This is a genomic window from Sphingomonas sp. SORGH_AS_0789 (assembly GCF_031453055.1).
Classification (GTDB): Bacteria; Pseudomonadota; Alphaproteobacteria; order Sphingomonadales; family Sphingomonadaceae; genus Sphingomonas.
Genome location: NZ_JAVIYV010000001.1, coordinates 3,794,985 through 3,837,500, shown reverse-complemented (window position 1 = coordinate 3,837,500; position 42,516 = coordinate 3,794,985). Strand labels below are relative to the sequence as shown.

Genomic DNA, 42,516 nt, shown 5'->3' with positions numbered 1-42,516 from the left:
AAAGCATGTGGAAATCCCAAAACAACCAGGAGGTTGGCTTAGAAGCAGCCATCCTTTAAAGAAAGCGTAACAGCTCACTGGTCTAAACAAGGGTTTCTGCGGCGAAGATGTAACGGGGCTCAAGACACGCACCGAAGCTTAGGGTGTGTACTTTGTACACGCGGTAGCGGAGCGTTCCGTAAGCCTGCGAAGCGATCTGGTAATGGGTCGTGGAGGTATCGGAAGTGCGAATGCAGACATGAGTAGCGATAAAGAGGGTGAGATGCCCTCTCGCCGAAAGACCAAGGGTTCCTGCGCAAGGCTAATCCGCGCAGGGTGAGCCGGCCCCTAAGACGAGCCCGAAGGGGGTAGTCGATGGGAACCACGTTAATATTCGTGGGCCTGGTGGTGTGTGACGGATCTCGTGTGTTGTACGTCCTTATCGGATTGGACGTGCCTCGAAGAGGTCCCGGGAAATAGCCCCACCGTATAGACCGTACCCGAAACCGACACAGGTGGTCAGGTAGAGTATACCAAGGCGCTTGAGAGAAGTGTCCTGAAGGAACTCGGCAAATTGCCTCCGTACCTTCGGAAGAAGGAGGCCCCATGTAAGCGCAAGCTCTCATGGGGGGCACAGGCCAGGGGGTAGCGACTGTTTAGCAAAAACACAGGGCTCTGCTAAGTCGGCTTCAAGACGACGTATAGGGCCTGACGCCTGCCCGGTGCCTGAAGGTTAAGTGGAGGAGTGCAAGCTCTGAAATGAAGCCCAGGTAAACGGCGGCCGTAACTATAACGGTCCTAAGGTAGCGAAATTCCTTGTCGGGTAAGTTCCGACCTGCACGAATGGCGTAACGACTTCCCCACTGTCTCCAGGACATGCTCAGCGAAATTGAATTCTCCGTGAAGATGCGGAGTACCCGCGGTTAGACGGAAAGACCCCGTGCACCTTTACTGCAGCTTCAGAGTGGCATTGGACAAGAACTGTGTAGCATAGGTGGGAGGCTTTGAAGCATTGGCGCCAGCCGATGTGGAGCCATAGGTGAAATACCACCCTGTTGTTGTTTAATGTCTAACCTCGTACCGTGAAACCGGTACAGGGACCCTCTGTGGCGGGTAGTTTGACTGGGGCGGTCGCCTCCTAAAGAGTAACGGAGGCGCGCGAAGGTTGGCTCAGGCCGGTTGGAAACCGGCTGTTAGAGTGCAATGGCATAAGCCAGCCTGACTGCGAGACTGACAAGTCGAGCAGAGACGAAAGTCGGTCATAGTGATCCGGTGGTCCCTCGTGGAAGGGCCATCGCTCAACGGATAAAAGGTACGCCGGGGATAACAGGCTGATAACCCCCAAGAGCTCATATCGACGGGGTTGTTTGGCACCTCGATGTCGGCTCATCACATCCTGGGGCTGGAGCAGGTCCCAAGGGTTTGGCTGTTCGCCAATTAAAGTGGTACGTGAGCTGGGTTCAGAACGTCGCGAGACAGTTTGGTCCCTATCTGCCGTGGGCGTCGAAATTTGAGAGGAGTTGACCCTAGTACGAGAGGACCGGGTTGAACGTACCTCTGGTGTACCTGTCGTCGTGCCAACGGCGCAGCAGGGTAGCTATGTACGGACGGGATAACCGCTGAAAGCATCTAAGCGGGAAGCCTCCCTCAAGATAAGATTTCTCAGGACGGTCGAAGACCACGACCTCGATAGATCGGATGTGGAAGTGCGGTAACGCATGGAGCTAACCGATACTAATTGTCCTATTCGCGCTTGAGAGCTCCACACCCCCACCATCAGCCCTGGGCTGACGGCAAAAGGGTGCGGTCATTATCAAGCCAGGTGCATCGATTTTATACCCATCACCCCGCCCACAAAGCGGGGTCAGTATTCGCGGACTCTATTGCCTGGTGGCCATAGCGTCGGTGTCCCACCCGATCCCATCCCGAACTCGGCCGTGAAACCCGACTGCGCCAATGGTACTACTGCTCAAGCAGTGGAAGAGTAGGGCGTCGCCAGGCATTATAGTCCGCGTATACACAAAAACCCATTCACTTGTTTCCTCGGGCACTCAGCCCGGGGCGCTCAGCCCCACGACACCACGCATGAAGCGTGCCGCCGTGCGGCTCAGCTCAATCGCGGGGTGGAGCAGCCCGGTAGCTCGTCAGGCTCATAACCTGAAGGCCGCAGGTTCAAATCCTGCCCCCGCAACCACCGCTATAGAACTCGATACGCCGCCCTCACGGGCGGCGTTGTCGTTTAGGGCATACGCCATCAGCGACGCTACGCTGGCCGCTACCTCCGCTGCGGGACCCCCCGGTTCATCCGGATAGATCGTCACGCTCTCGATAAGCCGCGACATGATTGATGCGGCCTGCCCGCGGACCGCAGGATCTTCCAGCGTGGTGCGCAGGGCGGCGATCCGCGCCCGAAACTGAGCCTGCAGAACGAATGGCGTTGGAAGCGGGGGTTGCGAAGCCACCCCTCTGTCGACGGTAGCGTTTCGCAAAATCAGGCGGGCCTTCTCCGTCTCCCGTTCGTCGATCATCTGACGGAGGGCAGGGCTTGCAATACCCGCCAGCAGATTTTCATGTAGATTGCCGAGTTCGCGCTCGAGTTGCTGCAGACGGATCCTGGCCGTGTCAGCCTCATGGCTGTCGATCCGCGCAAGTCGCGTGGCTTCGCGCTCATATTCCGCAATGAACAGGCGTACATGGTCTTCGGTGAGCAGACGGTGTTGGATAGCCGTCAGGCTTGCCTCTTCCAGGGGCCCCTTGCGGACCGATAGCCTGTTGTCACAGGTGCCACGTTCCTTCTGACCGGCGCAGCGATAATAGTCCTTGCCGCTGATCGTGTAGTTGGACCCGCAGCAACCGCATCGGATCAGGCCGGATAGCAGATGCTTCTTGCGATTACCCTGGGCCAGCGGCAGCGACGTGGTGGTGCGCTTGCGGGCGTTCATTTCCGCCTGCACCGCCTCGAAGTCACTGTCATCGACGATGCGGAGGTCCGGGACTGCCACCTCGATCCACTCGCTGGGGTCTCGAAGCTGATAGCGCCGTTCGCGCTTTTCCGAGTCCGGATCGCGTCGCCAGTGTCGACGTGAACCGCCCCGGGTTTGTCGGAGGCTCCAACTCCTGAGAAGGTGGAGCCTGTATGAGTAAGACGACGAACAAGTTTGCGCCTGAAGTCCGCGAGCGAGCGGTAAGGATGGTGCTGGATCACGAGCGCGATCACCCATCGCGATGGGCAGCGGTAGTTTCCATTGCCGAGAAGATTGGCTGCGTTCCGCAGACGCTGCATGAGTGGGTAAAGAAGGCGGAGGTGAACAGCGGCAAGCGCGCTGGCGTTCCGACCGAGGTCGCTGACAAGATGAAGGCGCTAGAACGCGAAGTCCGCGAGCTTCGACAGGCCAACGAGATCCTGCGCAAGGCATCCGCATATTTTGCCCAGGCGGAGCTCGACCGCCCATTCCGGCGATGATCGCCTTCATCGACGATCACCGTAAATCCTATGGGGTCGAGCCGATCTGCCGCGTCTTGCCGATCGCCCCATCGACGTATTTCGAGCGTGTCGCGCAGCGGCAGGATCCAATGCGCCTGTCGGCGCGGGCACAGCGGGATCAGGTTCTCAAGCCCGAGGTGGCGCGTGTGTTCGCCGAGAACTTCGCGGTCTACGGCGTCCGCAAGGTCTGGCGGCAGATGATGCGCGAGGGCTTCCCGGTCGCCCGCTGCACTATCGAGCGGCTGATGCGCGATATGGGTCTACAGGGCGTGATCCGGGGCAAGCCGGTTCGCACGACGATGAGCGACAAAGCAGCGCCGTGCCCGCTGGATCACGTCAACCGCAGGTTCTACGCGCCAGCGCCGAACATGCTGTGGGTGTCGGATTTCACCTACGTCGCTACCTGGGCGGGGTTCGTCTATGTCGCCTTCGTCATCGACACTTACGCGAGACGCATCGTCGGCTGGCGGGCGAGCAGGACAGCGCATGCCAGCTTCGTCCTCGATGCTTTGGAACAAGCGCTTCATGACCGCCGGCCGGCCCATCGAAGCGGTCTCGTCCATCATAGCGACCGTGGGTCGCAAGGCGGATTCAACCGGTCGTCGCAACGCCGTAATGTTTGATCTTTGCGAGGCATTGGTCAAGCGCCTCGGCCGGTGTTCTCCAGCCAAGCGTCTTGCGTGGTCGATCATTGAGGGTCGCTGCAACCGCCGCGAGCGTATCGGCGCTATGTGCACTGAGGTCGGTGCCCTTGGGGAAGTACTGGCGCAGTAACCCGTTGGTGTTCTCATTGGTGCCGCGTTGCCAGGGGCTTTGGGGGTCACAGAAATAGACCTGCACGCCTGCATCGATCTTGAGACGGGCGTGCTGCGCCATCTCCGCGCCCTGATCCCAGGTGAGCGAGCGGCGCAACTCCCTGGGCAAGGTGGTGATGGTACGGGTAATGGCATCCCGCACGGCCTCGGCGCCATGCCCAGCCAGCGCCGGTCCGTTTTTGATACGCGGCTTGGCGTCGTGACCATCCATACGGGGCAGATGGAGCAGCATCGTGAAACGCGTCGACCGTTCGACCAGCGTCCCGATCGCCGAGCTGCCGACCCCGAGGATGAGGTCGCCTTCCCAATGGCCCGGCACCGCACGGTCATCGGCTTCGGCGGGCCGTTCGCTGATCATGATCTCCGGCGTCACGAAGCCCTTGCCGCGCTGACCAACCCGCGCCCGTGGCACGCGGAGAGCCCGGCCGCTGCGCAGGCATGCGGTGAGGTCACGGCGCAGGGCGCCGCGGGCTTGCACGAACAGCGCCTGGTAGATGGCTTCGTGGCTGATGCGCATGCTGTCGTCGTCCGGAAAGTCGATGGGCAGACGACCGGCAATCTGCTCCGGGCTCCATGCCGTTGACCAGCGCCGGTTCTGGCGCCGTCCATGTCGCCGCCCTTTCCATGATGCCACCGTCGGGCCGATGACAGACGGGCCACCGGGTCTGGCAACGACGCCGCTCAACCGATCTTCCACCCAGCGCCTCAGCCCTTCATTGGCTGCAAGCTTGGCGACCTTGGGACGGCGTGCCGCCCGCTCGGCATGCCACTGGGCCGTCGTCGCACGATAGTCGAAATTGCCGCTGCGCGTCGCGGCATTGCGCCGGATCTCGCGCGAGATGGTCGAGGCAGCACGGCCGAGCCGGCGGGCTATCTCACAGACGCCATGCCCTTGAACCAGCAACAGCGCGATCTCCTCGCGTTCCGCCAGCGACAGGTATCTGCCCGATAAGGGCTTCGCCGATGGCCTGAACGCTGCCGGTGGCATCCCGCCTGCCTCCCGAAACCAGCGGCTGCCAACCGGTTGTGACGCTCCTGCCTTCACCGCTGCCGCCTCGCTGCTCATCCCGGCAGCTACATACCGCCAGAACAGTTCACGCTCTTCCCGATTGGCGACTGGCGGCCGTCCCGGAGACCGCAACTGTGACCGTGTGCACCGGTCCGAACGCCGCTTCTTTATATCCATCGTCCGCCTCCATTTTCGAAGCGTTGCGACGACCGGTTGAATCCGCCCAATACGTCTCCATCAAATACACCGAGCGCCTCGCCGAAGCCGGGATCGAGCCATCGGTTGGCAGCGTCGGCGACAGCTACGACAACGCTTTGGCCGAGACGATCAATGGCCTCTACAAAGCCGAGGTGATCCACAGGCGTGGGCCGTGGCGCAGCTTTGAAGCCGTCGAATACGCCACGCTCGAATGGGTCGACTGGTTCAACCATCGCCGGCTGCTGGAGCCCATCGGCAACATCCCGCCTGCCGAAGCCGAAAAGCAATATTATGCTGCCGCGGAGAACCTGGATATGGCAGCGTAACTCACAACCCACGGCCTCCGGCAAACCCGGGGCGGTTCAACGTTTCCAGACAAGCCGTCCCGTGTAGAGGGGGTTGTTAAGGATGCCGACCAGCTTTTTGTGGTCGCCCCGGATGGTCGAGGCATTCCACTCCCCGCCACGAGGTGCTGGAATACCCTCAGCATTCAGGCGGGTGGCGATATCGACGGACGACAGGCCGCCAGCGAACCATTTATAAATTTGGCGAACCATGTCTGCCTTTGCCTCGTCGATCGCGAGCAGCCCACGGACGAGTTCGCCTTTCGCATCGAGCTGGATGACGCGCTTGTAGCCATAAGCGCGTCCACCAGGGAAACGCCCTGCCAGGACCGCCGCCTCCATGCCGCGCAGGGTCTTGTCGACAAGGTGTTTGAGGAAGATCGCGCCCATCAGGCCCGCGACGGCGAACTTGATCTCATCGACCCGGCCTTCGCTGATCGTATGCAGCTGGACGCGGTGATAGGGCAGTTTCTTGCCCAGCCAGGCCACGTCCTCCGCGTCACGCGCCAGCCGGTCCAGTGACTCGCATACAATGAGGTCGACCTCGCCCGCCTCGACGGCCGCAAGCAACCCTCTCAGTCCGGGGCGGTCGCGCCGATAGCCTGAAATCTCAGGATCAAGCCAGGTCGCTACGACCCTGCCACCAAGGAGATTGACGAGGGGCGCACACGCCGCAACCTGATCGTCGGACGACGTGGCCGTTTGCAGGGCGGTCGAATGATGGCCATGGGGCGGTGATAGGAAGACAAAATCCAGGCGTGCATCAACGATACATAATCGTCAGGGTCAGGACTCGTTGATCACAGCCAGCAGATGACGGTGGCAGCGAGGGCAATGGCGGAGAAGAAGACGGTTGGGCAGCGGTCATAGTGTGTGGCGACGCGGCACCAGTCCTTGAGGCGACCGACCGTGATCTTGATGCGCCTGCGCGCCGGTAGCGGCGCTTGTCGTACCGGACTGGCTCGTTGCGGGACTTGCGGCCTGGAATGCAGGCCTGGATGCCCTTGGCATAGAGTGCGCCCCTGAACCAGTCGGCGTCGTAGCCGCGGTCGCCGAGCAGCCACTGCGCGCTTGGCATGTCATCGAGCAGGGCTGCCGCGCCGGTATAGTCGCTGACCTGGCCAGCGGTCATGAAGAAGCTCAAGCGGCGCCCGTTCACATCGGCGATGGCGTGGAGCTTGGTGTTCATGCCGCCTTTGGTGCGGCCGATCAGTCGGCCGAGATCCCCTTTTCAACCCACAGGCTCAATGCCGTGCGGTGCGCCTTCAGGTAGGTTGCGTCGATCATGACCGTTTTCGGCCCAGCGCCAGCTGCCGCTAAACCTTCCATCATTCGCGTAAACACACCGGCCTTGCCCCAGCGTTTCCATCGATTGTACAGCGTCTTGTAAGGGCCATACTGGCTGGGAGCAGAACGCTTGGCTGAACAGGGACTGCATCCGCGCCTTCACCTTACGCAGCGGTGATGCCCAAAACTCCAGCGTTGTCTCGATCGATGCTCCCGTCACCACGACCTCCTCGCCATGGTGACACATTGAGTCAGAACACGATCAAGAACGCATCTGTAATGCTAAACTCGCGGACGATCGTGGGCTGCGCTCATTTTTGCAACGATCTGTGATAATCATTGCGTTTTGTTTTTCCCGTGGTCTTCCTTAATTGAACGGCCGGGATAGCGACGCAGATCGGCTCCCATAGCCGCGCACCGCTGAAAATCCGACGCAGGGTAATGAACGCTCTTTCCGCGTCTGATCAATGCAATCCATTGCCGTCAAAGGGGGCTTCGTCATGCGTGTTCTTCATCGTTCCGGCCTGTTTGCGATGGCGTTGTGTTCCGCTACGGCGATCCATGCGCAGGAGACGACATCCGCGATCCGGGGAATAGTGACGGATGGCGGCATGGCCATCGCCGATGCTGACATCACCATCGTCCACGTGCCGTCGGGCACCACTGCGACTAGCCGGACGGACGCTTCGGGTACTTTCGCCGCGACTGGCCTGCGCCCGGGTGGCCCGTTCACCGTCCGTGTGGAGGTAGCGGGACATGCTCCGCTCGAAATTACCGGGATCAGCCTGACCGCCGGTCAGCCGCTGCGTCTGCCTATCGAACTGAGCCAGCCTGGCGACGGGGCCGACATCGTCGTTACAGGCAGCAAACGTGGCGAGGCGACACAATTGTCAACTGGCCCGATTTCAGTCTTTGATCGCACCGCGATCGCTGGCGTTGCGTCGGTCAAACGCGACATTCGCGACATTGCCAAGCGCGATCCCTTTGCGACGATCGACCCAACCAACAACGGCATTAGCATCGCCGGAGCGAATGCACGCACCAACAAATTTTCGGTCGACGGCCAGCGCTTCAGTGACACGCTGGGCCTCAACACCGGCGGCCTGCCGACCGCACGCGGTCCCGTACCGCTCGATGCGATCGAGCAATTGTCGGTCAAGGTAGCGCCATACGACGTTGCCGAGGGCGATTTTCAGGGTGGCGCCATCAACGTCGTTCTGCGCTCGGGCGGCAACAAGTTCCACGGTGACGGCTTCTTCACCTACACTAGCGACGGCCTTACCGGGAACAGCACGCGAGCAATCCCGCTCGTCCTCGATTTTAGTAGCCGGAGCTACGGCGGGTTTCTGTCTGGACCAGTTTTCGAGGACAAATTGTTCTTCGCATTAGCCTATGAACGGTTAAGCGAGACTACCCCGGCGACTTTCGGGCTGGCGGGCGCGCCGAACGTTGTGCCCAGCCTTGCGCAATCGCAGATCGACACGGTCAGTTCGATCCTGTCATCCAACTATAAATACGATGCAATGGGGGTGCTTGGATCGGTCCGCGAGACTGACGAGAAATATACGGCTAAAATCGATTGGAATATCGTCGATGGGCAGCGTCTGGCGCTTACGTATATCCATAATTCGAACACAAATGTGAGCGCGGGGGGCGGATCGGTATCCGTCAGCCAGCCCTCGCTGGCACTGGCAAGCAACGCAACGAAAGTCCCGCAAGAGTCAGATGCGGCAATTGCACAGCTTAATTCAGATTGGTCCGACAATTTCCATTCCGAAATCCGCGTCAATTACCGAAGCTATGATGCGCCGAGGTTGCCAGCCGGCGAAGCAGGATTCGCGCAACTAACGACCTGTCTTGATCCGTCGTCGGTTGGAAATCCGATAAACTGCGTATCCGGGACGACTGGCGTTGCCGATAACGCCAGCCTGGTAGTAGGCACTGCTCGTTTCAACCAGACCAACGTAGTCCGTACCAAGAATTATGGGGCGGATGTTACACTGCGGGGCGAATTTGGCGCGCATTCGGTAAAGTTAAACTTTGGATATAACCGAAACGACATCGTAAATCAGTTTATTGCCAACTCGCTGGGGACGTATTACTTCGACTCTATCGCGGATTTGCGCAGCGGCCGGGCAAGCTCGCTGGTGTTGGCGGGGGCCGTGTCGGGCAACAACGCCGATGCGTACGGCAACTTTTCCTACAATCAAATCACCTATGGTCTGCAGGACAGCTGGGACGTTAGCAACCGGCTGAACGTCACTTATGGCGTCCGAGCCGACCTGTACGATATGTCGGACCGACCGGCGGACAGTAACTTCTTCCAAGCGCGGTACGGCTTCACCAATACCAGCACCTTCAAGGGCAAGTTTGTGCCGCAACCTCGCATCGGGGCGACATGGCGAGCGAGTGACCGGCTAACGCTACGCGCGGGCGGGGGGCTCTTTCAGGGCGGCACACCCGACGTGCTGATCGGGCGCAGTTTTACCGATACCGGGGTCGTCAGCAATTCTATAACCATCCAACGGCTTGCGAACGGCAGTTGTAACGTCGCTGCGGCACTGTGTTCAGCGGCATTGGACGGCGTCAACGGACGTACGTTCACTCCCGCCGTGCTCGACTATCTACGGACGAACACCGCCAGCCTGGCCAATGCGGGCACCGCATCGATGGCCGCGAACTATCGGCCTGCCTCGACGTGGAAAACCAGCCTCTCGGGTGATTATATTGCCAACCTTGGCTTCCTCGGCGATGGCTGGCGCATCGGCGGCGACATATACTATGGCGTCGTAAAGGACGCGCCGATCTACACCGACTTACGTTCGGTAGTAATCGGCACGACCCCAGACGGTCGCCCACGCTATTCGACCGCGACGGTTAACAGCGATTTCCGGCTGACAAACACTGACCGGGGCCATTCGCTGGTGGCCGTCGCCCGCATCGACAAACGCTTCGGGAAGAGCTTGGGACTAGGTGCCAGCTACACCTTCCAGGATATCACCGAACTGGCGCCGCTCAACGGCTCGCTGGCGTCGGAACTCTACAGTGCAAGTGCTGCGGTCGATCCGAACGGATCCGCCTACGGCACAAGCCAATATGAAATCCGCGGCAGCCTAAAGTTCAATCTCGACTTCAATCATGCGTTCTTCGGCGACAATAAGACCCGGTTCAGTTTGTATGGTGAACGACGCTCAGGCAATCCCTATAGTCTGACGATGCGCGATCCGGCATCCGTCAACAGCCGTTCGGTGGTGTTTGGAACGACGAACACCGCAACGCGAGCGCTGCTGTACGTGCCGGATCTGTCCAGCGCGACTGCGGATCCGCTGGTCGTGTACGACAGTTCGGCGACCTATGACTCGCTGCATGCATATGCCGTTGCCAACGGGCTGACCAAGGGGGTCATCGCCAAGAACAGCATGCGTGCACCGACGTGGTTCAAGGTCGATCTGCACGTGGATCAGGAAATGCCTATCCCATTTGTGCCAGCGAAGTTCAAACTGTTCGCGGACCTTGAAAACGTGCTCAACCTGATCGATCACAACTGGGGATCGTACCGCACGGTGGCGACAAATTCGCCAATCGTCAGTGTTGCCTGTGTCGCCAGCGGCGCCAACGCCTGTGCACAGTATCGCTACTCCGCGTTCACGGCACCGGTGGAAACCAACCAGGCGCGCTTTTCAGTCTGGGGCCTGCGGGTCGGCGCGCGGATAGACTTTTAAATCGGGAGATGACGATGCAATCGATCCTTGCCGCCGTACTGCTCGCGCTCACCGCCTCCCCCGTCGCCGCCGCTCAAGAACCTACAGTGCCACCGCTTCCCGTCACGAAGCGCATCCCGGTCAAGGTGATCGTGATCGCCAATTTCGAACCGGGGGAGGACACCGGCGACATCCCGGGGGAATTCCAGCTGTGGGCCGAACGGGAGAAGCTCGACGACGTCATCGCGTTGCCCGGTGGCGTCCACCCGCTGCGCCGCAATGCGCGCGGGCTGTACGGGATGGTCTGGGGCGGCACCGGAACCTTGTTCGGCGATGCCGGGCAGCAGTTGATCGGACTGCTGATGGATCCGCGGTTCGATTTTTCGAAGACCTACTGGCTGTTCACCGGGATATCGGGCGTCGATCCGCAGCTTGCCTCGGTCGGCAGCGCGGCGTGGGCACGCTGGGTCGTGCAGGGCGACACGCTGCGCGAATTCGACGACCGTGAGGTTCCGAAGTCCTGGCCCTACGGACTGTTCGCGATAGGGGCGACGGCGCCCAATGCCTTGCCGGACAACGGCAATAGCTTCGGTGGCAGTGACGACACGGCCGGGCTGGGCATGGCGATCGAACTGAATCAAGGCCTCGCCCGCTGGGCCTTTGAACGAACACGCTCGATCACGATTCCGGATACCCCGGCCCTCCAGAAAGCGCGCGCCGCCTGGAAGGGCTTTCCCAATGCGCAGAGGCCTCCGTTCGTGCTGATGGGTGAGACACTCGGGGCGCGGCGCTACTGGCACGGATCCGGCCGGACGCAATGGGCACGCGACTGGGTCAAGTTGTGGACGCATGGCAAAGGCGTGTTCGCCATGACCAACATGGAAAGCCAGACATTGGCGGGCGCGATCGAACTCGGCGCAAAGCTGAAGCTGGTCGATCCCGCGCGCGTGATGGTGCTTCGCACGGGTAGCAATCCCTCGATGCCCCCACCCGGCAAGTCCGCCGTCGCCAGCGTCAGTGACGAAGGGCTGGGTCAAATCGCAGCGTATGAAGCCAGCTATCGCGTAGGCGCGCCTGTCGTGAACGAACTGCTAGAGCATTGGGACCGATACGTCGACACGATTCCAACTGCTTCGGCCTTGTCAAAACGGCAAAAATGAGGGGTTTGCATTAACCGCGATCACTCAACGTCGCCAGCGGTCTGGTCATCACTACGCTGATTAGCCTGTCGGTCGGGTACCAAACAGCAGCGAAGGAAATAGGTGGACGACCAACCTGCCACCGGGATATCTCGCTGCGGACGTGATCGATGCGGCGAGGGTCATACAGAGGTGGTCCCAGTTTTCTGAACAGAAGGCTAACTTCATGATTAGCGCCTATGTTCGCAACATCATGGACGAACGCATGCAACCCTGTCCGAGGCGGCGGAGGCAATGGTTGTGGCGTTCCGGCGGCACACGCTGCTGCCGCTGGCCTGCCCCCGCGTAGGCGGGGGACTGCCTCTACGCCCTGCAACCGTCGCTCCCGCACCTGACGCGCTCAGCGCTGCACCGATGCCTCCAGCGGCATGGGATCTCCCGCCTGCCGGACATCGAAGGCGACAAACCGAAGCGGCAGCGGTTCAAGCGCTACCCGATCGGCTTCTTCCACATAGACATCGCAGAGGTGCAGACCGCCGAGGGCAAGCTGTACCTGTTCGTCGGCATCGATCGCACCAGCAAATTCGCGGTCACGCAGCGGGTCGATAAGGCTGACAGGCGCACGGCGTGGGAGTTCCTCGAGTACCTGCTGAAAGCCGTGCCGTACCGCATCCACACCATTCTGACGGACAACAGCATCCAGTTCGCCGAGCAGCCCCGCAACCGGAACACCGCCTGGTCGCGCCAGATGCGCTTCGACATGATCTGCGAGGCAAACGACATCGAGCACCGTCTGACGAAGCCGAACCATCCCTGGGCCAACGGACAGGTCGAACGGATGAACCGCACCATCAAGGAGGCGACCGTCAAACGCTTCCACTACGAGAGCCACGACCAGTTGCGAACACACCTCGCCGACTTCATGGCCGCCTACAACTTCGCCCGCCGGCTCAAGACGCTCAGCGGGCTCACGCCCTACGAATACATCGCCAAGATCTGGACGTCAGAGCCAGACCGGTTCATCGTCAACCCGATCCACCAGATGCCGGGACTGAACACCTAGATGCATGAATGGGAAGGTATCTACCCTGGCAATGATCCGATGCGGCACTCAAAATTGAAAACCGGGTTCTGCAGCGGTCAAATCCTGCCCCCGCAACCATATTTACCCACATCACCCCATACGAAACCGCCACGGCACAGCCGGTGGCGGATTGGCGCGTTCACGCCTCAGCGACGCCGCCCGCCGCCCCTCGGCGGCAGCACCGCTGGCGGATCCTGGCTCTCCGCCAATTCCACCACCTCGAATCTGTAGCCCACCCAGCCGCGCTTGCGTGCCGCTTCCGCCAGCGACGCGTCGTGCGCCATGGCTTCTTTCCGCGATTTCGCGTGACCCCAGAACACCTCCGTCCGGCCCCCGCCCAGATCCGCGACGATCCGCCAGTAATGGCTGAACGGGGCAGAGGTCGGGCCGATGGTCTTCACATAGCTGTTATTCCGCCATGAACCGATCTATCTGCTCAGGCGACTAAAAGTGCTTTATATCAATGGCATGATAAATACGTAGATCACCCCGCCTTCCTGCCGCATCACCATCGCGCATTTTTCGCGGCAACCAACCCTCTCCACGCGCGTCCCACCCACGCAACGGGAAGGACTGGCGATGACGAGAACGGCGGTGGTGACGGGTGGGAGCGCGGGTATCGGCCTGGCGACGGCCGAGGCGTTGGCGAAGGCCGGATGGAATGTCGCGATCATCGCGCGGGATGCGGCGCGGCTGGAGGAGGCGCGAGCCATGCTCGTCAAGCATGGCGGCGGAGTTCTGGCGATCAGCGCGGATGTTGCCGATGCGGCGGCGGTCGATGCGGCGGCGGACCGGATCGAGCGGGAGTTGGGGCCCATCGAAGCCTGGGTCAACAATGCGATGTCGACGGTCGTTGCGCCCGCCGACCGGATCAGTGCGGAGGAATATCAGCGCGTCACCGCGACCACCTATCTCAGTCAGGTCCATGGCACGCTGGCCGCGCTGCGGCATATGAAACCGCGGCGGCGCGGGGCTATCATCCAGGTTTCGTCGGGGCTTGGCATCCGGGCGGTCCCGCTTCAGGCCGCCTATTGCGCGGCCAAGTTCGCCGTCTCGGGCTTCACCGACGCGCTGCGCGCCGAGCTGATCGCCGACAAGGTGCCGGTGACGCTGACCGTCGTCTATCTGCCCGCCGTCAACACGCCGCAGCCCGGCTGGGCGCGCAATCATACCGGGCGCGAGCAGGTGCTGCCCGATCCGCTGTTCGATCCGCGTGTCTGCGCGGAGGCGATCCTGTCGGCGATCGACAGGCCGGAGCGTGAAATCTGGGTCGGCCGATCGACCATCCAGATGGCGATCGCCCAGTCGCTGGCTCCCGGTTTCGCCGATCGGCAGGCGAGCGGCTTCGCCAAGGACCAGTTGGGTGCCCCGGCCAGCAACAAGCCGGGCAATCTCGACGAGCCGGTCGCCGGTCCTGCGCGGATCGACGGCGACTCGACCGATCGAGCGATCGACCATCGACTCGAGTTCTTCACGTCGCGGCAGCGCGATCTGCTCAAGCTGGGCGTCGGCGGTGGCCTTGCGGGCATCGGCGCGCTGGCCGGGTTCGGCGTGTCCCGCCTCTTCGCCCGCCCGAACCGCTGACCGACAGGAGGACAGGATGACCGATATTGCCACCGAGACCCGCCGTCGCGAGATCGCGACCGAGCATCTGCTGTTCAAGACGATGGAATATGTCGAGCGACAGCATCCCGGCCTGCTCGATTTCCTGGAGGACAGCCTCGACCATCTCGGCGATCCGGCGGACGGCGTGGACAAGGATGATGCGGCGGTGCGCGCGATCGCACGCCGCATGATCGCCGGTGCACGGCGCGAGGGCGGCTGAGCCCGGCGGATGGCGCTTCACTTCGTCGGCTTTCGCGGTGAGGAATATGTCCGCGCCATACGTGTCTTCGGCCCGCCCGACTTCATCCATATCGGGTGGGACCGTTGGGCGCGGCTGGAGGTGATGCAGGACGACGTCGCGGTGTTCGCGACCGGAACGGCGGAGGACGAACCGTCGGCTTACAGCTTTCCCGATATTCGCGAGCCGTAACGCGGCGGACATTCCTTATCGGCCATCACCCGACCCGGCATGACCGCCAGTAGGGGTTACGCACCCGGCACCCGCAGGCGGAAGGTGGCGGGTGTCAGGGCCAGAAGGTCGAGCGAACCGCCATGCGCCTGGGCGATCCTGCGCGCGAGGCTGAGGCCGATGCCGGTGCCATGGGTCTTGGTCGTGGCAAAGGGGCGGAAGATGGCGGTGGCCTGGTCGGGGGGAATGCCTCGCCCATTGTCGGTGACGTCGATGGCGACCAGCCCGTCCTGTCCACTCACCGACACGGTCACCGCCGCCCTGTCGGCGTCCACCGCTTCGACGGCATTTTGCAGAAGTGCCCAGATCGCCTGGGCAAGCTGGTCGCGATCGACCATTCCGGTCCGGGGGACAGGGATCGCGATCGTCAGGACCGCGTCGGGCCAGCGGCTGGCGAAGAGCCGCGCCAGATCCTCGATCAGGTCGTTCAGGCGGACCGGTTGCTTGACCGGCGGGGCCAGGCGGGCCAGCGACCGATAGGTCTCGGCAAAGCGCTGCAACCCTTCGGCATGGCGCGCGAGGGTCGTCAGGATTTCCGGCAGGAGATGGCGCTCGTCGCCCTTCGCCTCGATCGCGGCGAGCCCGCATTCGGCGAGCGAGACGATCGGCACCAGGCCGTTGAGCAGCTCATGGCCCAGCACCTGGATCATCTCGGCCCCGGCACGCGCCTCCGCCGTCCGCTCCTCGCTCTCGACATCGACCAGCGCGACGACGGATTTCGTGCCGAGTTCGACACGGTCGGCGCGCCAGCTTCGTCCGGCATGGCGGAGATGCGTGGCCTCGCGATCGAACAGGGGCGGCGGGGGCGGCAGGATACGGTCAGCGGTATCGAACAGGCGGCGTGCGGCGCGGTTGAGCGCGCGGGCATCCCCTCCATCGACCAGCAGCAAGGGGGTAGGGGAGGCGTCGAGCAATGCGCCGTGGACCAGGGCCTCGCGATCCGCCTCGCTGGCGGTCGGCGGTGCGGCGATAGCGGGGCGCCTGGTCGCCAGCAGGCTGCGCAGCGTCAGCCATGCGATGGCGAGCAACGCGCCGGCCACGGCTAGCCACAACCCATGCGCCCATGCCAGACTTGCGGCCGCCCCCGCCATGGCGAGGGACAGCGCCGTCGCGATCGCCGATCGCCCGGCGCTAGAGACCATGCTGTGCCATGCGTCGGTAGAGCGTCCCCCGGCTGATCCCCAGGGCCGAGGCTGCGCGCGAGATATTGTGCCGATGCTCCTTCAACGCGGCCTCGATCATCGATCGTTCGGCATCCTCCAGGCGGAAGGCGGGCGCCGCGTCGGTCGCGACCGACGGCGAAAGGGGGCCGACGGGGCGGAGCGCGGCTGCGTCGATCACCCCGTCATCGGACAGCAGGACCGCGCGCTCGACCGCCGCCGCCAGCCCGCGCACCTCGTCGGGCCAGTCGGTCGCGGCCAAGACCGCTTCGGCGGCGGGCGTCAGCCGGACCGAGGCATGACCATAGGCCTCTGCCGCGACCTGGGCGAAATGACGCGCCAGGACCACCGCATCGTCCCGCCGCGCATGGAGCGGCGGCACCGCGATCTCCAGGGTGCAAAGGCGCCGGTGCAGCGCGGGGGTCAGCGATCCCAGCCCGTCCGCCACGCTGATACACCGCGATCCGGGCGGCAGCCGATCGAGCAGTCGCGCCTGCGCCACCGCGTCCAGCCGGTCCGGGTGGCGCAGGAGGAGGGTGCTGTGCGCGCCGTCGAGCGACGGCCATTGGTCCGGATCGCGAAGGTCGATCCGCAGCGGTGGGCGGTCCGCCTCGCGCGACGCGGCATGGACCGCCAAGGCTGCCAGGGTGCGGCCCGATCCGGATCGGCCGGTGACGCAGATATTGGCGACGGTCGGCCCGACCCGCCGGATCGTCGCGCGCATGCTTTCCATGGCGACCGAATTGCCCAGCAGCATGAGGCCGCCACCCGATCGATCCACGGACGGACTTGCGGCGGGACCACGCGCGCCAATCGCGGCCGTGCACTTCGCGAGCAGATCGTCCTTGCGCCACGGTTTCATCAGGAAGTCGCGCGCGCCCGCCTGCATCGCGGCGACCGCGATCCGGATGCCGCTGTGCGCGGTGATGACGATGATCCGAGCATCGGGGTCCTCGGCCATGATCCGCGCGATGCAAGACAGACCTTCCTCGCCGTTCGTCCGACCGGCGGAAAAGTTCATGTCGAGCAGGATCGCGTCATAGCGACGCCGCGCGAGCAGCGAATAGGCCGCCTGGGGATCGGCGGCGATGTCCAGCCGGTGCCCGGCCAGCCGAAACAGGATATCGGTCGCCCGCGCCACGACCGGATCGTCCTCGACCAGCAATATCGTCCATGGGCTTGACAGGTCGGGCGACTGTCCGTCGGCGGACATAATGTTCCGTCCTGTTTGGCCATGGGTCGGCGCCGGACAGGAGAAGTCTTTGTTCATAGGGGGTTGGCGTTTCCGGCGCTGGACAGTGACACTCCATCCATGATGACCGATCATCCGGGACGTGCAAGGGGCGGCGACAGGGCACGCCCGGCCCGCGAAAGGATCGGGTTTCGGACGGAGAGGCGTCGATGAACAGCTTGGCCCTGACCGCGCTCTACCGGGCGACGACACGCCATATGGGGCACGCCCTGCTCAACATCGGCGGGCTGGCGGTCGGGATCGCGGTGTTCCTGGTATTGGGGCTCTATGTCCGTTTCGAATGCAGCTTCGAGCGATGGATTCCCGATCATCGGCATATCTATCTCGTCCGGACCGAGCTGCATCTGCCCGGCAGTCCTTTCAATGGCGCCTATCCGATGACGATGGCGGGCCTGTTCGAACAGATGCGGCAGGATTTTCCGGCGCTGGTCGGTACGCGCATCCGGGGCGGCAGACAGGGGGGCAGCATAGTGCGACAGGGCGATGCGATCGTCGCCGATGTCGCGCAAGTGGATCCGGGCTTCTTCGATGTCTTCGACCTGCCGATGCTGCGCGGCGACGGGCGGCGGGCGCTGGCGGAGCCGTCCGGCGCGCTGCTCAGCCGGACCGAGGCGCGCAGGCTGTTCGGGGATGCCGACCCTATCGGGCAGAGCCTGACCATCGCGGTCGATACCCCAGAAAGCTATCGGGTCGCGGGGATCTTTGAGGATCTGCCCCGGAACAGCGACCTGCAAATCTCGATCCTGATCCCGATGCCGCGCAAGCCGCCGCCCGCGCGGTGGGATTGGTACAAATGGGGCACGGTCGATGCGATGACCTATCTGCGCTTTCCCGATGCCGCGACCGCGCGCTGGGTTTCCGCAGCCCGGCGGAGGCGATCGGCAAGACGTGGGGCGCAGCAATCCCCGGACGATCATCGGGGTGATCGACCAGCTGCGCTTCGGCTCGCCCCGCGCGCCCGACATGGTCACCTTCTATCAATATCAGCGCGACGGGCCGCCGAATGCGATCGCGGCCATCCGCTACACCGGGGACGCGTCGGTCATGCTGGCGCGGGTGCGGGCGACCTGGCGTCGGCTGGCGCCCCAGATACCGCTGGACGCGCGGACCGCCGACCAGCGGCTGGCGGAATTCTATACGAGCGACGATCGGGCGGCCCGCCTGTTCGCGATCGGGGCGGCCATGTCGGTTCTGATCGCCTGTGTCGGCCTATGGGGCCTTGCCTCGTTCGACACCGCGCGGCGGGTGCGGGAGATCGGTATCCGCAAGACCCTGGGGGCGTCGTCGGCGGATATCGTCCGGTTGCTGCTGCTCCGCTTCCTCCGGCCGATCCTGATCGCGAACCTGCTGGCTTGGCCGCTGGCCTATGGGGCGCTGCGCCTGTGGCTGGCGGGGTTCGGCGACCGGATCGCATTGTCGCCGCTCCATTTCGCCGCGCCCAGCCTGGGGGCGATCGTCATCGCCGTGGCGACCGTACTGGGGCAGGCCTTGCGCGCCAGCCGCGCGACTCCGGCCTGGGCGCTGCGTCAGGGGTGAGCGGCGGTGGCCCCCGACCTGCGCCGGGGGCTCGAGGATTATTCCGCCGCGACCCGCATCGGTTCTGCGCCTTCCATCGGCTTCAGGCCCAGCTTGGCGAAGAGCGCCGCATCGGCATCGTCGCCCGCATTGCCCGCGGTCAGCAGCTTGTCGCCGGTGAAGATCGAGTTCGCCCCCGCCAGGAAGCACAAAGCCTGCGTCGCCGCCGACATGCTCTCGCGCCCGGCGGACAGGCGGACCATGCTCATCGGCATGGTGATGCGCGCGACCGCGACCGTGCGGACGAACTCGATGTCATCGATCCGCGCCAGCGGCGTATCGGCGAGCATGTCGCCCAGCACCGTGCCCTTGACCGGCACCAGCGCATTGACCGGCACGCTTTCCGGATGGCGCGGCAGGGTGGCGAGCGCATGGACGAAGCCGACGCGGTCAGCCCGCCTCTCGCCCATGCCGACGATCCCGCCGCAGCACACCGAAATGCCCGCCTCGCGCACGTTCGACAGCGTCTCCAGCCGGTCCTCGAAGCAGCGCGTCGTGATGACGTTGGCGTAGTTCTCGGGGGAAGTGTCGATATTGTGGTTGTAATAGTCGAGCCCCGCTGCGGCCAGCCGCTGCGCCTGGGGGGCGTCGAGCATGCCCAGCGTCATGCAGGTCTCCAGCCCCATGGCCTTCACGCCCTCGACCATGGCGACGACCTTGTCCATGTCGCGCTCCTTCGGGGACCGCCAGGCCGCGCCCATGCAGAAACGCTGCGATCCCGCCGCCTTGGCCTCGGCGGCCGCCGCCAGCACTGCCTGCACGTCCATCAGCTTTTCCGCCTTCACGTCGCTCTCGGCCGAGGCGCTCTGCGAGCAGTATCCGCAATCCTCGGGGCAGCCGCCGGTCTTGATCGAGCACAAGGTGCACAGCTGCACCTCGTCGGCGGCATGATGCGCGCGGTGGACCTCGGCCGCGCGGAACAGCAGCTCGGTGAAGGGCAGGTCGAACAGCGCGGCGATCTCGGCGCGGGTCCAGTCGGTGCGCAAGTGCGCCTCGGGGCGAAGCGCGGTGGTCGTCGTCATTACGTCTGGTCCTGTCCTTCGCCCGTCTCGGGCGGCATGTTATGGCCGAGCAGCCTCAGCCCGTCCTCGGCCGCGTCGCAGGGCGCCTGATAGTCTCGCCATGGGGCAAGGTCACCCGGTATGTCCCGGTTTTCTTCGGGCAATCCGGCCTAGCAACCCTGGCACGCCGCGTGATAGGACGCGCTTTCATCTTTGTTAAGATGTCCAATTTAATGACGGTTCGTTATCGATCGGCGGTGGGGGCCGCAAAAATTGCTGTCCATGTTCAAAGCGCTGCGGCTGGTCATGCTGGCCGTCCTGATTGGCCTTGCGCCGGGAATTGCGTCGGCCGCCGGCGTCGATCTCCATCGCTCGGTGTGCAGCGCGGCGCTGCCGGACATGGCGGGCGATGCCGCGATCGCCGCCGCGGCCTATCGTTGCGGCGCCGATGCCCCGACCGACAGCGACCAGTGGCTGTGGCTGCGGCTGGACCCGTCGCATCTTGGGGGGCTGGCCTCGCCGTGGAGCCTGCTGGTCGACCAGGTGCGGTTCGACCGCATCGCGGTGATGACCGTGACCGACCGGGGCATGACGCGCCGGAGCTGGTCGTCCTCCGACCTGGGGGGCAACTGGGCGCCGGGGGGGCTGCTGAAATTCCCGATGACGGTGCCCGGTCGTGACATTCGCGGCCTGTATCTGGGCTTTCGGCGAATCGACGACCTGTCGCTGATGCGCAAGGTCGTGGCGATGCCGGGTTCGGCGCTGACCACGGGCGAGGTGAAGTGGCTGTTGCTGATCGGGCTCTTCACCGGGACGCTGCTCTCGGCCTTTCTCTACAATCTCGTCATCCATACCGGGCGGCGTCTGGCGTTTCAGCGCTGGTATCTGCTCTGGGTTTCCGTCTCGCTCGCTTATGGGCTGGTCTGGACCAATGCGGCGGCCTTTGTGGTGCCGCAACTGGTGGGCCCGGTGGCGTTCCGGCTGGATTATGTGCTGGTCGGCCTGATGGTGGCGGCGTGCAACATGTTCTTCTTCTCGGTGATCGAGGAGGGGATATTGCCGCGCGGCTTCGTCCGGGCGGGGCGCGTGCTGGCCGTGGCGGGGGCGGTCATGGGCTTCGTGGCGGCGGCGGACATGTGGTTTCCGGTCATCCTCACCGACCGCCTGCTCAACTATGTCATCGCGGGAACCTCGGCGATCATCGCGCTGTCGTGTGGCATCGCGGTGCGGCGCGGCAGCCGGGTCATCTGGTTCTACATGATCGGCTGGGGGCCGGTCATCTGCCTGTTCCTGCTGCGCCTCACGCGCAATCTGGGCTTCGCACCGCAGAACGACCTAGTCGATCTGGCAACCTTCGCCGCGCTGGCCTTCGAGGCGCTGGTCCTGTCGCTGGCGATCGCCGACCGGTTCCGCCTGATCCGCCACCAGCTCGAACTCGCCCGCCAGCGTCGCGAGGTCGACATGGCGGAGACCAAGACGCTGCGGATCGCCGCGCATACCGACTTCCTGACCGCGCTGGGCAACCGCGCGGCGTTCCAGCAGCATGCCAACGACCTCATCAAGGGCCATGTCCCGTTCAGCCTGTTCCTGATCGACGTCGATTATCTGAAGGACGTCAACGACCGGCTGGGCCATGCCAGCGGCGATGCCCTGCTGCTCAGCGTCGGCTCGGCCTTGTCCCAGGCCACCCGGCTGTTGCCCGATGTCCGGGTGGCGCGGATCGGCGGCGACGAATTCGCCATATTGTGCCCCGGATCGGTCGAGGCCGAAACCGCGCTGTCCGAGGCGATCATGACCGTCCAGGGCGACCGCTGGCACCCGACCGACAGCAATTGCACCCTGTCGCTCAGCATCGGCGCGGCGCGCTATCCGGACGATGCCGACGCGCTCGACATGCTGTATCAGAATGCCGATCTGGCGCTCTATACCGCCAAGCGGCTCGGGCGCGCGCGCTATATCCGGTTCGACCCCTTGCAGCGCAGCCTGCGCGACCTGCAGCTGGAATTCACCAGCGATGTCGAGGCCGCGCTCCAGCGAGGCGAGTTCCAGCTGTACCTCCAGCCGATCGTCTCGCTGGAGACCACGCGGATCTGCGGCTATGAGGCACTGCTCCGCTGGAACCACCCGCGTTACGGCCTGATGGCGCCCGATCGCTTCGCCGACGTGCTGGTGGCGGAGCGGATCGGCCTGCGCATCCAGGAACATGTCCTCGAACTCGCGCTGCTCCAGCTGCGCGAGCATGGCGAGCGGATGGGCGTGCTGAGCGTGAACTTCACCTCGGCCCAGCTCTCGGGCCCGCGCTCGGCGCGCAATGTCCTCGACCGGCTCGCGCATCACGGTATCGCGGCGTCGCGGCTGTGCGTCGAGGTGACCGAAGGGGTGATGCTCGACCGGACGGCGGACACGATATTGGCCAATCTCCGTATCCTGCACGATGCGGGCGTGACGATCGCGCTCGACGATTTCGGCACCGGCTATGCCTCGCTGGTGCATCTCCGCCGGTTGCCGGTGGACCGGATCAAGATCGACTGCTCCTTCGTGTCGAGCATCGAGCAGTCCGAGGGAGGGACGATGGCGATCGTCCGGGCGATCGTCGGCATGGGCACCGGCCTGGGCAAGGTCGTCGTCGCCGAAGGGATCGAGAGCGAGGCACAGGCGCTGTGCCTTCGCGACCTGGGGTGTCAGCTGGGGCAGGGGTTCCTCTACGGACGCCCCGCACCCGGACTGATGGCCGATCCCCTGCGCGTGGCCGCCGGACCGGCTGCGGCCAATGACGTGGCGCAGGTGGCGGCGGCGCACCACTAAGCCCGAATGGCGGGCGGCCTGCCCCCGAGTGGGACAAACCGGCCCTTTCGGCCGCAAATGGCGATGCGGCATTCTGTGTTAACATAGTTTATGGAGACGGCCGTCTCGCTCGGCCTCGGGCGGACCTGACCCTTTCTCCCGCTTTTCTTGGAACCAGGATCGCCTCTTGGCTGCATGCTCTATGGACGGATCGGACGTGGACGGCGGCACGGCGCTTTCCCGCTTCTGCGCGCTGGCCCGGCAGCTTTTCGCCATGCCCCATGCCTCTGTCCTGCTGGAAGAGGGGGGCGAGTATCGCCTCGTCGCCGGATCGCGGGGCGAGGATCGGGATGACGAACGCGTTCTGCACGACGAGGTGATGCGTCGTCGCGCGGTGAAAGTGGTCGGAGTGCAGGAAGACGGCGGCGCCACGGCCTTTCGGGCTGCGGCACCGCTGATGCGCGCGGATGGCGGATGCGCGGGGGTGCTGGCGCTCGGCGATCGGGGGGCACGGCGTTGGGACGCGCGGTCGTCGGCGCTGCTCGAACGGCTGGCGGCGGATGCGGCGGCCCTGTGGCAGCGTGAGGCGGAGAGCGCCGCCACCACCGCCCGACTGCGCGATCAGTTGGCCGAGACGCGGCGGGAACTGCACGAACTGGCGGATCATGGCGCGCATGCCCGCATGTTGAGCCGCCAGATGCCCTGGACCGCCGATCCGAACGGCAGCATCCGCGAGGTGGACCCGCGCTGGCTGACCCTGACCGGGCGGACGGCCGAACAGATATTGGGCGAGGGCTGGACCAGCGCGGTTCACCCCGACGACCTGCCCGTCATCGCCGCGGCGTGGCAGCGGGCCCTGTCGACCGGAGCCTCGACGGGGGTCGATGCGCGCGTGCGGATGCAGGACGGGGCCTATCGCTGGTTCAACACCCGCTCCGCCCCGCGTCTGGGGGAGGATGGTTCGATCTATCGCTGGTACGGCACGATCGAGGATATCCATGATCGCGTCATGGCCGAGCAGGCGCTGAGCGAAAGCGCGGCCTTTACCCGCAACGTGCTGGAAAGCACGACCGATTGCGTGGTCGTCATCGATCGCGACTGGCGGATCACCTATCTGAATGCGCGGGCGTCCAAATTCTTTCGCCCGTTCCGCGCGGCGGCGGTCGGCGACGCGGTCTGGGATCGCTTCGCCGAGTATCGCAAGAGCGACCTGGCCCAGCGCCTGAAGGTGGCGATCGGGACCGGCCAACCCAAGCGGTTCGAGATGCACCTGTCCGACCCCGATATCTGGCTGCATATCCACGCCTGTCCGGTCGCCGAGGGACTGGCGATCTTCTTTCGCAATATCACCAGGCGGATACGCGACCGCGAGCGGCTCGTCCGGCTGGCGCATTGCGACCCGCTGACCGGGCTGGCAAACCGGACCTTGTTCAACCAGGTGCTGGAAAGCGCCTTTGCCGGGCGGACCGAACGGCCGGTCGATGTCCTCATGCTAGACCTCGATTTGTTCAAGGAGGTCAACGACACGCTGGGCCATCCGGTCGGCGATGCGGTATTGTGCGCGGTCGCCGAGCGGTTCCGGTCGGTGACGGGGGAGGGGGACGTGCTCGCGCGGCTGGGCGGTGACGAGTTCGCGGTCATCCACTGGCCCGATCCGGCGGGGGGCAGCGCGATCGCGCTGGCGCATCGGCTGCTGGCCTGCTTCGCCGCGCCCTTCCCGCTGGAGGATACGGCGATCCGGCTGGCGGCCAGTATCGGCGTGGCGTCCTCGGTCCAGGCGCAAGGCTCGGCGAACGAGCTGTTCAAATCGGCCGATATCGCGCTCTACCGCGCCAAGGAGGCGGGAAGGGGAACGATCCGCGTCTTCGACTGCCCGATGGCGGCGCGCGTGCGCGACCGCCAGGTCATGAAATATGATCTGGAAGCGGCGCTATCGCGTGACGAATTGCGGCTGGTCTATCAACCGCTGCTCGATTTGAAATCCGGTCGGATCACGGGGGCCGAGGCGCTGCTCCGCTGGCATCATCCGACCCGTGGCGAGGTGCTGCCCGCCGATTTCGTCCCGCTGGCCGAGGAGACCGGCCAGATCGTGGCGATCGGCGACTGGGTCGTGGCGACGGCGTGCCGCGATGCCGTGAACTGGCCCGGCGATGCGACCGTCGCGGTCAATCTGTCGGGCGTGCAGTTGCGCGACGACCTGCTGCCGTCGCGGGTGCTGTCCGCGCTGTCGCGATCGGGGCTGGCGGCGGAGCGGCTGGAGCTGGAAATCACCGAGTCGATCCTGATGAGCGACAGCGACGGCACCATGGAAAAGCTGCATCGCCTGCGCCGACATGGCGTTCGCATCGCGCTCGACGATTTCGGGACGGGCTATTCCTCGCTCTCCTATCTGCGTCGTTTCCGTTTCGACAAGTTGAAGCTCGATCGCTGCTTCGTCGATGACATCGGCCGATCGCCCCAATCGGATTCGATCGTGCGCGCGGCGTGCGAAATGGGACGCGCCTTTGCGATGACGATGACGGCGGAGGGCGTCCAGACACCCGAGCAGTTGGAATGGCTGCGCGCGCATGGCTGGTCGCAGGCGCAGGGTTACCTGATCGCCCGCCCCCTGGAGGCGGATGCGTTCCTGCGTTACATGGTGGCGTACAACCGCTAGGCCGGATCGCCGTTACAGGCGTCATGCCTGCTCGTCCCGCCGCGAACCGATCCGTTACCGCCCGGCGGCGCAATGCCGGGCGATGAAGTCGGCATGGGCGGGGATATGGCCGACCGCCGCGCGGGTCACGGTCGCGATCCGATCCAGCCGGGCACGCAGTTCCTCGATCGGGATGCCCGCCGCGATCGGGTCATAGGCGCCGGGGTGAAGTCCCTGTCCATCCATCACCGCCAGCCAGCTCGTCTTGGTGAACAGTTCGTCCGCCTCGCGGAACACGCGCCCGGTGCGGTTGTAGATCGCGATCCGCTCGGCCAGCGAGTCCGGGATCGGCATCGCCGCCAGCTGCCGCCAATAGGGAGTGTCGCGCCGCTCGGTCGCGTGGAAATGCAGGATCAGGAAGTCGCGGATGCTCTCGAATTCGGCCGCCATCAGCCGGTTGTAACGCCGGATGTCCGCCGCCTCGAACGCGCGGGTCGGCAGCATTTCCAGCAGGCGCGCGATCCCCGCCTGGATCAGATGGATACTGGTCGACTCGAGCGGCTCCATGAACCCGCTCGCCAGCCCCAGCGCCACGCAATTGCCGATCCAGAAACGGTCGCGGCGTCCGGTGCGGAACCGCAGCAGCCGCGGTTCGGCCAGCGGCTCGCCGTCCAGATGCGCGAGCAGCGTCGCGGTCGCCTCGTCGTCGGAGATATGACGGCTGGCATAGACATGGCCGTTGCCCGTCCGGTGCTGAAGCGGGATACGCCACTGCCATCCCGCACCATGCGCGGTGGAACGGGTGAAGGGGACAGGCGGTCCTGCCGGAGCGGTCGGCACCGCCACCGCGCGGTCGTTGGGCAGCCAATGGCCCCAATCCTCGAACCCCCCGCCCAGCGTCTCCCCGATCAGCAGGCCGCGAAAGCCGGTGCAGTCGATGAACAGGTCGGCGGCGATATGGGTGCCGTCGGCCAGCACGACCGCCGCGATGCGCTCCGGCCGGACGTCGCGCGCCACCTCGACCACGCGGCCCTCTTGCCGGGCCACGCCCTGCGCCTCGGCATGGCTGCGCAGGAATCGTGCATAGAGCGTCGCGTCGAAGTGAAAGGCATAGCCGATATGCGCGAGCGGGGTGTTGCCCGGCTGCGGCCGCATGAACCGCCCCGCCCGGGCCGCCGCCGCGCAGATCGAATAGGCCTCGAGCGGCGCGGCTTCGCCCGCCAGCCGCAACCGCTGCCACATCGCCTCGAACGGCACCGCGCCCCGGTCGACGCCGTGCACGCCGAAGGGGTGGAAATAGCGGTGGCCGGGACGCAGCCAGTCGACGAACTCGATGCCCAGCTTGAACGTGCCCTGCGTGGCGCGGACGAAGCTGTCCTCGTCGATGCCGAGCAGCGCGTTGAACGCCTGGATCGGGGGGATGGTCGCTTCGCCGACGCCGACGGTGCCGATCTCCTCGGACTCGACCAGCGTGATGGCGGGGCCCTGCGGCCCCAGCACGCGGGCCAGCGCGGCGGCGGCCATCCATCCGGCGGTCCCGCCGCCGATGATCGCGATCCGGGCGATCGGTCCGTCCTGGTCGTCGCGTCGGTTCATGCGTCCATCCGGCATTGCAGGAAGAGATTGCCGGTCAACCGGCCATGGCGCGGGTCCGCCGCCCTATCGGGCAACGCGGTGATCTGCCCCGAATGAAGCAGCGCCGCGCGGTAGAGGATCAGCCGGTCAGGCCGGGCGGGGATCGCCTCGGTTCGCACGAAGGCCGGATCGTCGCCGGTGCAATAGCCCGGCGGCGGGGCGGGGTCGGTCGCCCGCGCCGCCTGATAGGACGGCAGGCGCTCGGCATCGATGGTCTCGAACCCCGTCGCGCGGTGGCGGAAAAAGGCGGTGCCGTCCGCATGGTCGGCCGACAGGAAATGCACGGTCGCGAATTGCAGCCGGTCGGCGGTATCGACATGCGGCGCGCGCTGATCCTCGCTCAGATCGGCGGCGGGCATGGTGACGAGCGAGAAATTGCCGCGGGCACGGGCCGGACGAACCGGCGCGCCCGTGAAATGCGCGGCGATCAGCGGCAGCACCGCGCGCACCATCGCATCGATATAGGCGACCGGCGCAGGCCCCAGCAGGCCGGGATAGCCGCTGCCCACCGACGCGGCGGGGGCGAAGGCGGAGCGGCTGGCGGCGAAATCGCGCAGCGCCGCCATCTGCCCCGACGCCCGGTCGACGATCAGCAGGGGTTCGCGCTCCCGCCCGATCCGCAACAGGGTGAAGGCGGCCTCGGCGCCGAAGAAGGAGAATGCCGGGGGCGGCAAGGTGGCCATGGCGATCGTCCCGCAAAAAATACCGGCATGTCCTTGCAATAAGGACATGCCGGCAGTCGGGGATCAATAGGTCGCGCGCAGCGACAGGCCGAAGCGGCGGTCGTTCAGCTGATATTGCAGCGGTTGGCCGATGGTGCCGATATAGGTGACGTTCATGCGGTTGGTCAGGTTCACCGCATCCGCCGACAGCGCGATATGGCTGTTCACATTGACGCTGACCGAGGCGTCGAGCGAGGCATAGGGCTTGGCATATTGCGGCTGGTTGGTGCCCGCGCCGAAGGTCTGGTCGAGATAGCTCGACCGCCAGTTATAGGCGAGGCGCGCGGTCAGCGGCCCCTTTTCGTACAGGCCGATCAGATTGTAATTATGCTTGGACAGCTTCTCCAGCGGCAGCTGGGTCGACATGCCCGATCCGGCGACCGCGAAGGGGTTGGTCACGTTGGAGTCGACATAGGTGTAGTTGGCCTGCACGCCGAACCCGCTGAGCAGCCCCGGCAGGAAGTCGAAGAACTGCTGATAGCCGATCTCGGCGCCCTTGATCGTGCCCTTGCCCGAATTCAGCACCGTGCTGACGTCATAGGCGCGCCCCTGGAAATTCTGGACGACCACGCCGCTGGCCAGGAAGCCGTCAACCTTCTTGTAGAACAGGCCGCCGATCAGCGAGCCGGTCGGCGCGAAATACCATTCCGCCGTCAGGTCGAAATTGTCCGAGGAGATCGGGTTCAGGCGCGGATTGCCCGAGCTGGCGCTGGGGCGGCCGGTGATCGGATTGACCTGGTTGGGATTGTTCAGCGTCAGGTTGGTCGACAGCTGGTCGAAGTTCGGCCGCGCCAGCCCCTTGGAATAGGCGAGGCGCATCTGGAACTCGTCGGTCAGCCGGGCGCGGATGTTCACGCTGGGCAGCGCGCGGATATAGCTTTTCTGGACCGCCAGCGGCGAGGTGGTGCCGTTGGAATTGAACTGCGTTCCGAACGAGGTCAGGTCGGTCTTGACCAGCCGGACGCCCGCGCCGCCGTCGAAGCGCACGCCCCCCGCCGTGAACGCGAAGTCGCCCGCGCCCCAGACCGTATAGGTCTTTTCGGTCTGCGCATTCAGGTCGCCCGGCGTGAACGCATCCTTGGTCTTGGCGCCGAACAGCGCATAGAGCGCCTTGGTCTGCGCCCAGACCCCGTCGCCCGCCGGGAAGGCGGGATAGAGCAGCCCGCCGGTGACGGTGCGTCCGTCGAAGAAATTCTTGGACGGGCCTTGCATCGCCAGCTGCGGATTGCGGCTGAGCGGGATGAGCGCGGTGCCGTCGGGGGCCGAGCAGGACGGGTCGGGGCCGGTGGCGTACAGGCAGACACCGTTCCAGGTGCCGCGCAGGTTGATCGAATTGTCCGAATAGCGCGCGCCGCCGCGCAGCTTCTGCAGGAAGCCGCCCTCCAGGTCATAGTCGATGTCATAGGCCAGCGCGAGCGTGTCGGCGTCGTTCCGCTGCAACGCGTCGGCGATATAGGGGGTGGCGTAATTGGCCGGGTTGGTCAGCAGCGCCTTGTCGCGGACATCCCATTGCGGACGGCTGCCGCGCAGGTCGAAATCGATGGTCGACGGATGCGGCGATCCGGTCGTCGTATTCTGGCCGGTCGCGGTGAACAGCGTCAGGACATGGCCGTTGCGGTCGGCGTTGTAATAGCTTTTCAGATACTGGACGTCGAAATGGACCTTGGCGCGGTCGGTCGCCTGCCAGTCGGCGCCCAGCGTGAAATTCTGGCTCTGGCTCCACAGCTGCTGGTCGAAGCGACCCGACTCGAAATTCTGGCCCTGGAGCGACCCCGATGTGGCGTAGCCATCCTTGTTGAAGGTGAAATTGGACCCCGGCAGTGGGCTCGACTGGCTGCCGCCATTGACGGTGTAGAAATAGGCGCCGCGCCGGTTGAACCAGTATTTGGCGAGCTGATACTGGCCGGTGATCAGCAGATTGTCGGCGGCGCGCCACTGGATCGCGGTCGCGACGCCCAGGCGGCGGCGGTCGCCCAGATCGTCATAGACCTGCATGCCCATCGGCGCCTTGGCATTGGCGGGCGCGCCCGCGATCGATCCGGCGGGGATCGGCTGTTGCGGATTGGCGAGGATGCCGTCCTGACGGTAATAGCTGGTCGAATAGACCGCGTTCACCAGGAAGCCGATCTCGCCGATGCCGGTGTCGAACCGGTTGCTGTACAGGCCCGAGGTGGAATAGCCGAACTTGTCCGCGCGGTCATAGTAATTGCCGCGAATGGTGCCGCTGATCGTCTGGCCGGGCTTGTCGAAGGGCAGGCGGGTGCGCAGGTTCACCGCGGCGCCCACACCGCCCTCGATGATGTTGGCGGGGGCGTTCTTGTACACGTCGATGCCCGCCAGCAATTCGGGCGGAATCCCCTCCAGGTCGAAGGCGCGACCGCCCGAGGCGGAATAGATGGCGCGGCCGTCGAGGAAATTCTGCACCTGGGTCAGGCCGCGCACAGTGATGGCGGGCGAGGTGCGGTGATCGAAGTCGGTCGCGCCTTCGCCGTAGCGGCGCTGGATCTGGACGCCGGTGATGCGCTGCAACGCCTCGGTCGTGTTGGCGTCGGGCAGCTTGCCGATATCCTGCGCCTGCACCGAGTCGACGATCTGATTGGCGTTGCGCTTGAGCGCCTGCGCCGACCGAAGGGACTCGCGCACGCCGGTGACGACGATGTCCTGGTCGGAGACGCCCTGCGCGACCTGGGTGGCGTTCAGCGCGCCGGTGGGCTTGGTCGGGTCGCGGCCCGCCTCGACTCGCAGGCCGCCGCCCTGCATCGGTGTCGCGTCGCCGGTCTGCGCCTGTGCGCCACCGCTGAACCCGCTTATGGCCAGAGCCGCCATGGATGCACCGATCAGCCAGCGCGATTGCAAATCTCGCATATATCCTCCCCCAATGTCCGGCCGCTCTTCGCGGCTCGACTGGGAACATGCCATATCGGCAAATGACTGACAAATAGAAGTTGTGGCCTGTTACCTGCTCGGATCAAGAACAGGGAGGCAAATCGCTCATTTTTCAGCGGAAAAATTGTCAAAACGGCTGTGTCTTGCGCATGATGGCGAGCGTCGCGAATGTTCCTGCCGAGCATCCGCGAGTGCCGATGAAGCGGAAATGATTCGTTACAGCGTTTTCATCAGACAAAATAAGGCGGCCGGGTCACCGGGGCGCGACGACGCGATTCGGCGACGCGGTCGACCCGTCGGCCGTTCGCGTTCGGCATGGCGTCCGGCCATGAAAACATGCCGGATGGCGATCCGTGAGTGGGGCGCGGTGCTGGAGATGCCGGACCGCGCCGGGCGGCTTTATCCCTGCCAGCCCGGGCGGAGCGCCACGCGCAGGATGCGGTCGTTCGCCGCCAGGAACAGCGCGCGGCCGCCCTCGCCAAAGGCGCAGTTGGCGATCGGCGCATCCTGTTCGATCAGGCCGAGCGGCTCGGCCTCCGGTGTCATCAGCATCATGCCGCCGGGCACCGAGCAGACCAGCGTGCCGTCCCGCGCGACCTTCATGCCGTCAGGCAGCCCGGCGCCGCCCGCCGCCAGCATCGACCGCGCATCGAGCAGCATGCGCCGCCCGCGCGCCATGCCCCTGGCGTCCAGATCATAGACCATGATCCGGGGCGCGGCTTCGTCCGAAACCGAGACATAGAGGCGGCGCTCGTCTGGCGACAAGGCGATGCCGTTGGGGCGGGTCAGCTCACCGTCGATCAGGTCGATCCGGCCATCGGGGTGGCGGCGATAGACGCCGTTGACCGTCTGTTCCTTCAGCGGCGAGGTGTCGCCGTCTTTCAGGCCATAGGGCGGATCGGTGAACCAGATCGTCCCGTCGCGCGCGACATGCAGATCGTTGGGGCTGTTGAAGCGCTTGCCCGCATGGCGATCGGCCAGCACGGTGCGGCGACCGGTGGTCAGGTCGACCCGGTCGATCGAGCGCCCGCCGCTATTGGCGATCAGCAGCGCGCCGTCCCTGTCCAGCGCCAGCCCGTTGGCGCCGGGCTCGCGGACCAGCGCCGGATCGGTGCCCGGTGCGCCCGAAGGATCGAGCACGACCGACACCGCGCGGCCGCGCTGCCACCGGCGGACGATATTGGCGGGCGGATCGGAGAAGAGGAGATAGCCGCCACGCGGCACCCATAAGGGCCCCTCGGCCCAGCGTATGCCGGTCGCGATCACCTCCGGCTCGGTCCCTGGCGCGATCATCCGGTCGAGCCGCAGCGACAGGCGGCGGAGGCGCGGGGGCGTTTCCGCACCGGCGGGCGCGGCGAGCATGGCGAGGCCGGCGGCAAGCACGGAACGGCGGGAGAGTGTCATGATGTCGGCAGCTTGCGGGAAAAGCGGTCGCCCGGCAAGCGGGCGGACCGGGGCTTCATCGCCGGGCCTTGCCGCGCGTGACCGTCACCCGCATCGTCACGCTCCGCTGCGACGGCCCGACCTCCTCGTCACGGGTCATGTCGAGGACGGGGCGACCATCGGCGGCCCAATGGACCCGGCGCACGCGCGTGTCGCGACCATTGCCGCCCACCCCGTCGCCCCAGCTGTGATAGACGTAGAGCGGATTGCCGTCCTCGTCGGTGGTGAACGCACCGTGACCGACGCCTTGTTCGTACCGGCGATAGTCGATGACGCCCTTGGGCATCGGCTCGCTATGCTGGAGCGGCGCGTTCCATTTGTGCCAGTTGTCGATCCGCGTCGGGTCCTCGCCGTCGCGCAGCCAGGCGCCGCCGACGACATAGGTTGGGCTGACCCCCGAGCTGGAATAGATCAGATGGGTGCGTCCGCCATGATGGAGGGCAAAGGCCCCTTCGGACAGATTTTCCTCGAAGGACCGCGTCGGCGCGACGATCGGGCGCGGGGTGGAGGTGAGGCGGGTGGGATGCGCCGGATCGACCCGTGCGATCCAGGTCAGCGGATCGCCCAGCGGGCCCTGGCCCGGCAGGTAGCGCTGCGACCAGGTGTAATAGGCTTTCCCGCCGATCATGGCATAGGACATGTCGAGGCTGATGTTGCGGGCGAATTCGACGCGGCCCAGCGGTGATCCGTCCGCCTTCCGAATGGCGGCGGGGCGCGACCAGTCGGCCGGGTCGGCGGGATCGCCGCCGGGCCGCAGCTGCATGATATGCGACGCCACCCGGTCCCAGGCGCCGTCCTTGTTCGACTGATCGTCGCTGGGGTTGAAGCAGGGCGCGAACAGGATGGACAGCCGCCCGCCAATCTCGTGCAGCTCGGGCGCCCAATAGCATCCGGCGATCACGCGTCCCTCGGCGGTACGGTCGCGCCGGGTCAGGCGGTTGAGCAGGTCGACCTCGCGCCCCCGCCCGCCATGGTCGTCGGCCAGCGCCGCGATGCTGTCCGCGACCCGGATCGGCAGATGGGCCGATCCGACATTGTCGTTGTTCGTATCGTCGGTCGCGATGAACAGATAGCGGACCCGGCCGCCCCGTGCGTAGCGATAGATGACCGGATCGGCGCGATTATAGGCGAAGATGGCCGGATAGACGGGCTGGCGGACGGTCCCCCGCACGACATAATGCCCCGGCCCACCGCGGGCGATCCGCGCCAGATCGGCGGTGTCCCAGTCGACGCCCCGTGTCGCGGACGATCCGTCCGAATAGGTGAGCCGCGCCCGCGTCTTCGCCAGCTGGGGAATTTGCGCGATCGTGATGCGGCGCGGGTCGACCATGGCTCGCAGGTTGACGATCCGGCCATAGCGATCGGCCAGCGCGGCGGCGGTCCGGCTGTCGAGCGGCAGGGCGGCGTCGTCCTCCACCATTCCGGCGACTTTGCCCGCCTGCACCGCGCCGACATTGGCCGCCGCGACGATGCGCATCCGGCGTCCGTCATGATCGGGGAAGAAGGGCGTCGCCACCCGCTCGGTCCGTGCCAGATCGGCGACGCTGGCCCAATGCGGCTTGCCCGCATCGTCACGCCAGGCGACCAGATAGCGCCGCGCGGCACTGTCCCAGATCGCGCGCGGCGCGACGACGCCGCCGGTCGTGCCAAGGTCGATCAGCCCCAGTTCGGTGAAGTCGGCGGGACTGGCGGGATCGCTCTTGAACACCAGCGCGCTCGACCGCTGCGACGTGTCGGGCTTTCCCGCCAGATCGACCCGCGTCGCGATGACGCCCAGGCTGCCATCGGCGAAATGGAACAGCGAAGGGGTGACGATCCCGCGATGCTCGACCCGGTCGACCCCGACATATTCGCCGATGGGAAAGAGGATGCCGTAATTCCCATTGAGCGGGGTTGCGGCGCCATCGCCGGTGGCAAGCGCCAGATGGACCGAGCGGGCGATGATCGGCTGGTTCGCGTCATGCGCATCGGTCGGGCTGCGACCATAGGCCGACAGGCGCGGCGCGGATCCGGGCAGGAGGGTGACGGTGAAGCGCTTCTCCTGGGTCCCGGCCCCGGCCATGACGCGACGCCCGGTCAGCGTGACGCGAACCTGCCGGTCGCCGCGAAGGACCAGGCGATCGCCGTCCAGAACCGGTCGGTCGGCGGACCAGCGTATCGCTCCCTCGGGCGAGACGGGCAGGCGGCTGCCCGATGCCATGACCGGCGGCACGATCCAGGGGGCCGCTTGCGGCGCGACCGGCTGGGTGGAGCCGGGGGCGACCATGACGATCAGCGGCCAGGCGGCGGCGCGAAGCAACCCGCTCATCGTGCCGCACCGCTGGTCGGCGCGGCGGGGCTCCAGCGGGCGACCAGCGCGTCCCGTTCCCTGGCGGTGATCGACAGGACCGAGCCGTGACGCGGCGAGGCGGGCAGGCGGAAATCCTTGGGATAGGTCCATCGGATGGGGCCGCGCAGCGACCGGGTGGCGAGCGGGATGTAACCGACGCCGCCATAATTATCGACCCAGAGGAAATATCGGAACCCGCTGGTGTCGCCCGGATTGGCGACGAAGGCGCTCGGCCCCTCGACCTCGGGCGTCCCCGCCTTGCGGCCGATGCAGCGGTCGATGGTGCGCCACGCACCCGAATGGCCGGTGGCGCGCAGCGTGCGGGAACGCTGGCCCATAATGTCCGACGAAGGACAGCCCGACACCTCCGACACCTTGGTGAAGCGGTAATAGTCCGCGCCGTCCTTCAGCACGGTGGAATCGATCATGCCCTTGTCCTTCACCAGAAAGGGCAGGTCGGCGGCCTTGAACCAGGGGCGGGGCGGGGTGAAGTGGCGGAAGTCGCGGGTGGTGGAGATCAGGATCTGCGGCCCGTTGCCGTCACTGGTCCGGTGGCTGGCATCGGTGAACAGGGTCGATGTCCAATAGACGACATAGGCCTGGATCGTCGGGTCGTAGGTCGCCTCGGGCGCCCAGGTCATGCCCGCTTGGGGAAGGTTGACCTTCACATGACGCTGCTCGCTCCAGTGGACGAGGTCGGTCGATTCCCAGATTTCCAGATAATGGCTGCCCTTGTTGGTCGCGCCGCCCCAGCCGCTGCGCCCCACCGACAGGTCGGTCGCCAGCAGGAAGAAGCGGTCGCCCTCCGCCGATCGCAGGATGAACGGATCGCGCAGGCCCATCGTGCCCTTGCTCGACTCCAGGACCGGCCGTGCGCCGTTCAGTTCCCGCCATCGCAGCGCGTTGTTGCCGTCCGAAACCGCGAAGCGCAGCTTCTCGCCCTCCACCGTGTCGGAATGGAAATAGACGAACATATAGGCGCTCATGTCGGCGGGACGCGGCGCGGCGGCGGCCAGGACCGTCAGGTCGAGCGGGACCATCACCGGCGCGGCCCCCGGCGCGGTCACGGTCGCGGTCAGCCGAACCCGGCGGTCGGTCCGGCCGCGATGGACCACGCCCTTGCGGACCCGATCGTCGCCCCGGCCCCGGTCGCGGTCCGACAGGATCGCCGGGTCCGACGAGCGCCAGCCTATCGTGACGAGACGGGCCTGCGGGTCGTCGGATGTGGCGGCAAGATCGGCGGCGGTATCGGGCAGGGTGATGCTGCCCCGGATCGGCGCGGTCAGCGCGGGATCGCGACGGATCGCATCGGCCACCCTGTGCGCCAGCGCCGCCGCGTCATCGGCGGGCGCTGGCGCCGGAAGCTTCGGTGCGGCGGGCATCGCCCATGTCGGAGTGATGGCGACGCTGGCCAACGCCAGCAAAAGCCCTTGTCCGCGCCCCAATCCCGGAATCCTGCCCGACATTCCCGCCCCCGATGCTGTGATTGTGGGGCAAGATCGATCATTATGTCCTACAAGTAAAGCGGCAAGATCGCCCTATTCGCCGGGTATGGCCAAGGCGAACGTCGTCGTCGCCACCGGCAACAGCGTCAGGTCGCCGCCATGCGCGCGGGCGATGCGTCGGGCCAGGGTCAGGCCGATGCCCGACCCGTCGGGCTTGGTGGTGTGGAAGGGGCGGAAGATCCGCGCGCGCTCCGGCCCCGCTACGCCGCCGCCGCTGTCGGTAATCGCGAAGCGCAGGCCAGGCCCGTCCATCGCGGCGGTCAGCGTCACCTGCGGCGCGACTGCTCCACCCAGCGCCGCCTCGGCCGCGTTTTGCAGCAGCGCCCAGAGCGCCTGCGTCATCTGGTCGCGGTCGCACCGCCCGATCAGTCCGTCCGGCACCGCCATGGAGAGTGCGACCCCGCTTCCGAAGCGCTGCTCAAACAACCGCGCCAGATCGACGGCCAGTTCGGTGACCTTGAACGGGTTGCGGACCGGATCGGGCAGCCGGGCCAGCGTGCGATAGGCGCGGGTGAACCGCTCCAGCCCCTCGATCCGCCTGGCGAGGGTGGCAAGGATGCCATGCAGTCGCGCATCCTGCCGCTCCGCCGCTATCACCGCGCTGTCGGCCAGCGACACGATCGGCGACAGGCCGTTCAGCAGCTCGTGCCCCAATATGTCGATCATCTCGCTATCGGCATGCGCCTCGGCGGCGCGGCGTTCCGCCTCGACATCGATCAGCATGGCCAGCGCGCGCTCGGGCCCGGCCTCGACGCGTTCGATCCGCCAGCTTCGCCCCTCATGCCGCAACCGGCTTTCCTGCGGCTCGAACAGCGCGGGCGGTGGCGACGACAGGCGGTCGTCGGTCGCGAACAGCGTCCGGCCGGCACGGTTGAGCGCCCGTGCCGATCGCCCCTCGATCCGCAGCAGTGGCAAGGGGATCTGGTCGAACAGCGCATGAAGCGGCGGCCCGCGCGGCGCCATGTCGGCGGGCGCGGGGGCAGGGGGCAGGATAGGCGTCCGCGCGGCGGCCCAGCCGATCGCCCCGATCAGCCAGCCGGTGCCCAGGCCCAGCCCCAGCACCGACCCCAGCATGCCGTTCTGCCACGTCACCACCATCAGCCCACCGAACAGCGTCAGCATCAGTCCCGACAGGAGGATGGCGACGACCCGCCGGGTGGGCGCATCAAAGCCCATGGCGCGCCATGCGACGATATAGCGCGCCCCGGCTGAGCCCCAGGGCCTGGGCGGCATGGGTGACGTTGTGATGATGCTCGATCAGCGCCGCCTCGATCATGCCCCGCTCTGTTTCGTCCAGGTCGAAGCTGGAGCGTGGGGTGGCGGCGGCGGCGACCGGCGCGGCGGCAGGGGCGAGCAGCGCCGCCTCGATCACGCCACCATCCCCCAGCAGCAGCGCCCGCTCGATCGCGGCGGACAGGCCGCGCGCTTCGTCGGGCCATGGCGCGGAGATCAGCAGCGCCTCCGCCGCCGGGGTGAAGCGTGGGGCCGGGCGACCATGGCGCTCGGCGGCGATCCGGGCGAAATGGCGCGCGAGCAGGGGAATGTCCGCCTGCCGCCGGGCGAGCGAGGGGGTGGCGATCTCCACCGTCGCGATCCGCCGCGCCAGCGCCGGGGTGATCCCGCCCGGATCGTCGGCGATTGCGATGAAGCGCGCCGCCATCGGCAGCCGATCGAGCAGCCGCGCCTGCGCGACCTCGTCCAGCCGGTCGGGATGGCGCAACAGCCAGGTCCCGGCCTCTTCACCGGCCAGCCGGTCCCACGCCGTCATATCGCGCAGGTCCAGCCGCGCCATCGGCTGGTCCGCATCCGCAGAGGCGGCATGGACCGCCTGGGCGATCAGCGTCCGCCCCGCGCCCGACGGGCCGGTGACGACGATCCCCGCCCGGGTCGGCCCGACGCGGCGGATCAACGCGCGCACCTGCTCGATCGCGGGACTGTCGCCCAACAGCCGGGCGGGCTCGCCGCCGGGGACCTCGCCGCCATAGACATGGGGACGATCGGAGCGGGGGGCGGGGCGGGCGGCGGCGACCTCGATCTTGGCGATCAGCTCGGCATTGCGCCACGGCTTCATGACGAAATCGCGCGCGCCCGCCTGCATCGCGGCGACGGCCAGGCGTATGCCGCTATGCGCGGTGATGACGATGATGCAGGCCGCCGGATCGTCGGCGAGCAGCCGCGCGAGCATGGCCAACCCCTCCGCGCCATCGGTGCGTCCGGCGGCATAGTTGAGGTCGAGCAGGATCGCGTCGTATCGCCGCGCCGCCAGACGGGAAAAGCCCTCTTCCGGCCCCGATGCGATATCCAGCCGGTGTCCGGCCAGTTCGATCGCGATGCCCAGCGATTCGGCGATGCGCGGATTGTCGTCGATGACCAGGATCGACAGCGCGCTTGACGACGCCCCGCACCGTCCATTTTCGGACATGCTGTCCGGACGCGAACGGTCGGATTCGGCGGTCGGCGGGGAAAGTGGCGGTTTCATAGGGCTTTAGGTTTTTCGGCCGTCCTGGGTGACATTCGTCCCATGATGACCGAACAGATGACAGGCGCAATCACTTCCGCCAGCGGGGATGGCGGAGGCGTTTCGGGGACCCCGCCGGGGGCCGCGATGGACCGGCGGATCGCGCGAAAGCCCGTCCCCTGGTGGCGTCGCCGTGCGGTCGTGATCGCCATGCTGGTGATGATCGGCGCGGGTCTGGTCTGGCACTTCCTGCCCGCCGCCGGATCGACCGACATCGCCGCCGCCAATGTCGACACGGGCGAGGTCACGCGCGCTGCGTTCGACGATTACCTGCCGGTCCGCGCCACGGTGACGCCGCGCGTCACCACGCTGGTCGGCGTGCTGGCGGGCGGACAGGTCGAGAAGCTGCTGGCGCAGGACGGCGACATGGTTCGCGAGGGACAGCCGCTCGCCACCCTCGCCAATCCGCAGCTCAAGCTCGACGTGCTGACCCGCGAGGCGCAGATCGCCAGCCAGCTGGGCGGCGTGGCGAGCGAGGGGCTGGGGATCGAGCGCAACAAGCTCGACCGGGCGGGGCAGGTGGCGCAGGCCGAATATGACCTCATCAAGGCGCGGCGCGACCTGGGTATCCGGCGTCAGCTTCACGATCAGGGCTTTCTGTCGGATGCGGGCGTCCGCAGCTTTGAGGAGGAGGCCGCCTATCAGGAAAAGCGCCTCGCCCAGCTCAAGTCCGGCCGCGCGACCGAGGCGCGGATCACCGCGACCCAATCCGCGCGGCTGTCCGACACGCAGACGCGGCTGTCGGGCAATCTGGCGGCGGTGCGCGCCGGGCTGGAGGCGCTGACCATCCGCGCGCCGACGGGCGGGCGGCTGACCAATTTCACGATCCAGCCGGGTCAGACGCTCAAGCCCGGCGATCCGGCGGGCCAAGTCGACAGCGAGGGGTCGTGGAAGCTCGTCGCACAGGTCGACGAATATTATCTGGGCCGTGTCGCGGTGGGGCAGAAGGCGACGACCTCGGACGGCGTCGGGCTGACCGTGTCGAAGGTGCTGCCAGCCGTGAAGGACGGGCGGTTCCAGGTCGAGTTGACCTTCGACCGCCCGCCCGCCGGGCTCAATCGCGGGCAGACGATCGACATCCGCATCACGCTGGGCGCCGCGAGCCGCGCGCTGGTCGCCCCGGTCGGCGGCTGGCTGGAGGCGGGCGGGAGCTCGGCCTTCGTCCTCGATCCCGACGGCGCGCATGCCCGCCGCCGCACCGTGCGCATCGGCCGCCGCAATCCCGAACAGGTGGAGATCCTGTCCGGCCTCAACCCCGGCGAGCGCATCGTCACCAGCAACACATCGTCCGTGAAGGGCGACATACTGAACATCCGATAAGGGGGACCGACAGATGATCCGACTGGAAGGCATTCAGCGCCGCTATGTCTCCGACGAGGTGGAGACGACCGCGCTGCACGATATCGACCTGCATGTGGCGGCGGGCGAGTTCCTGGCCATCATGGGCCCCTCGGGCTGCGGCAAGTCGACCTTGCTCAACACGCTGGGCACGGTCGACCGGCCGACGGGCGGGCGATACCTGTTCGGCGACCGCGATCTGGCGGCGGTGGACGAAAAGGAACTGGCGAAGTTCCGTGCCGAGACGCTGGGCTTCGTCTTCCAGAGCTTCAACCTGATCGACGAACTGACCATCGAGGAGAATGTCGCGCTCGGCCTCGCCTATCGCAGCGATGCGGGGGATCGTCGCGGCCGGGTGGCGGCGGCGATGGACAAGGTCGGCATCGCCCACCGCGCGCGCCACTTCCCCCACCAGCTGTCGGGCGGCCAGCAGCAGCGCGCCGCCATCGCCCGCGCCATCGTGGGTGACCCCAAGCTGATCCTGGCGGACGAGCCGACCGGCAATCTCGACACCGCCAATGGCGAGCAGGTGATGAACATCCTGACCGGCCTGAACGATGCGGGCGCGACCATCGTGATGGTCACCCACTCGCCCAGCCATGCCGACCTCGCCAAGCGCCGCATCGACATGCTCGACGGCCGCATCGTCGCCAGCGCCATGCGCGCGATCTGAAAGGATTTGTGATGAAGACCATGATCCCCGCCATCGCCCTGCTGTCGCTCGCCGCCGTTGGCGTCTCCGCGCAGGACAATGCCCAGACCTCGCGCAGCTTCGATGTGCGCGGGTTCGATCGGATCGACCTTGGCGGCTGCGACGTCGCAACCGTCACGTTGGGGGCCGCCTATGCGGTGACGGTACAGGGCCGGGCGGCGAATATCGACAATGTTCGTGTCGAAACGATCGGGTCGACGCTGCGGATCGGCCGCCGCAACAACAGCTGCAACGGCCATGATCGCCGTGTCGCGATCGCCATCACCATGCCGTCGCTGGCCGCCGTCAGCCTCAGCGGTGCGACCGAGCTGACCCTGCCAGCGCTCGACGCCCGCCTGTTCGAGGCGCGCGCCAGCGGAGCGAGCGTGCTGCGCATCGCCGCCTGGCGCGGCGGATCGGCCAGGTTCGACCTCTCCGGGGCCAGCGACGCGACCGTCCGCGCGGTTCATGGCGACGCACTGACCCTGGACCTGTCGGGGGCCAGCGAGTTCCAGGCCGAGGGCGATGTCGGCCGTCTGACGATCGGCGGCAGCGGGGCGAGCAGTGCCCACACCCGCACGCTTTCCGCGCCCGACATGGCGCTCTCCGCCAGCGGCACCGCGAGCATCCAGGTCGGCGACGCCGAGCAGGCCCGGATCGATGCCAGCGGCATGGCTAAGGTCACCGTCGCGGGCCAACCGCGCTGCACGGTGGGCAAGAGCGGGCTCGCCCGCGTCACCTGCGGCTGAATGCCGGGATTATCGGGGGGCTGTCATCATGAACCGCTACGCGCTTCTCTCGCTCTATCGCTCGCTTGTGCGCCACAAGCTCTATGCCGCGCTCAACATCGGGGGGCTGGCGGTGGGCATCGCCGTGTTCCTGGTGCTGGGCCTCTATGTCCGGTTCGAGACGGGGTATGAGAAATGGCTGCCTGGTCATGACAAGCTGTATCTTGTCGAGGAATACTGGGACATGCCGGGCAGTTCCGCCAACGGTTATTCGACCGGTACGATGGGCGGCCTGATTGACCAGCTTCGTGAGGATTTTCCCGGTACCATTGGCACCCGTATTCAGGAGATGGATGCCAACGTCGTGCGCGGTGGGGCTGCCACCGGCGAGCCATTTGGTTACGCGGACCCCAATTTCCTCGACATCGTGCGTCTGCCAATGGTCACGGGGGACGCGGCCCATGCGTTGCAAGCACCGGACAGCATCCTGATTAACGAAAGTATCGCCAAACGATATTTTCCGGGCGGAAACCCCGTCGGGCAGACGATGACGCTCACGGCATTGGGCAAGACCTCCAATTATCGCGTGGCAGGTATCTTCCGCGACCTGCCGCCCAATACCGAACTGCGCTTTTCCATTCTGGCAAGGACACCAAGTCCCCATCCTGACAAGATGTGGTTTCATTGGGGAAGCGAGCGGGTCTGGACGATCCTGCGCCTCGATACCGCGCAGGATGCCGCGTGGCTGCAGAGTAAAATGCGCGCCTTTGTGGATCGTCGTGCGACAGAGCAGGGACCCGCCGCCAGAATGCTGAGCCTGCCAATTGTGCCGCTGACCAATATCCATTTGCAGACTGCGCCTGCCCGCAAGTTGACGGTTGCGACACTCGGTATCGTCGGTGTGCTGACCATGCTGATCGCGATCGTGAATTATGTGAACCTCGCCACCGCCCGCGCCGGCCTCCGTGCACGGGAAGTCGCGATGCGTAAGGTTCTGGGTGCAGACCGCCTGGCACTGATCCGGCAGTTCCTGGGGGAAGCGATACTGGTCGCGCTACTGGCGGCGTTGGGAGGCCTGATCCTGGCTGAACTGGGCCTTCCCCTCATCAATGCGGCGGGCGGATTGAAGCTGGCGATCGACTATAGGCAGATCGTTCCGGCACTGGTTGTGTTCGCTGTGATCGTGGGGGCTGCGGCTGG

At 65.9% G+C, this 42,516-nt stretch carries 27 protein-coding genes, 1 tRNA gene, 2 rRNA genes, 5 pseudogenes and 1 other annotated feature (2 of these 36 running past the window's edge); of the genes and pseudogenes, 19 read left to right on the top strand and 16 right to left on the bottom strand.

Features of this window, described 5'->3' with window-relative positions; all coding sequences use genetic code 11:
• The 3 genes from QE360_RS17265 to QE360_RS17255 all read left to right on the top strand — a co-directional run.
• Positions 1-1,737, top strand: a 23S ribosomal RNA gene (locus QE360_RS17265); it begins 1,085 nt to the left of the window's first position.
• 128 nt (positions 1,738-1,865) lie between these two features.
• Positions 1,866-1,980 (top strand): 5S ribosomal RNA (gene rrf / locus QE360_RS17260).
• 116 nt (positions 1,981-2,096) lie between these two features.
• Positions 2,097-2,173 (top strand) — tRNA-Met (locus QE360_RS17255).
• Here the strand turns inward: QE360_RS17255 and QE360_RS19155 are convergent.
• Entirely contained in the window at positions 2,130-2,921 is a 792-nt protein-coding gene (locus QE360_RS19155) for a recombinase zinc beta ribbon domain-containing protein (RefSeq protein ID WP_405052685.1), read from the bottom strand. The two genes, QE360_RS17255 and QE360_RS19155, sit on opposite strands and share 44 nt — an antisense overlap.
• A gap of 194 nt (positions 2,922-3,115) precedes the next feature.
• Between QE360_RS19155 and QE360_RS17250 the strand changes: the two are divergent.
• A pseudogene (locus tag QE360_RS17250) lies at positions 3,116-4,047 on the top strand (IS3 family transposase); the annotation flags it as partial.
• Positions 3,397-3,513 (top strand) — a sequence feature (AL1L pseudoknot). It overlaps the preceding pseudogene by 117 nt.
• A gap of 7 nt (positions 4,048-4,054) precedes the next feature.
• Here the strand turns inward: QE360_RS17250 and QE360_RS17245 are convergent.
• Positions 4,055-5,464 carry an IS30 family transposase gene (locus tag QE360_RS17245; RefSeq protein ID WP_309698497.1) on the bottom strand — a complete coding sequence of 470 codons (1,410 nt, stop codon included), beginning with the start codon at positions 5,462-5,464 and terminating at the stop codon, positions 4,055-4,057.
• A 44-nt stretch (positions 5,465-5,508) separates the two neighbouring features.
• On the opposite strand from QE360_RS17245, the pseudogene QE360_RS17240 reads away from it, so the two are divergent.
• A pseudogene (locus QE360_RS17240) lies at positions 5,509-5,811 on the top strand (integrase core domain-containing protein); the annotation flags it as partial.
• A 36-nt stretch (positions 5,812-5,847) separates the two neighbouring features.
• Here QE360_RS17240 and QE360_RS17235 read toward each other — a convergent pair.
• Positions 5,848-6,537, bottom strand: a complete 690-nt coding sequence (locus QE360_RS17235; protein ID WP_309704224.1) for a recombinase family protein — start codon at positions 6,535-6,537, stop codon at positions 5,848-5,850.
• Between the two features lie 92 nt (positions 6,538-6,629).
• Positions 6,630-7,239 (bottom strand): annotated as a pseudogene (locus QE360_RS17230) (IS5 family transposase); the annotation flags it as partial.
• A gap of 377 nt (positions 7,240-7,616) precedes the next feature.
• On the opposite strand from QE360_RS17230, the gene QE360_RS17225 reads away from it, so the two are divergent.
• The 3 genes and pseudogenes from QE360_RS17225 to QE360_RS17215 all read left to right on the top strand — a co-directional run.
• Positions 7,617-10,838: a carboxypeptidase regulatory-like domain-containing protein gene (locus tag QE360_RS17225; RefSeq protein ID WP_309703547.1), complete on the top strand. Its 3,222-nt coding sequence runs from the start codon at positions 7,617-7,619 to the stop codon at positions 10,836-10,838.
• Positions 10,839-10,852: 14 nt separating this feature from the next.
• Positions 10,853-11,977: a purine nucleoside permease gene (locus tag QE360_RS17220; protein WP_309703545.1), complete on the top strand. Its 1,125-nt coding sequence runs from the start codon at positions 10,853-10,855 to the stop codon at positions 11,975-11,977.
• Between the two features lie 249 nt (positions 11,978-12,226).
• A pseudogene (locus tag QE360_RS17215) lies at positions 12,227-13,019 on the top strand (IS481 family transposase); the annotation flags it as partial.
• A 167-nt stretch (positions 13,020-13,186) separates the two neighbouring features.
• Here QE360_RS17215 and QE360_RS17210 read toward each other — a convergent pair.
• Positions 13,187-13,468, bottom strand: a complete 282-nt coding sequence (locus tag QE360_RS17210) for a hypothetical protein (protein WP_309704221.1) — start codon at positions 13,466-13,468, stop codon at positions 13,187-13,189.
• 151 nt (positions 13,469-13,619) lie between these two features.
• Between QE360_RS17210 and QE360_RS17205 the strand changes: the two genes are divergently transcribed.
• Genes QE360_RS17205 through QE360_RS17195 form a run of 3 tightly spaced genes read left to right on the top strand, consistent with a single transcriptional unit; the run spans position 13,620 to position 15,075 of the window.
• The gene (locus tag QE360_RS17205; RefSeq protein ID WP_309703543.1) at positions 13,620-14,624 is read left to right on the top strand and encodes an SDR family oxidoreductase; all 1,005 of its coding nucleotides are present in this window, start codon (positions 13,620-13,622) and stop codon (positions 14,622-14,624) included.
• Between the two features lie 16 nt (positions 14,625-14,640).
• On the top strand, positions 14,641-14,865 hold the full coding sequence (locus tag QE360_RS17200) for a hypothetical protein (protein ID WP_309703541.1): 225 nt from the start codon (positions 14,641-14,643) through the stop codon (positions 14,863-14,865).
• A gap of 9 nt (positions 14,866-14,874) precedes the next feature.
• A complete protein-coding gene (locus QE360_RS17195) occupies positions 14,875-15,075 on the top strand; it encodes a hypothetical protein (protein ID WP_309703539.1) in 201 nt (66 codons plus the stop codon).
• A gap of 56 nt (positions 15,076-15,131) precedes the next feature.
• On the opposite strand, the gene QE360_RS17190 is transcribed toward QE360_RS17195, so the two are convergent.
• Both QE360_RS17190 and QE360_RS17185 read right to left on the bottom strand, forming a co-directional pair.
• On the bottom strand, positions 15,132-16,256 hold the full coding sequence (locus tag QE360_RS17190; protein WP_309703537.1) for an ATP-binding protein: 1,125 nt from the start codon (positions 16,254-16,256) through the stop codon (positions 15,132-15,134).
• Positions 16,246-17,487, bottom strand: coding sequence for a response regulator (locus tag QE360_RS17185; RefSeq protein WP_309703535.1), 1,242 nt, complete (start codon positions 17,485-17,487; stop codon positions 16,246-16,248). Before QE360_RS17185 ends, QE360_RS17190 begins: the two co-directional genes overlap by 11 nt.
• A gap of 188 nt (positions 17,488-17,675) precedes the next feature.
• Between QE360_RS17185 and QE360_RS17180 the strand changes: the two are divergent.
• Together QE360_RS17180 and QE360_RS17175 are read left to right on the top strand one after the other, a co-directional pair.
• A pseudogene (locus tag QE360_RS17180) lies at positions 17,676-18,230 on the top strand (ABC transporter permease); the annotation flags it as partial.
• A gap of 184 nt (positions 18,231-18,414) precedes the next feature.
• Positions 18,415-19,062 (top strand): FtsX-like permease family protein, encoded by a 648-nt coding sequence (locus QE360_RS17175; RefSeq protein WP_309703534.1) that lies wholly within the window; start codon positions 18,415-18,417, stop codon positions 19,060-19,062.
• Positions 19,063-19,100: 38 nt separating this feature from the next.
• On the opposite strand, the gene bioB is transcribed toward QE360_RS17175, so the two are convergent.
• Positions 19,101-20,123, bottom strand: coding sequence for a biotin synthase BioB (gene bioB, locus QE360_RS17170; protein WP_309703532.1), 1,023 nt, complete (start codon positions 20,121-20,123; stop codon positions 19,101-19,103).
• A gap of 261 nt (positions 20,124-20,384) precedes the next feature.
• On the opposite strand from bioB, the gene QE360_RS17165 reads away from it, so the two are divergent.
• On the top strand, positions 20,385-22,907 hold the full coding sequence (locus tag QE360_RS17165) for an EAL domain-containing protein (RefSeq protein ID WP_309703529.1): 2,523 nt from the start codon (positions 20,385-20,387) through the stop codon (positions 22,905-22,907).
• Positions 22,908-23,088: 181 nt separating this feature from the next.
• Positions 23,089-25,542, top strand: coding sequence for an EAL domain-containing protein (locus QE360_RS17160; RefSeq protein WP_309703525.1), 2,454 nt, complete (start codon positions 23,089-23,091; stop codon positions 25,540-25,542).
• A gap of 54 nt (positions 25,543-25,596) precedes the next feature.
• Here the strand turns inward: QE360_RS17160 and QE360_RS17155 are convergent, their stop codons facing one another.
• The 8 genes from QE360_RS17155 to QE360_RS17120 all read right to left on the bottom strand — a co-directional run bounded on the left by QE360_RS17155 (position 25,597) and on the right by QE360_RS17120 (position 38,520).
• Positions 25,597-27,117, bottom strand: a complete 1,521-nt coding sequence (locus QE360_RS17155) for a tryptophan 7-halogenase (RefSeq protein WP_309703522.1) — start codon at positions 27,115-27,117, stop codon at positions 25,597-25,599.
• On the bottom strand, positions 27,114-27,839 hold the full coding sequence (locus QE360_RS17150; protein ID WP_309703520.1) for a DUF6445 family protein: 726 nt from the start codon (positions 27,837-27,839) through the stop codon (positions 27,114-27,116). The genes QE360_RS17155 and QE360_RS17150 overlap by 4 nt, the downstream gene beginning before the upstream one ends.
• A 63-nt stretch (positions 27,840-27,902) precedes the next feature.
• Positions 27,903-30,743, bottom strand: a complete 2,841-nt coding sequence (locus QE360_RS17145; RefSeq protein WP_309703518.1) for a TonB-dependent receptor — start codon at positions 30,741-30,743, stop codon at positions 27,903-27,905.
• Positions 30,744-31,163: 420 nt separating this feature from the next.
• Positions 31,164-32,168, bottom strand: coding sequence for an SMP-30/gluconolactonase/LRE family protein (locus QE360_RS17140; protein WP_309703516.1), 1,005 nt, complete (start codon positions 32,166-32,168; stop codon positions 31,164-31,166).
• A gap of 55 nt (positions 32,169-32,223) precedes the next feature.
• Positions 32,224-34,515, bottom strand: coding sequence for a family 43 glycosylhydrolase (locus tag QE360_RS17135; RefSeq protein ID WP_309703512.1), 2,292 nt, complete (start codon positions 34,513-34,515; stop codon positions 32,224-32,226).
• Positions 34,512-36,002, bottom strand: a complete 1,491-nt coding sequence (locus QE360_RS17130; RefSeq protein ID WP_309703510.1) for a glycoside hydrolase family 43 protein — start codon at positions 36,000-36,002, stop codon at positions 34,512-34,514. Before QE360_RS17130 ends, QE360_RS17135 begins: the two co-directional genes overlap by 4 nt.
• 72 nt (positions 36,003-36,074) lie before the next feature.
• Positions 36,075-37,217, bottom strand: a complete 1,143-nt coding sequence (locus tag QE360_RS17125) for a HAMP domain-containing sensor histidine kinase (protein WP_309703507.1) — start codon at positions 37,215-37,217, stop codon at positions 36,075-36,077.
• Complete coding sequence (locus QE360_RS17120) at positions 37,207-38,520, bottom strand: response regulator (RefSeq protein ID WP_309703505.1); 1,314 nt, start codon at positions 38,518-38,520, stop codon at positions 37,207-37,209. The genes QE360_RS17125 and QE360_RS17120 overlap by 11 nt, the downstream gene beginning before the upstream one ends.
• A 126-nt stretch (positions 38,521-38,646) precedes the next feature.
• On the opposite strand from QE360_RS17120, the gene QE360_RS17115 reads away from it, so the two are divergent.
• The 4 genes in view from QE360_RS17115 to QE360_RS17100 are tightly spaced (at most 28 nt apart) and all read left to right on the top strand, a layout consistent with a single transcriptional unit that may run on beyond the window.
• On the top strand, positions 38,647-39,879 hold the full coding sequence (locus QE360_RS17115; protein WP_309703500.1) for an efflux RND transporter periplasmic adaptor subunit: 1,233 nt from the start codon (positions 38,647-38,649) through the stop codon (positions 39,877-39,879).
• Between the two features lie 13 nt (positions 39,880-39,892).
• A complete protein-coding gene (locus QE360_RS17110; protein ID WP_309703498.1) occupies positions 39,893-40,570 on the top strand; it encodes an ABC transporter ATP-binding protein in 678 nt (225 codons plus the stop codon).
• An 11-nt stretch (positions 40,571-40,581) separates the two neighbouring features.
• Positions 40,582-41,337, top strand: a complete 756-nt coding sequence (locus QE360_RS17105; protein WP_309703495.1) for a GIN domain-containing protein — start codon at positions 40,582-40,584, stop codon at positions 41,335-41,337.
• Positions 41,338-41,365: 28 nt separating this feature from the next.
• A protein-coding gene (locus QE360_RS17100) for an FtsX-like permease family protein (RefSeq protein ID WP_309703492.1) crosses the window boundary here: on the top strand, positions 41,366-42,516 show its beginning. The gene runs 1,252 nt beyond the window's last position; the window shows 1,151 of its 2,403 coding nt (coding positions 1-1,151); its start codon is at positions 41,366-41,368; its stop codon lies beyond the right edge, outside the window.

Excerpts from the sequence above, each read along its gene's own strand:
- QE360_RS19155 (WP_405052685.1), bottom strand. The coding sequence starts at position 2,921 with ATGAACGCCCGCAAGCGCACCACCACGTCGCTGCCGCTGGCCCAGGGT.
- QE360_RS17245 (WP_309698497.1), bottom strand. The coding sequence starts at position 5,464 with ATGGATATAAAGAAGCGGCGTTCGGACCGGTGCACACGGTCACAGTTG.
- QE360_RS17225 (WP_309703547.1), top strand. The coding sequence starts at position 7,617 with ATGCGTGTTCTTCATCGTTCCGGCCTGTTTGCGATGGCGTTGTGTTCC.
- QE360_RS17220 (WP_309703545.1), top strand. The coding sequence starts at position 10,853 with ATGCAATCGATCCTTGCCGCCGTACTGCTCGCGCTCACCGCCTCCCCC.
- QE360_RS17205 (WP_309703543.1), top strand. The coding sequence starts at position 13,620 with ATGACGAGAACGGCGGTGGTGACGGGTGGGAGCGCGGGTATCGGCCTG.
- QE360_RS17200 (WP_309703541.1), top strand. The coding sequence starts at position 14,641 with ATGACCGATATTGCCACCGAGACCCGCCGTCGCGAGATCGCGACCGAG.
- QE360_RS17195 (WP_309703539.1), top strand. The coding sequence starts at position 14,875 with ATGGCGCTTCACTTCGTCGGCTTTCGCGGTGAGGAATATGTCCGCGCC.
- QE360_RS17190 (WP_309703537.1), bottom strand. The coding sequence starts at position 16,256 with ATGGTCTCTAGCGCCGGGCGATCGGCGATCGCGACGGCGCTGTCCCTC.
- QE360_RS17185 (WP_309703535.1), bottom strand. The coding sequence starts at position 17,487 with ATGTCCGCCGACGGACAGTCGCCCGACCTGTCAAGCCCATGGACGATA.
- bioB (WP_309703532.1), bottom strand. The coding sequence starts at position 20,123 with ATGACGACGACCACCGCGCTTCGCCCCGAGGCGCACTTGCGCACCGAC.
- QE360_RS17165 (WP_309703529.1), top strand. The coding sequence starts at position 20,385 with ATGTTCAAAGCGCTGCGGCTGGTCATGCTGGCCGTCCTGATTGGCCTT.
- QE360_RS17160 (WP_309703525.1), top strand. The coding sequence starts at position 23,089 with ATGGACGGATCGGACGTGGACGGCGGCACGGCGCTTTCCCGCTTCTGC.
- QE360_RS17155 (WP_309703522.1), bottom strand. The coding sequence starts at position 27,117 with ATGAACCGACGCGACGACCAGGACGGACCGATCGCCCGGATCGCGATC.
- QE360_RS17150 (WP_309703520.1), bottom strand. The coding sequence starts at position 27,839 with ATGGCCACCTTGCCGCCCCCGGCATTCTCCTTCTTCGGCGCCGAGGCC.
- QE360_RS17145 (WP_309703518.1), bottom strand. The coding sequence starts at position 30,743 with ATGCGAGATTTGCAATCGCGCTGGCTGATCGGTGCATCCATGGCGGCT.
- QE360_RS17140 (WP_309703516.1), bottom strand. The coding sequence starts at position 32,168 with ATGACACTCTCCCGCCGTTCCGTGCTTGCCGCCGGCCTCGCCATGCTC.
- QE360_RS17135 (WP_309703512.1), bottom strand. The coding sequence starts at position 34,515 with ATGAGCGGGTTGCTTCGCGCCGCCGCCTGGCCGCTGATCGTCATGGTC.
- QE360_RS17130 (WP_309703510.1), bottom strand. The coding sequence starts at position 36,002 with ATGTCGGGCAGGATTCCGGGATTGGGGCGCGGACAAGGGCTTTTGCTG.
- QE360_RS17125 (WP_309703507.1), bottom strand. The coding sequence starts at position 37,217 with ATGGGCTTTGATGCGCCCACCCGGCGGGTCGTCGCCATCCTCCTGTCG.
- QE360_RS17120 (WP_309703505.1), bottom strand. The coding sequence starts at position 38,520 with ATGAAACCGCCACTTTCCCCGCCGACCGCCGAATCCGACCGTTCGCGT.
- QE360_RS17115 (WP_309703500.1), top strand. The coding sequence starts at position 38,647 with ATGGACCGGCGGATCGCGCGAAAGCCCGTCCCCTGGTGGCGTCGCCGT.
- QE360_RS17110 (WP_309703498.1), top strand. The coding sequence starts at position 39,893 with ATGATCCGACTGGAAGGCATTCAGCGCCGCTATGTCTCCGACGAGGTG.
- QE360_RS17105 (WP_309703495.1), top strand. The coding sequence starts at position 40,582 with ATGAAGACCATGATCCCCGCCATCGCCCTGCTGTCGCTCGCCGCCGTT.